Origin of the sequence: Paraburkholderia sp. CNPSo 3076, from assembly GCF_026343935.1 — a bacterium.
GTDB classification, from domain to species: domain Bacteria; phylum Pseudomonadota; class Gammaproteobacteria; order Burkholderiales; family Burkholderiaceae; genus Paraburkholderia; species Paraburkholderia nodosa.
Genome location: NZ_JAPMAL010000018.1, coordinates 1 through 57671, shown reverse-complemented (window position 1 = coordinate 57671; position 57671 = coordinate 1). Strand labels below are relative to the sequence as shown.

50 protein-coding genes, 4 pseudogenes and 1 riboswitch (1 of these 55 running past the window's edge) are annotated in these 57671 nt (G+C 64.7%); of the genes and pseudogenes, 31 read left to right on the top strand and 23 right to left on the bottom strand.

The features are described from left to right. Positions 1–625 (top strand): annotated as a pseudogene (locus tag M3A49_RS21490) (chloride channel protein); its annotated part reaches 321 nt to the left of the window's first position; the annotation flags it as partial. A gap of 2 nt (positions 626–627) precedes the next feature. Further along, a pseudogene (locus M3A49_RS21485) lies at positions 628–1310 on the top strand (class I SAM-dependent methyltransferase). Positions 1311–1332: 22 nt separating this feature from the next. Here the strand turns inward: M3A49_RS21485 and M3A49_RS21480 are convergent. Together M3A49_RS21480 and zwf are read right to left on the bottom strand one after the other, a co-directional pair. After that, complete coding sequence (locus tag M3A49_RS21480) at positions 1333–2172, bottom strand: ROK family protein (RefSeq protein ID WP_266230740.1); 840 nt, start codon at positions 2170–2172, stop codon at positions 1333–1335. A gap of 22 nt (positions 2173–2194) precedes the next feature. Continuing rightward, positions 2195–3817, bottom strand: coding sequence for a glucose-6-phosphate dehydrogenase (gene zwf / locus M3A49_RS21475; RefSeq protein WP_266230739.1), 1623 nt, complete (start codon positions 3815–3817; stop codon positions 2195–2197). Positions 3818–4039: 222 nt separating this feature from the next. On the opposite strand from zwf, the gene M3A49_RS21470 reads away from it, so the two are divergent. From M3A49_RS21470 to M3A49_RS21455, 4 genes are all read left to right on the top strand, one after another. Further along, on the top strand, positions 4040–5794 hold the full coding sequence (locus M3A49_RS21470) for an IlvD/Edd family dehydratase (protein WP_266230738.1): 1755 nt from the start codon (positions 4040–4042) through the stop codon (positions 5792–5794). A gap of 117 nt (positions 5795–5911) precedes the next feature. Next, positions 5912–6015, top strand: a riboswitch (SAM-I-IV-variant riboswitch). A gap of 42 nt (positions 6016–6057) precedes the next feature. Then, complete coding sequence (locus M3A49_RS21465; protein ID WP_266230737.1) at positions 6058–6375, top strand: hypothetical protein; 318 nt, start codon at positions 6058–6060, stop codon at positions 6373–6375. Positions 6376–6418: 43 nt separating this feature from the next. After that, complete coding sequence (locus tag M3A49_RS21460) at positions 6419–7387, top strand: ROK family protein (RefSeq protein ID WP_266230736.1); 969 nt, start codon at positions 6419–6421, stop codon at positions 7385–7387. 111 nt (positions 7388–7498) lie between these two features. Continuing rightward, a complete protein-coding gene (locus M3A49_RS21455; RefSeq protein WP_266230735.1) occupies positions 7499–8125 on the top strand; it encodes a hypothetical protein in 627 nt (208 codons plus the stop codon). An 11-nt stretch (positions 8126–8136) separates the two neighbouring features. Here the strand turns inward: M3A49_RS21455 and M3A49_RS21450 are convergent. Then, a pseudogene (locus M3A49_RS21450) lies at positions 8137–8601 on the bottom strand (enolase C-terminal domain-like protein); the annotation flags it as partial. 28 nt (positions 8602–8629) lie between these two features. Then, positions 8630–10255, bottom strand: a pseudogene (locus M3A49_RS21445) (xanthine dehydrogenase family protein molybdopterin-binding subunit); the annotation flags it as partial. Between the two features lie 51 nt (positions 10256–10306). On the opposite strand from M3A49_RS21445, the gene M3A49_RS21440 reads away from it, so the two are divergent. Continuing rightward, on the top strand, positions 10307–10828 hold the full coding sequence (locus M3A49_RS21440; protein WP_266230732.1) for a glycoside hydrolase family 15 protein: 522 nt from the start codon (positions 10307–10309) through the stop codon (positions 10826–10828). A 24-nt stretch (positions 10829–10852) separates the two neighbouring features. On the opposite strand, the gene M3A49_RS21435 is transcribed toward M3A49_RS21440, so the two are convergent. The 5 genes from M3A49_RS21435 to coxB form a co-directional block, all read right to left on the bottom strand. Continuing rightward, positions 10853–11224 carry a hypothetical protein gene (locus M3A49_RS21435; protein ID WP_266230857.1) on the bottom strand — a complete coding sequence of 124 codons (372 nt, stop codon included), beginning with the start codon at positions 11222–11224 and terminating at the stop codon, positions 10853–10855. Positions 11225–11440: 216 nt separating this feature from the next. Then, positions 11441–12739: a c-type cytochrome gene (locus M3A49_RS21430; RefSeq protein ID WP_266230731.1), complete on the bottom strand. Its 1299-nt coding sequence runs from the start codon at positions 12737–12739 to the stop codon at positions 11441–11443. Next, entirely contained in the window at positions 12736–13098 is a 363-nt protein-coding gene (locus M3A49_RS21425) for a cytochrome C oxidase subunit I (RefSeq protein ID WP_133188745.1), read from the bottom strand. Before M3A49_RS21425 ends, M3A49_RS21430 begins: the two co-directional genes overlap by 4 nt. Positions 13099–13178: 80 nt before the next feature. Next, a complete protein-coding gene (gene ctaD, locus M3A49_RS21420) occupies positions 13179–15821 on the bottom strand; it encodes a cytochrome c oxidase subunit I (RefSeq protein WP_266230730.1) in 2643 nt (880 codons plus the stop codon). A gap of 1 nt (position 15822) precedes the next feature. Further along, a complete protein-coding gene (gene coxB, locus M3A49_RS21415; RefSeq protein ID WP_416338990.1) occupies positions 15823–16848 on the bottom strand; it encodes a cytochrome c oxidase subunit II in 1026 nt (341 codons plus the stop codon). Positions 16849–17274: 426 nt separating this feature from the next. Between coxB and M3A49_RS21405 the strand changes: the two genes are divergently transcribed. Continuing rightward, entirely contained in the window at positions 17275–17913 is a 639-nt protein-coding gene (locus tag M3A49_RS21405; protein ID WP_323183238.1) for a response regulator, read from the top strand. Between the two features lie 34 nt (positions 17914–17947). Further along, positions 17948–18541, top strand: coding sequence for a recombinase family protein (locus M3A49_RS21400; protein WP_266230728.1), 594 nt, complete (start codon positions 17948–17950; stop codon positions 18539–18541). Here the strand turns inward: M3A49_RS21400 and M3A49_RS21395 are convergent. Further along, on the bottom strand, positions 18534–18890 hold the full coding sequence (locus M3A49_RS21395) for a hypothetical protein (protein ID WP_266230727.1): 357 nt from the start codon (positions 18888–18890) through the stop codon (positions 18534–18536). The two genes, M3A49_RS21400 and M3A49_RS21395, sit on opposite strands and share 8 nt — an antisense overlap. Before the next feature lie 280 nt (positions 18891–19170). Between M3A49_RS21395 and hpnJ the strand changes: the two genes are divergently transcribed. Next, complete coding sequence (hpnJ, locus tag M3A49_RS21390) at positions 19171–20592, top strand: hopanoid biosynthesis associated radical SAM protein HpnJ (protein WP_254357267.1); 1422 nt, start codon at positions 19171–19173, stop codon at positions 20590–20592. 252 nt (positions 20593–20844) lie between these two features. After that, positions 20845–22539 (top strand): ATP-binding protein, encoded by a 1695-nt coding sequence (locus M3A49_RS21385; protein ID WP_266230726.1) that lies wholly within the window; start codon positions 20845–20847, stop codon positions 22537–22539. Here the strand turns inward: M3A49_RS21385 and M3A49_RS21380 are convergent. From M3A49_RS21380 to M3A49_RS21370, 3 genes are all read right to left on the bottom strand, one after another. Further along, the gene (locus M3A49_RS21380) at positions 22536–22691 is read right to left on the bottom strand and encodes a hypothetical protein (protein WP_266230725.1); all 156 of its coding nucleotides are present in this window, start codon (positions 22689–22691) and stop codon (positions 22536–22538) included. The genes M3A49_RS21385 and M3A49_RS21380 overlap by 4 nt on opposite strands. 350 nt (positions 22692–23041) lie before the next feature. After that, the gene (locus M3A49_RS21375) at positions 23042–23302 is read right to left on the bottom strand and encodes a DUF1488 domain-containing protein (RefSeq protein WP_028204289.1); all 261 of its coding nucleotides are present in this window, start codon (positions 23300–23302) and stop codon (positions 23042–23044) included. 69 nt (positions 23303–23371) lie between these two features. Further along, the gene (locus M3A49_RS21370) at positions 23372–23626 is read right to left on the bottom strand and encodes a hypothetical protein (RefSeq protein ID WP_266230724.1); all 255 of its coding nucleotides are present in this window, start codon (positions 23624–23626) and stop codon (positions 23372–23374) included. Between the two features lie 212 nt (positions 23627–23838). On the opposite strand from M3A49_RS21370, the gene sufB reads away from it, so the two are divergent. The 10 genes from sufB (at position 23839) to M3A49_RS21320 (ending at position 33006) form a co-directional block, all read left to right on the top strand. Further along, positions 23839–25287, top strand: coding sequence for a Fe-S cluster assembly protein SufB (gene sufB / locus M3A49_RS21365; protein WP_266230723.1), 1449 nt, complete (start codon positions 23839–23841; stop codon positions 25285–25287). Positions 25288–25300: 13 nt separating this feature from the next. Continuing rightward, entirely contained in the window at positions 25301–26113 is an 813-nt protein-coding gene (sufC, locus tag M3A49_RS21360) for a Fe-S cluster assembly ATPase SufC (RefSeq protein WP_266230722.1), read from the top strand. Further along, entirely contained in the window at positions 26110–27435 is a 1326-nt protein-coding gene (gene sufD, locus M3A49_RS21355; RefSeq protein WP_266230721.1) for a Fe-S cluster assembly protein SufD, read from the top strand. The genes sufC and sufD overlap by 4 nt, the downstream gene beginning before the upstream one ends. Continuing rightward, positions 27432–28685, top strand: a complete 1254-nt coding sequence (locus M3A49_RS21350; RefSeq protein WP_323183237.1) for a cysteine desulfurase — start codon at positions 27432–27434, stop codon at positions 28683–28685. The genes sufD and M3A49_RS21350 overlap by 4 nt, the downstream gene beginning before the upstream one ends. Then, positions 28682–29134 (top strand): Fe-S cluster assembly sulfur transfer protein SufU, encoded by a 453-nt coding sequence (gene sufU / locus M3A49_RS21345; RefSeq protein ID WP_266230720.1) that lies wholly within the window; start codon positions 28682–28684, stop codon positions 29132–29134. Before M3A49_RS21350 ends, sufU begins: the two co-directional genes overlap by 4 nt. A 28-nt stretch (positions 29135–29162) precedes the next feature. Beyond that, entirely contained in the window at positions 29163–29489 is a 327-nt protein-coding gene (locus tag M3A49_RS21340) for an SUF system Fe-S cluster assembly protein (RefSeq protein WP_245623644.1), read from the top strand. Position 29490: 1 nt separating this feature from the next. Then, entirely contained in the window at positions 29491–29823 is a 333-nt protein-coding gene (locus M3A49_RS21335; RefSeq protein ID WP_028204281.1) for a non-heme iron oxygenase ferredoxin subunit, read from the top strand. A 134-nt stretch (positions 29824–29957) separates the two neighbouring features. Next, on the top strand, positions 29958–30173 hold the full coding sequence (locus M3A49_RS21330) for a hypothetical protein (RefSeq protein ID WP_266230719.1): 216 nt from the start codon (positions 29958–29960) through the stop codon (positions 30171–30173). 69 nt (positions 30174–30242) lie between these two features. Then, positions 30243–30989 (top strand): SDR family NAD(P)-dependent oxidoreductase, encoded by a 747-nt coding sequence (locus tag M3A49_RS21325; protein ID WP_266230718.1) that lies wholly within the window; start codon positions 30243–30245, stop codon positions 30987–30989. 346 nt (positions 30990–31335) lie between these two features. Then, positions 31336–33006, top strand: coding sequence for an alkaline phosphatase family protein (locus M3A49_RS21320; RefSeq protein WP_266230717.1), 1671 nt, complete (start codon positions 31336–31338; stop codon positions 33004–33006). A gap of 95 nt (positions 33007–33101) precedes the next feature. On the opposite strand, the gene M3A49_RS21315 is transcribed toward M3A49_RS21320, so the two are convergent. From M3A49_RS21315 to M3A49_RS21300, 4 genes are all read right to left on the bottom strand, one after another. Beyond that, positions 33102–34472 (bottom strand): MFS transporter, encoded by a 1371-nt coding sequence (locus M3A49_RS21315; RefSeq protein WP_266230716.1) that lies wholly within the window; start codon positions 34470–34472, stop codon positions 33102–33104. Between the two features lie 417 nt (positions 34473–34889). Further along, the gene (locus M3A49_RS21310; protein WP_266230715.1) at positions 34890–36668 is read right to left on the bottom strand and encodes an ABC transporter transmembrane domain-containing protein; all 1779 of its coding nucleotides are present in this window, start codon (positions 36666–36668) and stop codon (positions 34890–34892) included. 68 nt (positions 36669–36736) lie between these two features. Beyond that, entirely contained in the window at positions 36737–37039 is a 303-nt protein-coding gene (locus M3A49_RS21305; protein ID WP_254357280.1) for a hypothetical protein, read from the bottom strand. 16 nt (positions 37040–37055) lie between these two features. Continuing rightward, the gene (locus M3A49_RS21300) at positions 37056–37625 is read right to left on the bottom strand and encodes an RNA polymerase sigma factor (RefSeq protein ID WP_266230852.1); all 570 of its coding nucleotides are present in this window, start codon (positions 37623–37625) and stop codon (positions 37056–37058) included. A gap of 297 nt (positions 37626–37922) precedes the next feature. Here M3A49_RS21300 and M3A49_RS21295 point away from each other — a divergent pair, with 297 nt between their 5' ends. Next, complete coding sequence (locus M3A49_RS21295; RefSeq protein ID WP_266230714.1) at positions 37923–38744, top strand: flagellar brake protein; 822 nt, start codon at positions 37923–37925, stop codon at positions 38742–38744. A gap of 21 nt (positions 38745–38765) precedes the next feature. Here the strand turns inward: M3A49_RS21295 and M3A49_RS21290 are convergent, their stop codons facing one another. Genes M3A49_RS21290 through M3A49_RS21270 form a run of 5 tightly spaced genes read right to left on the bottom strand, consistent with a single transcriptional unit; the run spans position 38766 to position 45170 of the window. After that, on the bottom strand, positions 38766–39533 hold the full coding sequence (locus M3A49_RS21290) for a hypothetical protein (RefSeq protein WP_266230713.1): 768 nt from the start codon (positions 39531–39533) through the stop codon (positions 38766–38768). Positions 39534–39553: 20 nt separating this feature from the next. Then, the gene (locus M3A49_RS21285; protein ID WP_266230712.1) at positions 39554–40585 is read right to left on the bottom strand and encodes a hypothetical protein; all 1032 of its coding nucleotides are present in this window, start codon (positions 40583–40585) and stop codon (positions 39554–39556) included. Beyond that, complete coding sequence (locus M3A49_RS21280; RefSeq protein ID WP_266230711.1) at positions 40582–41103, bottom strand: (2Fe-2S)-binding protein; 522 nt, start codon at positions 41101–41103, stop codon at positions 40582–40584. The genes M3A49_RS21285 and M3A49_RS21280 overlap by 4 nt, the downstream gene beginning before the upstream one ends. Further along, positions 41100–43829, bottom strand: a complete 2730-nt coding sequence (locus M3A49_RS21275; protein WP_266230710.1) for a xanthine dehydrogenase family protein molybdopterin-binding subunit — start codon at positions 43827–43829, stop codon at positions 41100–41102. The genes M3A49_RS21280 and M3A49_RS21275 overlap by 4 nt, the downstream gene beginning before the upstream one ends. A gap of 36 nt (positions 43830–43865) precedes the next feature. Beyond that, entirely contained in the window at positions 43866–45170 is a 1305-nt protein-coding gene (locus tag M3A49_RS21270) for a formylglycine-generating enzyme family protein (protein WP_416338989.1), read from the bottom strand. Positions 45171–45472: 302 nt separating this feature from the next. Between M3A49_RS21270 and M3A49_RS21265 the strand changes: the two genes are divergently transcribed. The 9 genes from M3A49_RS21265 to M3A49_RS21225 all read left to right on the top strand — a co-directional run bounded on the left by M3A49_RS21265 (position 45473) and on the right by M3A49_RS21225 (position 57230). Further along, on the top strand, positions 45473–45898 hold the full coding sequence (locus M3A49_RS21265; RefSeq protein WP_266230709.1) for a DUF4399 domain-containing protein: 426 nt from the start codon (positions 45473–45475) through the stop codon (positions 45896–45898). A 51-nt stretch (positions 45899–45949) separates the two neighbouring features. After that, positions 45950–46375 (top strand): DUF4399 domain-containing protein, encoded by a 426-nt coding sequence (locus M3A49_RS21260; protein ID WP_133187104.1) that lies wholly within the window; start codon positions 45950–45952, stop codon positions 46373–46375. 324 nt (positions 46376–46699) lie between these two features. Then, positions 46700–46969, top strand: coding sequence for a hypothetical protein (locus tag M3A49_RS21255; RefSeq protein WP_266230708.1), 270 nt, complete (start codon positions 46700–46702; stop codon positions 46967–46969). Positions 46970–47150: 181 nt separating this feature from the next. Further along, on the top strand, positions 47151–48575 hold the full coding sequence (locus M3A49_RS21250; RefSeq protein WP_416338995.1) for an efflux transporter outer membrane subunit: 1425 nt from the start codon (positions 47151–47153) through the stop codon (positions 48573–48575). 177 nt (positions 48576–48752) lie between these two features. Then, positions 48753–50615 carry an FHA domain-containing protein gene (locus tag M3A49_RS21245; protein ID WP_254357289.1) on the top strand — a complete coding sequence of 621 codons (1863 nt, stop codon included), beginning with the start codon at positions 48753–48755 and terminating at the stop codon, positions 50613–50615. Positions 50616–50637: 22 nt separating this feature from the next. Continuing rightward, positions 50638–52023, top strand: a complete 1386-nt coding sequence (locus M3A49_RS21240; RefSeq protein WP_266230849.1) for an HlyD family efflux transporter periplasmic adaptor subunit — start codon at positions 50638–50640, stop codon at positions 52021–52023. A 48-nt stretch (positions 52024–52071) separates the two neighbouring features. Continuing rightward, positions 52072–52824: a peptidylprolyl isomerase gene (locus M3A49_RS21235; protein WP_254357290.1), complete on the top strand. Its 753-nt coding sequence runs from the start codon at positions 52072–52074 to the stop codon at positions 52822–52824. Between the two features lie 18 nt (positions 52825–52842). Next, positions 52843–55914: a peptidase domain-containing ABC transporter gene (locus M3A49_RS21230; protein ID WP_254357291.1), complete on the top strand. Its 3072-nt coding sequence runs from the start codon at positions 52843–52845 to the stop codon at positions 55912–55914. After that, entirely contained in the window at positions 55911–57230 is a 1320-nt protein-coding gene (locus M3A49_RS21225; RefSeq protein ID WP_266230707.1) for a sigma-54 interaction domain-containing protein, read from the top strand. Before M3A49_RS21230 ends, M3A49_RS21225 begins: the two co-directional genes overlap by 4 nt. Positions 57231–57380: 150 nt before the next feature. Here M3A49_RS21225 and M3A49_RS21220 read toward each other — a convergent pair. Then, a partial coding sequence (locus M3A49_RS21220; protein WP_266228293.1) for a hypothetical protein occupies positions 57381–57671 on the bottom strand: 291 nt, incomplete at its 5' end.

Below are 57671 nucleotides of genomic sequence, written 5' to 3'. Positions count from 1 at the left end.
AAGAGCAAGATGTCGTCTAAAGTCGCCGTGCTTAAGCCGCTGGCCTCCGCTATTGCGATCGGCAGCGGCGGCCCGTTCGGGGCCGAAGGCCCGATCATCATGACGGGCGGCGCGATCGGCTCGCTCATCGCGCAGTTCTTCCACCTCTCGGGGACAGAGCGCAAGGCGCTGCTCGTGGCGGGCGCGGTGGCGGGCATGACCGCGGTGTTCGGCACGCCGGTCGCCGCCGTGCTGCTCGCCATCGAGCTGCTGCTGTTTGAATTGCGGCCACGCAGCCTGCTGCCTGTGGCCATTGCCTGCGCCGTTGCCGGATTTACGCGTCCACTGCTGCTCGGCAGCGGCCCGCTCTTTCCGCTGCAAACCATGCCGCTCGGCACGGTCGGCATCGTGTCGTCGTGCATTGGGGCTCGTTGCGGGCGCGTTGTCGTGGGGCCTTTCCACGTGGCTCTACAAGGTCGAGGACCTGTTCGGCAAGCTGCCGATCCACTGGATGTGGTGGCCGGCGCTCGGCGCCATCGCCGTGGGCATCGGCGGGTACTTTCAACCGCGCACGCTCGGCGTGGGCTACGACGTGATCGGCGATCTGCTGCATAACCACCTCGCCATGCAGGTGGTGATCGGCATGGCCTGCTCGATGTCGATTGCGGGTGGGGCGCACTGGACATTCGGGCCGCGCAGCAATACGGCGCGCGCTGCGTAGGCGTCACGCAGTCGAAGAATCAGTTCGAATGGGCGCGCGAGTGCGTGAAGGCCGCGGGTCTCGCCGATCGCATCGACATACGCCTGCAGGCGTACGCCGATGTCAAAGGCCGCTTCGACCGTATTGCGAGCCTCGGGTGTTCGAATGCGAAGGCCGCAGCGATCTTCAGGACTACGTTTCAGTATTGCAGGAACACCTCGAACCGGACGGTGTGCTCGTGAGCCACGGCATCATGTGGACGGCGCCTGGCAGCATCGACTCGCGCTTCGGCCTCGACAGCGGCGCGTACCTCGCGCGCTATCTCTTTCCCGACGACGAACTGCCCGACCTGGGCTATGCGCTCACTGCCATGCGCGAAAGCGGCATCGAGGTGTCGAACATCCAGAAACTGCGCCGGCATTGCGTGCGCACGCTGCGCCTGTGGGAAGAGAGTTTCCGCGCGAAGGAAATGGCGCTGCGCCAACTCGTGAACGACCGGAAATACCAAACGTGGCGTCAATATCCGCGACTGGGCCACGGCGTTCGAGCGCGACGAGGTATCGATCTACGAGATCGTCGGGCGCAAGGTGGGCACGCGGGCCAGCGCGTTGCCCTGGCCCGGCGTGAGTGAGTTCAGCCCTTAAGCGATCCTGCTAGCGGAATTTGCCCGCGCGTTGCGTGGCCGCGGGCAACTGCCGCGTTTCGCGCACCGAACGCGGATGCCACAGGCGCGCGCCGCCCTCGATGCCGCGGTCGTTCGGCACGGTGGCCACGTTCGGCGGCAGATCGAACGTGAGGCGAGCCGCGTTGCCGCCGCCTATCCACAGCTTGTCGTAGTGCACGAGCGAGTCGAGTATGCCGACGATCTTCTCGACGCGCGCGTTCCAGCGCTTGTTGCCGGCCTTGCTGCGCGCGGCGTCGCCGATGTACTCGTCGTAAGCGCGCTTCCTGCTGACCGGATGATGCGCGAGTTCGAGGTGCGGCATCAGTTCGCCGTCACGGAACATGGCCGTGCCGACGCCCGTGCCGAGCGTCATCACGAATTCGAGGCCTTGCCCTTCGATCGCGGCGAGGCCCTGCATTTCCGCGTCGTTGATCATGCGCACCGACACAATGCCCAGGCGCTCGCCGAGCATCTGGGCGAGCGGCACGTCGTTCCAGTCATCGGGGCCGAGGTGCGGCGCCGTGATCACATGATTGTTGCGCACGAAACCAGGAAAGCCGATCGAAACGTGGGTAGCCGGATACTGCTTGAGCAGCGGGCCGACGAGCGTCGCGAGCGTCTCGACCAGCAAGGCGGGCGGGCACGGATGCGGCGTCGCCACGCGCACGCGCTGCGTGCGCATCGCGCCGCTCGCGTCGATGATCGCGGCCTTCAGGCCCGTTCCGCCTACGTCGATGGCGAGAATATTTTCGATGTCCTGCGAGGTATGCGTTGCACTTACCGCGCTTTTCACAGCGCTTTTCTTGACCGCCTTTCCTATTTTGGTCATACGTTCTCCTTGGCTGTCTGGTTCACGTCTTCTTTGCTGGCGTCGGCGCGAGGGCGCGCCACGCCCGGCCGTCGCGCGCGAGCAGGGCATCCGCCTGTGCCGGGCCTTCGCTGCCCGCGGCATACTCGTACACGGGAAGCGCGGCGTCGAGTTCCGGGTGCAATACGCCATCCACCGTCGACCATGCCGCTTCTATGCCGTCGGCGCGCTGAAAGAGCGTCTGGTCGCCGAGCATGCAATCGTAGAGCAAGGTTTCGTAGCCGACGTTGGCACGCTCCGCGAAGAAGTCGTCGTAGTCGAACGACGAATGCACCGGGCCGATCTGCACGACCGGCCCCGGCGTCTTCACGTTGAAGTCGAAGCTCGTGCCATGCGACGGATCGATGCGCAGCGTCAGCACGTTGGGCGTGAGCGTATCGACTGGCGTGTCGCGAAAGAGCAGAAACGGCACGCGCTTCAACTGCACCGAGATCTCCGTGCGACGCGCAGCCAGGCGCTTGCCGGTACGCAGATAGAACGGCACGCCCGCCCAGCGCCAGTTGTCGATCTGCACGCGCGCGGCGGCATAGGTTTCGGTGCGGCTGTCTTGCGCGACGTTGGGTTCTTCGCGGTAGCCCACGCCCGCCGGGCCTTTTGCGTATTGACCGAACACCACGTCGTCGGGCGTGAGCGGCTTGAGCGCATCGAAGATTTCGGCTTTCTTGTTGCGCACGGCTTCGGCGTCGAACGAGTTGGGCGGCTCCATGGCGACCATGCCGAGCAGCTGAAACAGGTGATTGGGCACCATGTCGCGAAACGCGCCGGTCTGCTCGTAGAACTTGCCGCGACCTTCCACGCCGATCACTTCCGAGGCCGTGATCTGCACGCTGTCGATGTACTCGCGCCGCCAGACGGGCTCGAACATGGCGTTGGCGAAGCGCAGCGCGAGAATGCTCTGCACCGTGTCCTTGCCGAGGAAGTGGTCGATGCGATAAACCTGCGATTCATTCGCAAAGCGCAGTACATGCTCGTCCAAGTCGCGCGCCGAAGCGAGATCGGCGCCGAAGGGCTTTTCGATCACGACGCGGCGGAACATGCCGTTGCCGTCGTTACCCTCGTCGAGCAGCCCGGCGTTGCCGAGACGTTCGATAATCGGCTTGAAAAAGCGCGCACCCACGGCGAGATAGAAAACGGCGTTGCCGCGCGACTTGCCGTTCAATTGCTGCGCGAGGCGCTCAAACGCGCTGTCGTCCTCGAATTCGCCCGCCATGTAGGTGAGGCGCTGCGCAATCCAGTCCCACGCCTTGTCATCGAGCTTGCCGGCGTGGAAAGTGCTCGCCTTGTCGGCGGCGAATTTTTCCAGCGAGGCGTGCAGGTCGTCGGACCACGCCTTCGTCTCGCGCTCGCCATGATTCACGCCGATGATCTTCATGCCGTCGTCGAGCAGGCGGTCGACGGCGAGGTTGTAGAGCGCCGGCATCAAAAGGCGTTTGGTCAGATCGCCGCCCGCGCCGAAGATCACGAGCGTGCAGGGCGGCGCGGGATGCTTGCCGGCGGGCGAGGCGGGCGCGGCCGGTGCGCCGTGAGGATGCGCAGGCACTTTCGCGCTGGGGGCCGCGCGGGAAGCCGCGCTGGAGGAATCGGGCTGGGTCGGTTTCGTCGACATGATTTCGCTTCAGTGGGCCGAAATGAATACAGCGAGCAAATCCGGTACCTTGACTGACCGAGTTTGCGCGCATTGAGTTCAATCCGCCATTGAAGGCGTTTTGTAATATCGTGGGCGCGCATGTCGGGCCGTTCCCCACCTTGCTGATGGCGCAATTCGCAGTACCCTAACCGGCGACGGCACTTCGATCAATCTGCGTGAACCGACTCGAGGATGGTGGTTATGTCCGAAAAGCACTCCCCCGACGAAAAAGATTCCCATGATCCGCAGGGCATGCGTGGCGGACTGACGAACTACGGCGACACGGACTTCTCGCTGTTCCTTCGCAAGGCCTTCATCAAGGGCGCCGGATATACAGACGACGCGCTCGAGCGTCCCATCATCGGCATCGCGAACACGGGCAGTGCGTACAACCCGTGTCATGGCAACGTGCCCCAGCTTCTCGAGGCGCTCAAGCGCGGCATTCTGCTGGCAGGCGGATTGCCGATGGAATTCCCGACCATTTCCATCCACGAGAGCTTTTCGCAGCCAACCAGCATGTTCATGCGCAACCTCATGTCGATGGACACGGAGGAGATGATTCGGGCGCAGCCCATGGATGCGGTCGTGCTCATCGGCGGCTGTGACAAGACGGTGCCCGCGCAGTTGATGGGCGCGGCATCGGCGGGCATTCCGGCCATTCAGCTCATTACCGGGTCGATGGTGACGGGCGCGCATCGCGGCGAACGCGTCGGCGCGTGTACGGATTGCCGCCGCTATTGGGGCAAGTTTCGCGCCGGCGAAGTCACGGCGGAAGAGATCGCCGAGGTGAACGACCGCCTCGTGCCGAGCGTCGGCACCTGCGCCGTTATGGGCACGGCCAGCACGATGGCCTGCGTGGCGGAAGCCATGGGCATGACGATGCCGGGCGGGGCCTCGCCGCCGGCGGTCACGTCGGACCGAATGCGCGTGGCCGAGCAGACCGGCGCGCAAGTCGTGGCGATGGCGCGACGGCGGCTCACCATCGACCAGGTGCTCAGCGCCGGGTCGTTCGAAAACGGCTTGCGGGTGCTGCTGGCCATCGGCGGGTCGACCAACGGCATCGTGCATCTTGCCGCTATTGCCGGGCGCATGGGCTTCGACATCGATCTGGACGCGGTGGACCGCATGGGCCGCGAAACACCGGTGCTCCTCAACCTGAAGCCGTCCGGCGAGCACTACATGGAAGATTTTCATCGGGCTGGCGGCATGGCCACGCTGTTTCATGAACTGAAGCCCCTGCTGCATCTCGACGCCATGACCGTGACCGGCCGTACCCTGGGCGAGGAGATGGAGCGCGCCGGGCCGCGCTTCGCGCAGGACGTGGTGAAGCCGCTCAGCGCGCCCATTTACCCTCAAGGCGGCCTGGCCGTGCTGCGCGGCAATCTCGCGCCGGGCGGCGCGGTCATCAAGCAATCGGCCGCTTCGGCGGCGCTCATGGAGCACGAGGGCCGCGCGGTGGTGTTCGAAGACGCGACCGATATGGCGAACCGCATCGACTCCGACGACCTCGACGTGCATGCCGACGACGTGATCGTCCTCAAGCGCATCGGGCCCAAAGGCGCGCCGGGCATGCCCGAGGCCGGCTATATCCCGATCCCGAAGAAGCTGGCGCGGGCCGGGGTGAAAGACATGGTGCGGATTTCGGATGGACGCATGAGCGGCACCGCATTCGGGACGATCGTGCTGCACGTCACGCCGGAAGCCGCCATAGGCGGCCCGCTCGCACATGTCCGTAACGGCGACCGCATCCGCTTGAGCGTGGCCAACCGCGAGATCAGCTTGCTCGTGGACGACGATGAACTGCGGCGCCGGGCGCAGGCGAATCCGGTGACTGCACCCACGGCAAGTCGCGGTTATCACAAGCTCTTTCTGGACACCGTGACCCAGGCAGACAAGGGCGCCGATTTCGATTTCCTCAGGGCGGCCGAATCGCGAGGCGCAGTCCCCAGGAAGTAGCTTGCGCGCCGGAAAACCGGGTGCGAAGTCGCGCGTGGCCGCACTGCTTGCCCGGCGCCCCGTTTTCGGTATAATGAAAGCTCGTTCGGAATATCGAACAAGAATAACCACGCAGCAGCAAAGCATCCAGAGTCGGACTGACCGACGCCAACCTGCCCTCCCGGGCAAGGTGGAAGCCCTAGAGGCGATGCGGCCGATTTACGGCAACGATACGGGAGCAGCCTGGCTGGCACCGGTTCGATCAACCTTCATCCGGAGCCCCCATGCGTCAAGATACCTCCTCCTCGTCGACCGTCTGTGAAGACCTGTCGCACTGTCTACCTGGTTTCACGTTGACTCACACCGTTCATCTGGTGTCCGGTCTGGATCTCAGCGTCGTTTCGACCGCCGCCGGCGTGCTCGACGGCGAACAGGTGGTCGTCGACCGATGGGCCGTGACCCGCTTCGGCGACGTGCTCGAGCAAAAAATCGTCTTTGGCGACATGACCGAAAGGCGGGCGGCCCGGCTGCGCGAACAGCTCGCGGCCGTCGACGGCGTGTTGCGCGCGAAGATAGAGCATCATTTCGTGCGCGCCCGCTGAGACCGCAGGCTGGCGTCGCCGATGCACTTAACGAGGAGCCAGGGTGCCAGACACCAGCGTTGAACAGGGGCAACACCCACGCGTCTTTGTCGCGGACATCGGCGGCTCATACATCAGGCTCGGTGTATCGGACAGTCCGCGCAGCGTACGCCTCGTCGAAAGCGCGCCGACGCCCATCGACAGTTGGGAGGCGTTCGGCGCGGCCCTCGAAGCCCTCGCGGCTCGCCACATTGGCGAGACTCGCTCGCCCCTCGTCATCTCCATGGCGGGGGCGGTCGATCCCGCAAGTGGCGTGATTTGCGCGTCCAACGTCCCATGCGTCTCGGGCCGCGTGCTCGGCGCGGAGTTGTCCTCCCGGCTCCAGCGGCGCGTGCGCATTGCCAACGACGCAGACTGCCTCGCCCTGGCCGAGGCCGTCGAGGGCGCGGGTGCGGGCCACGATGTCGTGTTTGGCGTGGTCCTCGGCTCCGGTGTCGGCGGCGGGCTCGTCGTGGGCGGTCGTGTGGTGGGTGGCGCGAGCGGCATCGCCGGCGAGTGGGGCCACGGGCTGCCCGTCAGCACGCACGTCGACTTCGACGGCACGGGCCACGCTCAGCCCGTGCGCGCATTGCGTTGCGGCTGCGGGCGCCTCGGCTGCGTCGACACCATTGGCGGGGCACGCGGTCTGGAACGGCTCCACGCACTCCTGAACGACGAACAGAAAGACAGCCACGCCCTTCTCGACGACTGGCAGCGAGGCAGCGATCGCGCGCTGCGTACCGTTTCCGCCTGGCTCGCCCTGGTATCGGAACCCCTCGCTGCCGTGGTCAATATCACGGGCGCTTCGGTCGTCCCGGTCTGCGGCGGCCTTTCGAATGCGGCCCCATTGATCGACGCGCTGGATACGGCAGTGCGCAAGCGCACGCTGCGGCAGTTTCGCGAACGCGTCGTGGTTCCGGGCGAGTTTCGGCGGGACGGCGGACTCATTGGCGCGGCCATCATCGCGAGGCAGGACGACTGGCGGGAGCCGTAGTGCGCCGTGATCGCATGCATAGGAAAAATGGGCTTCCGACGCCTAAACTGATCTATGAAGCCAGACGGCTATCGGTCAGCGTATCGGTCAGCGGCTATCGGGGTAAGCATCATGAAAGCGCGTGAATTGTGCAGACTCGTGCTCGTGCTCGTGGCGCTATGTATCAGCGCCGGGGCGAGCGCGGGCAGAGGCGGCGGCTGGGGCGGCTATGGCGGCGTGAATCACAGTAGCGGCTGGAGCGGCGGCTACCACGGCGGCTATCACGGCAGCTATCACGGCGGCGGCTGGTATCACGGCGGTTATTACCATGGCGGCTACTACCACGGCTACGGCTGGTATCACGGCGGTTACTATCACGGCTGGTATGGCTGCTGCGGTTCGGCGAGCGTCGGCTTCTACTTCGGCCCGGGATTCGTCTACGGCTATCCGTTCTATCCGTACTACTATCCGCCGTACATCGCGAGCGTCTACTACCCCTACGTTTCCGGCGACTTCTCGCAGCCCACACAGTGGATCGAACAAGGCCAGGGCCAGGCCCAGGCCGAGCCCCAGTACGGCGGCGCCAATATGTACGATCAAAACGAGCAATACGGGCAAGGCGGGGGCCAGGGCGGGCAGGGTGGCGAGGCGCCATACGGCGTCTGGTACTACTGCGTCGCGTCACAGACCTACTACCCGTACGTGCGGACCTGCCCCGGCGGCTGGCAGCAGGTGCCCGCGCGGCCACCTGACAGTTGAATGGCGGCGCGTCAGCGCACCGCGTAGCGTTCGGCGTCGGCGTGGCGGAACATCAGGCCATGGCCGTGGCGCGCGAGGTCGGGCGCGATATGCCCGGCGCGCAGGTGCGGTGCGCCTTCGAACAGCATGGCCTCGATGCGCGCGTGATCGTGAAACCACTCGATATGCACGAGGCGGCGCGCCGCGCACGCCACGTGCAGATGCAGCGCCGGCGCGCAATGCGCCGAGAGCGGCGTATGCCACGCATCGCACAGCGCGTCGGCCTGCAGAAAGCCGGTGATGCCGCAGCAGCGCGTGGCGTCGGCCTGCAGTACGTCCACGGCGTGGCTTTCCAGCAGCTCGCGGAAGTCGTCGGCCGTGTAGGCGTATTCGACCAGCACGAGCGTGGTGGAGCGCCAGGCGATGGTGCCGTCCGCTTCGGGGCGGTCGGTGGGGATCGTATAGGCGCGGGCTTCGAGGCGCGTGACTCGGGTTGCATTCATGGTGCTGTGGTGCATGCCGGTTTCACAGCAGCTTGTCGAGCGTGATCGGCAGATCGCGCACGCGCTTGCCCGTGGCGTTGTAGATCGCGTTCGCCACCGCGGCGGCCACGCCCACCACGCCGATCTCACCCACGCCCTTTGCGCCGAGCGGATTCACCACGTCGTCGTGCTCGTCCACGAACAGCACGTCGATCTCGCCGATGTCGCGATTCACCGGCACGTGATACTCCGCGAGGTTGTGGTTCATGATGCGCCCGAGCGCATGGTCGAATTGCGCTTCCTCGTGCAGCGCCATGCCGATGCCCCATACCACGCCGCCGGCGATCTGGTTCGCGGCCGTCTTCGGGTTGACGATGCGGCCCGCCGCGACCGCGCTCACCACGCGCGCCACGCGCACCACGCCGAGCGCTTCGTCCACGCGCACTTCGGCGAACACGGCCGAATGCGTCGCCATGGAATACCGCTGCTGGAGCGCCTCGGGCTTTAGCGTGATCTGCCCTTCGAGCGTTTTCATGCCCGCGTCGGCGAGCACGTCGGCAATGCGGGCGCGCGTATCGGGCCGGCCGGCGCTCTCGCGCAAACACACCTCACCGCCTTCGATCACGAGGGCTTCGTCCAGCATGGCGGGGTCGAGATTGGCGAACGTCACGCCGCCGTGCGCAGGCAGCAGTTGCGCGAGGCGCGAGCGCAGCTGCGTGCAGGCAAGCGATGCGGCGCTGCCCACGGAAGCCACGGTCCACGAGCCGCCTTCGATCGGCGCGGGGGGCAATGAAGTGTCGCCGAGCGTGAAGTCCACGTCGTCGATGGCCATGTGCAGGGCGTCGGCGGCGATCTGCGAAATGGCGGTGTACGTGCCGGTGCCGATATCGGCCGTGCCGCTGGCGAGTTCGAGCCGGCCTTGCGCATTGAGCACGGCGCGCACGGTCGCTTCGGTCTGCAGCGCTTCCCAGATGCCCGTGGCCAGGCCGTAGCCCACCAGTTCGTGGCCCTCGCGCATGGCGCGCGGCGTCGCAATGCGCGCGCCCCAGCCAAAACGCTCGGCGCCCTGCGCGTAGCAGTCGAGCAGCGCCTTGCTCGAATACGGCAACTGCTTGTTCGCGTCTTCGTCGGCGTAATTGCGGATGCGCAGTTCGAGCGGGTCCATGTTCAGCGCGACGGCCAGTTCGTCCATGGCGCATTCGAGCGCGTAGAGGCCTTGCGCGGCGCCGGGCGCGCGCATGTCGAGGGGCGTGTATACGTCGAGCCGCCCGAGCTTGTAGCCGAGCTGGACGTTCGGCGCGCGATAGAGCCGTCCCGTCCAGTTGACGACCACGTCGGTGAAGTCCTCGAACTGCGAGGTATCTCCCACGGCTTCGTGAATCATCGCTTCGAGGCGGCCGTCGCTTTGCGCGGCGAGCGCGACGTGCTGGATCGAGGCGGGCCGGTGCCCGAAGGTGAACATCTGCGCGCGCGTGAGCGCCACGCGCACGGGCAGGCGCAGCGCGCGCGCCGCCATCATCGCAAGCGGCAGATGATATTGCGGCCGCAGGCCGGAGCCGAACGCGCCGCCCACGAACGGCGAAATCACGCGCACGCGGTCCTGCGTCAGGCCAAATACCTTCATTAGGTACTGCTGAGTGTTGCTCACGCCCTGGGTCTTTTCGTAGACTGGGTGGCGCTCGACCGCTTCATCAAACATTGGTGTGAAGAGGGTCCGGGCATGGGCGACCCGCTGGTGCAACGCGCACTGCAGATGCGCAAGGCCCTGCACGAAGAGGTTTGCGAACGCGGCTGGAACGCCCGGCGCGGCGCCTTCGTGCGCGGTTACGGCGAACAGGCGCTCGATGCGAGCGTGCTCCTCATGCCGCTGGTAGGCTTCATGCGCGCCGACGAGCCGCGCATGTCGGCCACCATCGACGCGATTCGCGCGGAGCTCGGCGAAGGCGGCCTGATTCGACGTTGGCGGCGCGGCGCAGACGAAGCGCCCGACGAAGGCACCTTCCTCGCGTGCTCGTGCTGGATGGCCGACTGTCTGTATCTGCGCGGCGACCGGGACGAGGCCGTCGCCCAGTTCGAGCGCGTGCTCGCCGTGGCCAACGACGTCGGTTTGCTCGCCGAAGAATATGACGTGGGCGCGCAAAGGCTGGCGGGCAATTTTCCTCAGGCGCTCAGTCATCTCGCCGTGGTCAAGACGGCGATGCTGCTGAGCGGCTCGGCGAAAGGCCATCGCCGCGCCAGGTGAGCCGGCGCGAGCACATCGCTGTGCTCATCGCTCGATCGACCACGACGCTTCTTCGTGCACTCGCGCCACGAGCGAGGAAAGCACGGTTTCCACGGCGTCGCCGCCGGGGGGCGCCTGCCAGCGCACTTCGAACGAAGCGTCGAGGCGCTGGTGCGATGCGGTTTCCGCCGTGAGATGCGTGACACCGAGCAGCACCACGCGGCAGCGGCGTCCTCGCAACGCGTCGTCGAGCAGCTTGCGGGCATCGTCGCCGGCATCGTGCCCTAGCGTGATGTAAGCGCGTCTGCCGCGCGGCAGGCGATGCTCGATGTGCTCGACGCCATGCAGAACGAACAGCACGTTCACCTGAAGCATGGCGAGGCAGGCGGCGAGGCACACGAGCAAGCTCGTGCGCAGCCCGGGCGCGTTGCCCGCTTCGCCGCGATTCAGGCCGATCAGCGCGCCGGCCCGCGATGGCCACGATCAGCCGGGCCACGAAATCGGGCCAGGTAACGACGAGCGGCACCGGGTTCATGAGGGCGGCGGGGTTCATTGCGGGCTCAGGGCATAGTGACGCAAAAATGCGCGCAAGCCGTATGCCCTTGCGCTGCGCCTCGCGCTAGTGTGTGTAAGTCAACGGTGGATCGCGTCGCGCAGCCGCGTGACTTCGGCGGGCGCGATGGGCGGGGCGTTGTTGCCCCACGCGCCGCGCACGAAGCTCGCCACCTGGGCGACTTCGCTGTCCGTGAACTGCGTGCGGAACGCGGGCATCTTGCGCGGCATGCCGCCGTTGCTGGTTTGCGGACTCTGGCTGCCTTCGACGATGAGGCGCAGCACGCTCGTCGCGTCGGACGAGAGCGCGAGTGCACTTCCCGCAAGCGGCGGCGCCTTGTCGGGTTTGCCGGCGCCGTCGGCGCCGTGGCATTTCGCGCAGTACGAAAGATAGAGGCCCGCGCCAGGCCGCTCCGGCGTGCCGTCGTGCAGCGCCGCCATGGTCGAGGCGCGCGCGGCGGCGGAATCGGCGTACTGGCCGCTCGCCTCGCGTGCGGGCAGCGACTTCAGATAGGTGGCGATGGCGTGCAGATCGTCGTCGCTCAGGTATTGCGTGCTTGCGCCCACCACGGGCGCCATGGCGCCGAACGCATAGGCGCGATCGTTGTGGCCGTCGCGCAGGAACGCGGCGATGTCGTCGGCGCTCCAGCGGCCAAGACCGCTGCCGGGGTCGCCCGTGAGATTCGGCGCGTACCAGTGGTCGGTCACGCCGCCCGTGAGGTAGAGCGGGCTGCTTTGCGTATAGCCCATTTCGTTGTAGGCGGGCCCGCGAGGCGTGTGGCACGCCCCGCAGTGGCCGAGACCCTGCACGAGCCACGCACCGCGATTCCACTGCGCGGAGTGCGCGGGGTCGGGCTCGAAGCGGCCATGTTGTGCGAACGCGAGACGCCAGAACAGCATCACCCAGCGCTGGTTGAACGGAAACGGCAGATGTGTTTGCGGCGCGGCGTTCGGCACCGGCTTCACGCCATACATGAAGTACTGGTAGAGCGCGTTCACGTCGCTTGCGTGGAGCGCCGCGAACGACGGATAAGGCATCGCCGGATAGAGCCGCTTGCCGCCACGTGCCTCGCCGCGCTGCAAGGCCGCGGCGAACTGCGCGGGCGTGTAGTCGCCGATGCCGTGCACGGGGTCGGGCGTGATGTTGCTCGCGTAGATCGGACCGAACGGCGAATTCACGGCGAGACCGCCGGCGAACGGCTCGCGTTTGGCGGAATCGTGGCACGAGGCGCAATCGCCCGCCTTTGCGAGCTTTTCGCCGAGCGCGATCTGGGCGGCATCGGGCGGCGGTTTCGTCGTCGCAAACGGCTCGTCGCGGTGGCAGCCGGCGAGCAGCACGAGGGCGGCGAGCCAAGCGCTCGAACGGGCGCGCGCATTCATCGCAGCGCCCCGCATAACCGTTCGAGCGGCAACGCGAACAGCACCGATATCGTGAACACGAGCGCGATCGTGAATGCGACGGCAACGGCGGTGCTGCTCCACGCGAGAAAGCGGAAGGTGTCGCGCTGCGGCGTGTTGACGGCGGCGCTTTCGCGCCACGTGCGCCGCGCCAGCAGCGCGCCGGTGAGCGCCAGCGCGAACGCGGCGGCGGAGACGAGTGCAAGTGTCCAGTGCACGACCTGCCAGGGCTCGCCATTGCGTTGCGGGACGCCGCCCGCGCAGGCGGTGGCCGCGAGCGTCTGGCAGAACAGCACGTGGCCCGCCCAGATGGCCGGCACGCCAAAAATGCCGTACCACACGGCAATTTGATGCCGGAGCGTGGGTCTCGTGCGCGCGGGAACGGGCGCTGGCGGGGCCGGGGGCGCGGGCGCGGATGGCATCATCGTCCTCGCATCCAGTAAGGCGAGAGATAGAGCACGGAGAAGATGAAGAGCCACACCACATCGACGAAGTGCCAGTACAGGCCGCCTATGGTGAGCGCCGCATCGCGTCTGCCGTCGAAATAGCCGCGCGCGATCCAGAACGCGAGCGCGGCGAGCATCAGCACGCCCGCCATCACGTGGGCCATGTGAAAGCCCGTAATCGTGAAGTAGAGCGAACCATACAGGTTCGTCGCAAGCCCATAGGGCCGGCCGTGCCACTCGAAGAACTGGATCGTGACGAACGCGACGCCGAGCGCAATGCCGACGATCATCGACCAGAACGCGGGCCACGAACGCGCGCGCCGCACGAACGCCCCCGCGAGCCACACGAACACGCTGCTCGTGAGCAGCAGCGCCGTGTTCAGTCCGCTCATGCCGAGCTTGGGCAGGCCTTCGGGCGGCCAGGGCTGCACGCTCTGCGAAGCGAGATAGAGGTACGAGAAGATCAGATAGCCGAACAGCGCGGTTTCCGTCACGACGAGCGTGAGCACGCCCCACCAGCCGCCCGCATGTTCGCCGGCGCTGCCGACGGGCAGCGCGAGGGTTTCGTCTTCGCTTCGGATCGCGGTCGTCTCGGCGACTTTGCCGGCGGGCGTCGTGCCTTGCGGCGCAAACGGTTCGCGCTGACCGAGCGAGCGCCGCGGCCACAACCACGAGAGCAGCGCGAGTCCGCACGCGAGCCCGGGGAGCGCGGTGAACGAAGTCGAATGGAACAGCAGCCCGACGAACACGAGCGTCGAGGCCACGCCCAGCACGAAGGGCGCGTAGCTGTCTTCGGGCATCTTGAGGATGACGTCCGGCTCGCCGGTGAGCGGCGTGACGCCCAGCGCCTCGCGGCCGCGATGGAGCAGGTAGCCCGGGCGCGGCACGTTCGCGTCGGGCTGCCACAGCGGGTCTCGCGAGCGCACGCTCGGCAGGATCGCGAAGTTGTAGGGGGGCGGCGGCGACGAGGTCGCCCACTCGAGGCCCGCCGCATTCCAAGGGTTCGCGCTCGCGCGAGCGCCGCGCCGCGCGCTCACGAGCGCATTGCCGATGAACATGGCGATGCCGATGGCGAACACGAACGCGCCGATGCTCGTGAGCAGGTTGGCCGTGTCCCAGCCCATGCCTTCCGGGTAGGTATAGATACGGCGCGGCATGCCAAGAAGCCCGGAGATATGCATCGGAAAGAAGCCCAGATTGAAGCCGACGAACGTGACCCAGAAGGTCCCCTTGCCGAAGCGCTCGTTCATGAGCCGTCCGGTGAACTTGGGGAACCAGTACGTGAGGCCGCCCAGCACCGGAAACACGTTGATACCGAGCAGCACGTAGTGGAGGTGGGCCACGACGAAGTAGGTGTCGGTGAGTTGCCAGTCGAGCGGCACGGCGGCGGTCATCACGCCCGAAACGCCGCCCACGGTGAACATCAGCACGAATCCCGCGAAGTAATAGAACGGCGTCCTGAACACGGGCTTGCCGGTCCAGATCGTGGCGATCCATGCGAACACGGCAATCGCGCTCGGCACGGAAATCACCATGCTGGCGGCGCCGAAGAAGGCCAGCGCGAGTGGGGGCAGGCCTGTGGCGAACATGTGATGGAGCCACACTTCGAAGCCCACGAGCATGGTCGCGACCGTTGAGAGCGCAACGGCCGAGTAGGCGACAATCGGGCGGCGGCAGAACGTGGGCAGCGCGTCGGACACGATGCCCATGGCGGGCAGCACGACCACGTAGACCCACGGGTGCGCGAAGATCCAGAAGAGGTGTTGCCACAGCAGGGGGCGCCCGTCGGCGGTGGTGTCGAAGAAGTGCGAGCCCGCGTTGCGGTCGAGCCAGAGCATGAAGAACGCGACGCTCACTGAGGGCACGGCGAGCAGATTGGCGGCCGAAGCCGTGAGCGTGCCCCAGACGAGAATGGGCAGACGCGCCACCGACATGCCGCTGGCGCGCATGCGCAGGAACGTGATGACGAAGTTACCCGCGCCCACCGTGGTGGAAATGCCGAGCAGCACCATGCCGAGCGCGTAGACGTCGATGTTCGGCCCGGGGTCGTAGGCGGCGGTGGAAAGCGGCACGTAGTTGAACCAGCCGGCATTGGCGCCCTGTCCTGCGGGAAAGCTCGCGTAGAGCAGAATGCCCGCACCGAGAAAGACCCAGTACGAGAGGGCGTTCAGGCGCGGGAACGCCATGTCGCGCGAGCCGAGCACGAGCGGCCACAGGTAGTTCGAAAATCCGCTCAGCACTGGGAGCGCGTAAAGAAAGATCATCGTCACGCCGTGCATCGTGAAGAGTTGGTCGTATTGCTGGGGCGTGAGCAGCGTTTCGTTGGGGCGCGCGAGCTGCGCACGCATGATGAGCGCCTCCACGCCGCCCAGCACGAGAAACACGAACGCCGTGACGAGGTAGCGCAGGCCGATGGTCTTGTGATCCACCGTGGAGAGCCAGCCGCGCCAGCCGGGGCGGGTTTCCCAGATCTCCTCGAGGCGGCGCAAGGTGGCTTCGTCGAGCGGCGCCGTGCCCGTTTCCGGCACGCGCGAGAGGCGCCCCGCGCGCGGGCGGCGCGGCACCGTCGCGCTGGCGGGACGGTCGGAAGCTGCAGGAGAGGCCGGGATATCGTTCATGTCACTGAAGTGTGTCGAGCCACGCGCCGAGGTCGCTCGCCTCGACGGGGGTGAGGGCCATGTCGGGCATGAGCGATTCGGGCTTGCGCTGCTGCGCATGCGCGACCCAGTCGAGCCGGTTGACGGACGTGTTGGCGAGCGTGCCCGCGGCGATCAGGCGCCGCGAGGCGAGATGCGTGAGGTCCGGGGCCTGCGCGCCGCCCGACTGCGTGCCGCGCACGGCATGGCAGCCGCCGCAGCGCGCGGCGAAAAGCTGCTCTCCGCGCTGCGCCGCGCCGCTTTGCGCGGCCGCGGCGGGCTGCTGTTGCGCATCGAGCCAGCGCGAGAATTCGGCGGGGGTTTGCGCCACCACTTCCATGGCCATGTGCGCGTGCTGTGCCCCGCAAAACTGCGTGCATTGCCCGCGCCACACACCCGGGTGGTCTGCCTCGATCCACTGGTGATTGACCTGGCCGGGTATGGCCTGCGTCTTCCCCGCGAGCGCCGGCACCCAGAACGCGTGCACGACGTCGGCGCTTTGCAGATCGACGCGCACGGGCTCGCCCGTGGGAATATGGACTTCGTTGGCTGTGACGAAGCTCGCGCCCGCCGGCGTTCGATAGGTCACTTTCCACCACCAGTCATAAGCCGTGACGGTCACCGTGAGCGAGGGCGCGCGCGGCGGGTCGACCACCGCGGCCAGCACGCGCAGCATCGCCACGAGCGCGCCCAGCAGCAGCACCGAGGAAATCGCCGTGCCGACGGCGACGATACGGTTCGCCGTGCGTTCACCTTGCTCGTCGGCGACGTTCGTTTGTGACAACGCTTCGTCGTGCGTTGCGTTGCCGCGACGCCTGCGCCGCATCGCCAGATAGAGCAACAACGCAATGACGATGCACACCCCCACGCAGAGGACGGCGAGGCCCCAGTCGAGCGCCTGCACCGGACCCGATGCGGGGCCCGCGCTGTGCAGGAAGTAGGCGAGTGGGGTCATGAGCGGCGCAGCAGCGCAGGCATCCAGAATGTTTTTCGCTTGCGCACCCGGCATGCCCGTGCGCGCCTCTTCGCTGCGCTAGCCAGGCATACGCGCTGCGATCCCGGCATGCCCGCTACGCGCTTTTGCCGGCGTTTTTATTGGAGATCGAGCATGCCACCGCGTGAACAAGGTCGCCGACCGCGAGTTCGCGCTGGCGCGCCAGCATGGCCGTACCGACGAGGAACGCTGGCACCTGCGCAAGGACGGCACGCGCTTTTTCGCGAGCGGCGTGCTGTCGCGCCTCGATGAAGCCGGTGTGAGCGGCTTTGCCAAGATCGCGCGCGACCTGGGCGAACTCGTGCCCGCGGACGCGGACGTGCGCGACACCACGCTCGAACAGGTGCGCGACGCCGGCAAGCTCTCGGTCATGCGTTCGGCGGTGGACATGCGCGAGATCGTGCAGCGCGTTTGCAACGCCGTGAAGTTCGCGATGAGGCCATGCTGCGCGTGGCGGACACCGGCACCGGCATCGAGCCGGCGCTCCTGCCGCACATCTTCGACATGTACAAGCAGAGCCGCCAGTCCGCCGCGCGGCGCTCGGGTCTCGGCATTGACCTCGCGTTCGTGCGGGAACTCGTGACGATCCACGGCGGCAGCGAGCGCGCGGAGTCGCAAGGCCTGGGGCGCGGCGCGACGTTCACGGTGACGCTGCCGATGCATCGTTCGTTCGCGCATGCGGACAGCCGCGACGGCGCGGCCATGGCGTCGCTGCAAGGGCTCCATATCCTGATGGTCGACGACGACGCCACCACGGTCGAAACGTTCAAGCTGCTGCTGGAAGGCGAGGGCGCGGACGTGCAGACGGCCACGAGCGGCGAGGAAGCGCTTACGCTGCTCAACGGCAACGCGCCGGATCTCGTGCTCTCCAATCTCGGCATGCCGGGCATGGACGGGTACGAGTTCATCGGCAAGCTGCGTGCGCAGCCCGCGCTCGAATCGGTGATCTGCATCGCGCTGAGCGGCTTTGGCCAGGAGGCCGATGTGGAGCAGTCCGAGGAGGCGGGCTTCGACGCGCACCTCAAGAAGCCGGTGCTGCTCGAAGACCTGCTGGCGACTTTCGCGCGCTTGCGACGCTAGTTCGCAAGCCGCTGGGCGAGTACGGGAGCCACGTGTGCAACGGACCTTTTTCTCCATCAACGGTGCAGGCAACAGCGAGGTTCCCGAGCGGGAGCTGATCCAGCTCGACAAGGCGGGCTACACGGTCGCGCTCAACCGTGTGGCGGTGGAGACGGTGGCACCCTATGTGGCGGCCGCCGAGCGCCCCGCGTTGACGAGGCTGCTCGGACGCATCGATCCCGAGGACGAACTCGTGGTTCTGCAGCTTTCCGCCCTGGGCTGCAACGCGCGCGACGTGCTCGCCACGCTGCTCAACTGCCGCAAGGGGAAGATTGGCGTGCGCTGTGTCGAACTGGGCGGCGTCGATCTCGCGGGGCGCCCCGAGCCGCAAGCGGTGAAGATGCTGCGCGCGGCGGTGCGCATGGAGGCGGCGACGCGCAGCGAACGCAGCCGCAACGGCCTGAAGGCCGCGCAGCGCAGCGGGCGCCCCACGGGCAGGCCCGCCTCGCTTTCGGCGCACGACCGCGCGCGCGTGATGAGTTCGCTGGGCAGCGGGCTCTCGGTGAGCGAAGTGGCGCGGCGCTTCGGCACTTCGCGGCAGACGGTCCTGCGCATACGCGCTGCCGCGGGAACGCCCGGTCTCAAGTGACCAGCGTATAAGGGTCCGCTTCCAGCGCGACGCCCGCACCGCGAATCACCTGCATGTAAGCGAACGTGTCGCCAACGGCAGCGCTGGCTTGTTCCGCGAGGCTGCGCACGTCTGCCGATTTTTCGGCGCTCGCCATCAAGGATTCGAGCGCTGCCGAATCCGCGAAGCCATGCGCAGCGGCCGCACTGAGCACCGCATCCAGAATACGCCGGGCCGCCGCACGGGCGTCGACCGACGCGAGCGGGGCGCGGTAGGCGAGAAAGCCCGCCATCAGCAGAAAGTCCGCTGGGCTGATACGGTGGCCATTGCCAACCGGCACGCCTTCCGGCATGTCGTGATATCGCGACATACATCGCCTCCCGATCTGGAGCGCTGTGATTGCTGCTGCGGATGCCAGAAAAATATAGTACAGAAAGCATCGCTCATGCCGACGAATGCGGTGTGCTGCGGTGTTCATTCGGCGGCGGCCTTGTTAAGTGGGGGTTTCGATAAGTTGGTACAGACGTTTATTCGACGTGCCGCGGCAGCAAGTCGTAGTATTCTTGACCCGGGCAAAGCCGCCATCCGGCAAAAGTGTCATATTTTTGTAGGCTTCGAGACAAATTCACGATTTTTCTCCGAGGGCATTCATGAAAACGCTGTTTCTGCAGGCACCTTCCTATGAAGGCTTCGATGGCGGCGCGGGCTCGCGCTTTCAAACGAAGCGCGAAATCCGCTCGTTCTGGTATCCCACGTGGCTCGTCCAGCCCGCCGCGCTGGTCGAAGGCAGCCGCGTGGTGGATGCCCCCGCAGACGACCTGACGCTCGAAGCGACCCTGAATATTGCTCAGGAATACGAGCTGGTTATCATTCACACGAGTTCGCCTTCGTTCCAGAGCGACATTCAGTTCTGCGAGCACCTGAAGCGGCACAAGAGCACGATCCTCATCGGCATGATCGGCGCGAAGGTGGCGGTCGATCCTCATGGTTCGCTGAGCGCGAGCGACGCGCTCGATTTCGTGTGCCGGGAAGAATTCGATTTCACCTGTCTCGAGATCTCCCAGGGGCGCCCGTTCGAATCGATCCTCGGCCTGAGCTATCGTCTGCCCGACGGCGGCATCATGCACAACGACGCCCGGCCGATACTCGAAGACATGGATCAGCTTCCCTTCGTCTCGCCGATCTACAAGCGCGACCTCACGTCCGAGCATTATTTCAGCGGCTATCTCAAGCATCCGTATCTCTCGCTCTACACGGGGCGCGGCTGCAAGTCCCGCTGCACGTTCTGCCTCTGGCCGCATACGGTGGGGGGCCATCGTTATCGCACGCGCTCGGTCGAGCACGTGCTGGAAGAGGTGAAATGGATTCGGGACAACATGCCCGAAATCAAGGAGATCATGTTCGACGACGACACGTTCACGGATCTCAGGCCGCGCGCCGAAGAGATCGCGCGCGGGCTTGGCAAGCTAGGCGTGACGTGGTCGTGCAATGCCAAGGCGAACGTGCCGTACTCGACGCTCAAGGTGATGAAGGACAACGGTTTGCGCCTGTTGCTCGTGGGCTTCGAATCCGGCGACGACCAGATTCTCGTGAACGTCAAAAAGGGCGTGCGCACGGACTTCGCGCGCCAGTTCAGCGAGGATTGCCGCAAGCTCGGCATCAAGATTCACGGGACCTTCATCCTCGGCCTGCCGGGCGAGACGCACGAGACGATCCAGAAGACCATTCAGTACGCGAAAGAGATCAATCCCCATACCATTCAGGTCTCGCTCGCCGCGCCTTATCCCGGCACGGTGCTCCATAAGCAGGCGGTCGAAAATGGCTGGCTGAACGATACCAAGGTCATCACGCTCATCAATTCGGCCGGCACCCAGGCCTCGACGATCGGCTATCCGCACCTGTCGCGCGAAGAGATCTACCTTGGCGTCGAGGAGTTCTACAAACGCTTTTATTTCCGGCCGTCGAAGATCTGGGAAATCGTCCGCGAGATGCTGGTGAGCTGGGAGATGATGAAGCGGCGCCTGCAGGAGGGCGCAGAGTTTTTCAAATATCTTCGGGCGCGCAAGGTCTGAAGCAGCGTCCGCTCCAAAGACAACGCCCGGGGTTTCCGGGCGGTTTTTGTCACTCACCTGTCATAGTTGCCGCTTTTCACCGCTGCGACATTTCGCGAATATCGTGGCCGGGCGTGCCACGCACGCGTGTCCGAAAGGTTGTCATTACGAACACCGTGCGGCATTTAACATTTTTTCCGGCGGTGCCTGGAATGGCTCAGCCCTACATACGCCATAACTCATAGCTTCATCGGGCCACCGGAGGAGACCGCAATGGCACCGAAAAGCAGGTCGCCCGCCATCGCGGATGTCGATGCGCGGCCGTCTCGCGCGCCGGACCATGCTCGCGAGAATCAGGCGCTTCTCGCGCTGGTCACCGCGCAACTCGATTCGCGCGAGGTGTTGTTGCAGAGGATTGCGGACTTTGCGATGCGTCTGTGCGGTGTGCAATCGGCCGGCATTAGTTTGCTGGAGCGCGAAGGCGAAGAGCGCTACTTTCGCTGGCACAGCGTGGCCGGCAAGTTCGCGAACCTGTGCGGAACCCGAATCCACTGGAACGACTGTCCGTGCGCCGTCGTGCTCGAAGCCGGCAAGCCACTGCTTTTCACCGCGTTGAGCGACGATTTCCCGGTTCTCGCCCCCGCATGCGCCGTCGTGCAGGAGGCGCTCATTCTGCCCATCGTTTCGAAAGGACGGCAACTGGGTGCGATCTGGGCTGCCTCGCTCGAAGAACGTTCGCGCTTCTCCCGTGAAGACCAGCGGGTGCTCAGCGAGTTTGCCGCCGTGGCCGCCTCGGCGCTCGATCTGGTCGAAGCGCGCGACCATAGTCGCATGCAGACGCAGCGCTATTCGGAAGTGATCGCCGTGCTCGCGCATGAGTTCCGCAACCCGCTCGCGCCGCTCGAAAACGCGTTCCAGGCGCTCCAGATGATCTGCGAAGACCGCGCGCCGCAGCGCGAATACTTTGCGGTTGCGCAGCGCCAGATCGCGCAGCTCAAACGTCTGATGGACGAACTGCAGGATGCGTCGCGCCTCGATCATGACAAGCTCTGCGTCGATCCCACCGACGCGTCGTTGAACGACATCCTTGCCGACGCGCTCGCCTCCATCCGCGAGCGCGCCGAGGCCCGCGGACATACGCTGAGCGTGCGTCCGCTCGCCGGCGATCTGCGGCTGTTCGCCGATCCGGCGCGGCTCACGCAGGTGATCGTAAACCTGCTTTCCAATGCCGTGCGCTATACGCCCGACGGCGGCGAGATCGCGCTCGTCGTCGAACAAAAGGGCGCAGGCGACGCGCGCTGCGTCGAGATCTCGATTCGCGACAACGGTATCGGGATCGATCCGGCCGTGCTCTCGCGCATTTTCGAGCCGTTTGCGCAATTCGCGGGCAAGAGCGCGCGGCTGGAAGGGGGGCTCGGCATCGGGCTTCCCATCGCGCAGCGGCTCGCGCAGCTGCACGGCGGCGAGATTCTCGTGACGAGCGACGGCATCGGACGCGGCACGCTGGCGCGCCTCTCGATTCCCGTGCGAACGGTCGGCGCCGAAGCCGTCAAGCCGCTCGCCGCCGTGCTGGCGGGCAACGGGCCCGCGCGCGTGCTCATCGTCGACGACAATGCCGACGCGCGTTTCGCACTCGGCGCGTTGCTCGAGCTGGAGGGGCATGAAGTCAGAACGGCGGGCGACGGCACGAGCGCACTGAGTGTGCTGAGGCAATGGAAGCCGCATCTCGCGCTCGTCGATATCGGCATGCCGGGCATGAACGGCTACGAACTGGCGGAGCGCATGCGCGCCATACCGGATCACGCCAACGTGATGCTGGTCGCGCTGAGCGGGCATGTTTCGGACAGCGACCGCGCGGCGGCGCTGGCGGCCGGGTTCCATGCGCATCTCGCGAAGCCCGCCGATATCGGACGCTTGCGCGCGATGCTCGCGACGTGCGCGCAAGGCGCGTGGCGCGCGGCTGGCTAGCGCAGGTGCGAAGAGCGGATGCCGTTGTGGTGGTGGAGGTTGCGCAACAGGCTTGCGCGGCGTCGTTCGCGTCGATAGTGTGCGATCACGGCCGTGGCCGCAATCCCCAATACCATGACGCCAATGGCGGTTCCCCACTGCAATGCGTCCATGTCTGCCTCCTTGTCACGTCCGGGCCGTCGCGTCGAGGCGAGCGGGGTTCAAGCGTAGTGTGGCTGGCAGGGTGCGTTCCGCGGCAAGCGCCGGGGGGAACAACGCGACGCACACGAAAGGGTGGCGCTGGTCGCGGACGCAAGAAAAGATTAGCCGATCGCGACGCGCAATTGAACCGGGCGGGTGTGTACGGATGCCAGTCATTGTGGACACTTCGACTGGCGGAACTGGCACTCTGGCGAGCGTTGTTCCGTTCTATGGGGAAGTATCGAGGCCTGCCGGGAGCAGACCGATTTCGGCTGACGATTCGAACCCTGTTGCGAATTCGATTGCGCTTGCGTCGGCGCGATTACTCCAGATCGCGCGTTTCGAGCTCCACAGACTGGCCCCCGTTTTTCTCCAACGCGTGCCGCGCGGCCAGTTCGATACTTGGGCGGTTCGCCTCGAACGCGCTCAATAGCGCATGCGCCGATGTGCCGGTGTTGCCGAAGCGGTCGTTCAGCGCGTCGAGCGATACGCTGCACCATACCGGGCGGTTGTCCACGTTGGCTTCGAACGCTACGCGTGCGGCAGCGACGGCGTGACGGCGACTCGTGAATTCGATTCTCATCCTGGTCCTCCGTGAGTTCCTTCGTTAAAGGGTAGCGCCTGGTGCGGCCAAGGGTGAACTCTTTTTGCGCTATTTGGCCTGAGCGTCACTGGCGGGGTCGTTGCGCATCATCTTGTCGTGGGTGGCGGGCCCCGTGGGCTTTTTCACAGGCATGTTGTCGGGGTTCGATTGGCTTGCCGTGCCTGGCACGGCTGCCGGCGGCTTCACCATCGGCGGCGCAGGGGGATGAGCAGGCGTTTGGGCCTGCGCGCCGGCTGACCGCGGGGAGGCGGCGAGCACCGCACAGGCGATCGCGCCCCAGACAAGAACATGGGGTGGCTTCATGCCTTCTCCGTGAGTTTTCGTCGTCATGTCCCTGCAAGATGTCGCGAATCGCATGCCCGCAACTGTGCGCTTGCGGCCAGTGAACAGGGACTTTCGCATTGGGCGTGCCCGCTTCGCGTTTCCATGCGCTCCGGTTAAACCCCGGCCATGCCAGGGTTTTGCCATGAGTTCTAGAATGAGGTCATGAGTGTAAAGGAGACCGTAATAACGTCATGGATACACAAGCGAAAACTTTCGAGGAATTGCTGCGGCGGGAATATCCGCACGGGTTCGTTTCGGACGTACAGTCGGATACGTTGCCGCGCGGTTTATCCGAGGACGTGATCCGTCTTATCTCGGAGCGCAAGCAGGAGCCTGACTTCATGCTCGAATGGCGGCTCGCCGCCTACCGGCATTGGCTCACGATGACCGAGCCGCATTGGGCGAGCATCGAACACCCCCCCATCGACTTCCAGGGCATCGCCTACTACTCGGCGCCGCATACGCAGGCGAACCGCCCGAAGAGCCTCGACGAAGTCGATCCGGAACTCCTGCGCACTTATGAAAAACTCGGGGTGCCGCTGCAGGAGCGCGAGATGCTCGCAGGCGTGGCCGTGGACGCGGTATTCGACAGCGTGTCCGTCGCCACGACGTTTCGCCGGCAGCTGGGCGAGCTTGGCATCGTCTTCTGCTCGTTTTCGGAGGCGGTGCGCGACCATCCGGACCTCGTGCGCCAGTATCTCGGCTCGGTCGTGCCTTACACCGACAACTTCTTTGCTACGCTCAACTCGGCCGTGTTCAGCGACGGTTCGTTTTGCTATATCCCGCCGGGCGTGCGCTGCCCGATGGAGTTGTCCACGTACTTCCGCATCAACGCGCGCAACACGGGACAATTCGAGCGCACGCTCATCGTGGCCGACAAGGGCGCTTACGTGAGCTACCTGGAAGGCTGCACCGCGCCGATGCGCGACGAAAACCAGTTGCACGCCGCCGTGGTGGAACTCGTCGCGCTCGAAGGCGCGCAAATCCGCTATTCGACGGTGCAGAACTGGTATCCGGGCGACGCACAAGGGCGCGGCGGCATCTACAACTTCGTGACGAAGCGCGGCGACTGCCGCGAGGCCAATGCCCGGATTTCGTGGACCCAGGTCGAAACCGGGTCCGCCATTACGTGGAAATATCCGAGCGTGATCTTGCAGGGCGACAACTCGATTGGCGAGTTCTATTCGGCGGCGCTCACCAACCACTATCAGCAGGCCGATACCGGTACGAAGATGGTGCATATCGGGCGCAATACGCGCAGCACGATTCTCTCGAAGGGGATATCGGCGGGTCGCGGCAAGAATGCTTATCGCGGGCTCGTGAAAATGGCGCGCTCGGCCGAGAACGCGCGCAACTACACCCAGTGCGATTCGCTACTGCTCGGCGATCGCTGCAGCGCCTTCACGTTTCCCTATATCGAGGTGAAGAACCCGAGTGCGAAAGTCGAACACGAAGCGTCTACGTCGCGTATCGGCGAAGACCAGTTGTTCTATTGCCGGCAGCGCGGTCTCAGTGAGGAGGACGCGGTGTCGATGATCGTCAACGGCTTTTGCAAGGACGTGCTCAAGGAATTGCCGATGGAGTTCGCCGTGGAAGCGCAGAAGCTGCTGGGCGTGAGCCTGGAAGGCAGCGTAGGTTAAGAGGGAGTGAAGCATGCTGGAAATCCGCAATCTGAATGTCGAAGTGGAAAGCAAGCCGATTCTGCGCGGGGTGGATTTGCGCGTGAATGCGGGCGAGGTTCACGCGATCATGGGGCCGAACGGCTCCGGCAAAAGCACACTCGCCCATGTGCTGGCGGGGCGCGAGCAATACGTGGTCACGGGGGGCAGCGTGCAGTACGACGGCTGCGACCTGCTCGCGCTTGCGCCCGACGAGCGCGCGCGCCGCGGGCTCTTTCTCGCGTTTCAGTATCCGGTGGAAATACCGGGCGTGAGCAATATCTACCTGCTCAAGGCCGCGCTCAACGCGCAGCGCAAGCATCGTGGCGAGGCGGAGCGCGACGCCATGGACTTTCTCGCGCTCGTGAAGGGGAAAATGGCGGCCATGGAGATGAAGGAAGACCTGCTGTACCGGGGCGTGAACGAAGGGTTTTCGGGCGGCGAGAAAAAGCGCAACGAGGTACTGCAGATGACGGTGCTGGAGCCGCGTCTCGCCATTCTCGACGAGACCGACTCCGGGCTCGATATCGACGCGTTGCAACTCGTCGCCCGTGGTGTGAACCAGATGCGCAGCGCGGACCGGGCCATCGTGCTCGTGACGCACTATCAGCGCCTGCTCGACTACATCGTGCCGGACCAGGTGCACGTGCTTTCACAAGGGCGCATCGTGCGCTCGGGTTCGCATGAGCTTGCGCTCGAACTGGAGCGCAAGGGTTATGGCTGGCTCGGCGAGCAGGATAGCGACGGACCGGCAGCGGGGCAAGGCGCCGGCACGCAACACACGGCAGCCGCCAGGGAGCAACGATGAGCGAATCAACGCGCGAGCATTACCGCGAAGCCTTCCGCACGATGGCGGGGACGCTGGCGGGCGTCGAGCTGCCGTGGTTGCGCAAGGCGAGGCGGCACGCGTTCGACCGCTTCGAGACGCTCGGCTTTCCCGGCACGCAACTCGAAGCGTGGAAGTACACCAATGTGATGCCGATTGCGAAGCCGCATTGGCATTTCATGCCTTCGGACGGCGAGCAAACGGACTATGGCCGCCTGATCGACGACCTCGTGCCCGCCGATGCCGTGGGGCGTATCGTGTTCGTGAACGGCCGCCACGTGCCGAAGCTCTCGTCCTTGCCGCCTTTGCCAGAAGGCGCGTTCGTCGGCACGCTCGCACAGGCAATGCGCAGGATTCCTGAGCGGATCGAATCGATCATGGCGCGGCGTGCGCCCGAGGACGGTTTTGCGGCGCTCAACGGCGCGTTTCGCAGCGACGGCTACGTGGTCGTGCTGCCGCCCGGCTGCGCGCTGGACTGGCCGCTGCACGTGCTGTTCTTCAGCAGCGAGGCCGCGCTCGCCATGCATCCGTTCAACGCGGTGGTGGCGGAGCGGGGTGCGCGGTGCTCGATCGTCGAGCAGTTCGCGGGCATTACCGACGAAGCCTATTTCGTCAACACCGCCACGGAAATCGTTGCCGACGAAGAGGCCGACGTTCAGCATTGCCGCATCCAGCAAGAGGCGCGCAGCGCGTTTCATATCGCGCACGTGGGCGTTTCGCAGCGGCGCGCGAGCCACTTCACCTCGCACTCGTTCGCGTTTGGCGGTGCATTGTCGCGCACGCAGATCGACACGCGCCTCGATGCGGAAGACGCGCAAGCCGACCTGAACGGCCTGTATTTCGTGAGCGCGCGGCAGCACGTGGATCATCACACGCGCATCGACCATGCGATGCCGCGCGGCACGAGCCGGGAATACTACCGCGGCGTGCTCGACGGCGCTTCGCATGCGGTGTTCGATGGCCGCGTGATCGTGCACCAGGACGCGCAGCAGACGAACGCGCATCAAGGCAACGACAATCTGCTGCTCTCGCGCAACGCCGAGATCGACACGAAGCCGCAACTGGAGATTCACGCCGACGACGTAAAGTGCACGCATGGCGCGACCGTTGGCCAGCTCGACGAGAGCCCGCTCTTTTATCTGCGCTCGCGCGGCATAGACGAGCGTATGGCGCGGGCGCTACTCGTGTGGTCGTTCGCACGCGTGAGCGTGGATCGCGTGGAAAGCGCCGCGCTGCGCAGCCGGCTCACGCAGCAGCTGCTCGCGCGCCTGCCCGGTGGCGAATACCTGCGGGGACTGTCATGAATCTACTCGAACCGGTGGGGATTCCCGACACCGAAGCGGTCATGGGCTGGCGCCGCGACTTTCCGATTCTGCGGGAAAACGTGCACGGCAAGCCGCTCGTGTACCTCGACAACGCGGCGACCACGCAGAAGCCCGCGAGTGTGATCGCCGCCGAGCAGGCCTATTACGAGCACGACAATGCCAACGTGCATCGCGGCGTGCATCTGCTGTCGCAGCGCGCGACCGACGCCTACGAGGGCGCCCGCGCGCGCATTGCGCGTTTCATTCACGCGGCGCACGAGAAGGAGATCGTGTACACGCGCGGCACCACGGAAGCGGTCAATCTGGTGGCGCAAAGCTACGCGCGGCCGCGCCTTCAGCCCGGCGACGAAGTGCTCATCACCGCGATGGAGCATCACTCGAATATCGTGCCGTGGCAACTCGTCTGCGCGCAGACGGGCGCGTTACTGAAGGTGGCGCCGATCGACGACGACGGCACGCTCGACCTCGACGCCTACGGGCGCCTGCTCGCCCCACGCACGCGCATGGTGGCGGTGGCGCATGCGTCGAACGCGCTGGGCACCGTCAATCCGCTTGCGCAGATGATCGAGCTTGCGCATGCGCGCGGCGTACCGGTGCTGGTCGATGGCGCGCAGGCGATCGCGCATCTTCCCGTGGACGTGCCCGCGCTCGATTGCGACTTCTATGCGTTCTCGGGTCACAAAATCTACGGCCCCACCGGCATTGGCGCGCTGTACGCGAAGGCTGCGCTACTGGAAGCCATGCCGCCATGGCAAGGCGGCGGCGACATGATCCGCTCCGTGACGTTCGAGAAGACCGAGTACAACGTCATTCCGTGGCGGTTCGAAGCGGGCACGCCGAATATTGCCGGCGCGATCGGGCTCGGCGCCGCGCTGGACTACGTCAGCGCGATCGGCCTGGAAGTGGCGCAGCGGCACGAGGCCGATCTGCTCGCGTATGCCGACGCAGCATTGCGCGCGATGCCGCACGTGAGAAGGATTGGAACGGCGAAGGAAAAACTGGGCATCCTCTCGTTCGTCATGGAGAACGCGCACGCTCACGATATCGGCACGATACTCGACCAGTGCGGCGTGGCGGTGCGCACGGGCCATCATTGCGCGATGCCGGTGATGGATCGCTATGGCGTGCCGGCCACGGTGCGCGCTTCGTTTGCGCTGTACAACACGCGCGCCGAAATCGACGTGCTGCTGGACGGCCTCGCGCGCGTAGAGGAGGTGTTCCCGCTATGAGCGACTTGCGCGACCTGTATCAGGAAACGATCTTCGACCACTACCGTCGGCCGCGGAACTGTCACACCGTGCCCGGTGCGACGCATAGCGCCGAAGGCTACAACCCGTTGTGCGGCGACCGCGTCACGTTGTATCTGCGTATCGAGGACGGCGTGGTCAAGGACGCCGGGTTCGAGGGCGCGGGGTGCGCGATCGCCACCGCTTCGGCTTCGTTGATGACCGAAGCGCTCAAGGGCTGCACGCAAGCGGAAGTCGAGGCGCTGTTCGAACGCTTTCACGCCATGGCGACGGGGCCAACGGACCGCCCGGTCGCTGCCGAAGGGCTCGGCAAGCTCGCGGTGCTCGCGGGCGTGCGCGAATTTCCGGCGCGCATCAAATGCGCGACGCTTGCGTGGCACACGCTGCACGCCGCGTTGCGCGACGAGCGCGGGACCGTTTCGACGGAATGAATCTGCGCGTGCCTGGAGGCATATGACGATGAATACGCAAACGGCGAGCAACGACCTGCGCGAACGCGTGATCGACGCGCTGCGTTCGGTGTTCGATCCGGAGATACCGGTGAACATCTACGACTTGGGACTCGTGTATCAGCTGGACGTGGACGCGGAAACGGGTCGCGTGACGATCCGCATGACGCTGACCGCGCCGGGCTGCCCGGTCGCGCAAACCTTCCCTGGCACGGTCGAAGAATACGTGAACGAGGTTGAAGGCGTGAGCGCGACGAACGTGGAGCTGGTCTGGGACCCGCCGTGGACGAGAGCGCGTATGTCCGAAGCGGCGCTGCTGCAACTGGGGATGCTCTGACATGGCCGACTGGGTGGACGTGGCGCCATACGCCGGGTTTCAACCGGGTGCCGTGCTCAGCGTCGATGTGGAGGGTACGCCGGTCGCCGTATTCAATCTCGACGGGACCTGTTATGCCATCGAGGACACCTGTCCGCACGATGGCGGCGTGCTCACGGGCGGCGACGTGGAGGGCGACGAGGTGATTTGCCCGCGCCATGGCGCCCGCTTTTGCATCAAGACGGGGAAGGTCCTCGCGCCGCCCGCGTATGAGGACGTTGCGGTGTTCGCGGTGCGCGTGGAAGCGGGCATGGTGCAGGTGCGCGATACGCGCTGGGACGAGGGCTTTTCCTGAGCGCGGAAGCCATGCCGGCGCCTCACGCGCAGTTGTCAGCGGCATAATGGGTGCGCGGATTGGAGGAGCGGTGGCTTGTACCGCTCGCGCCAGTCTCTGCGCTTTGCATGCGTTGCAACTATCGAGAGGCATCCATGAAGGCACTGTTCCATCTCGCGGCGGCGGCCGCGGCAGGCACGCTCGTGATGTTCTATCTGGACCCGGTTTCCGGCTCGCGTCGCCGCGCGAAGCTGCGCACCCCGCCGTTTTCGCGCCGTGGCGGCCGTGCGAACGTACACGGCCATGCGGCTGAGTTAGGCGTAGACGGCGAACTGGCGGGCCCGGGCGGCGGCATTGGCACCGCGCCGTGAGCGCGTCAGGGCGAGCGGCTTGCGCAAGGGCGGCGGTGAAATGGAAACCCATCGCAGAAGGAGTCCGCCATGTCCGCTCTTTTACCCGACCTGAATCATCGCGTTGCACTCGTGACCGGCGGCTCGCGCGGCATCGGACGCGCCATTGCCGTGGCGTTGGCTTCGGCTGGCGCGGCGGTTGGCGTGAATTACCGGCAGCGCGCTGACGAAGCGGACCAGGTTGTCGCGCAGATCGAAAGCGCCGGGGGCCGCGCGCTCGCGGTGCGCGCCGACGTGTCGGTCGCAAGCGAGGTCGCCGGCATGATCGGCGAGATCGAGCGTCGCCTCGGCGCGGTCGATGTGCTCGTGAACAACGCCGGCACGGGTACGTTCAGCGACATCGAGTCGCTTACGGAAGCCGAATTCGACCACACGCTCGCTGTCAATCTCAAGTCGGCGTTTCTCTGCACACAGGCGGTGCTACCCGGCATGCGCGCGCGTCGCTGGGGCCGCATTGTCAATCTCTCGTCGGTCGCCGCGCGCGGCGCAGGTGCCGTCGGCGTTCACTACAACGCTTCGAAAGCGGGCCTCGAAGGCTTGACGCGAGGCTACGCCTCGCGCGTGGCGCGAGAGGGCGTGACCGTTAACGCCGTGGCGCCAGGGCCCATCGACACGGAAATGGCCGCGCCGCTGAAAGCCGCGAACGTCGCCGAGCGGCTGCCCGTTGGCCGCCTCGGTGAAGCGGATGAGGTCGCACAGGTCGTGTTGATGGTGGTCGGCAACGGCTTCGTCACGGGGCAAACCATTGCCGTCAACGGCGGCGTCAGTTTCATCTAGGCGCGTGTTCATTTTCGGGCCGCCGCGTCGCGGCCCGGTTAATCTAGTTCACCTTGTTTGCTAACCAGTGCGTTAGCGCGCTGCGCAATCTTCATTCCTGAATCCAGGGCCGGCTCTATCGATTCAGTGCCTTCAGTGCCAATTGAATGACGATTCAGCGCCAAACTTTCCAATTGAAAATATTTCGTAAGGAGTCTGACGCCGAGCATTCATACCCCGATGCTCTAATCCTCATGCCGTGTAGCCTCCGCATTCAGCTGGCATGAGCGCCACGATGCGAGCTGCATAACGCCTTCACCCGGCTTCACGGTGATCCCGACAATACGAAACCAACCAGGAGCCGAAAATGCAATGGCGTCACGTCGCAGTTGGTTCGCTCACAGCCGCAGCATTCGCATCGACAGTTGCGTGGAGTGCTGGTGACGATCACGACAAGAATCATCCGGAACACAATCACACTGCCACCCCGATCAAGCACGTGGTCGTGATTTATGGTGAGAACGTTTCGTTCGACCATTACTTCGCAACCTATCCGCATGCGACCAACCCGTCCGGCGAGCCTGCATTCAGGGCGCAATCCGGCACGCCCGAAGTGAACGGTCTTTCTGGCACGCTGCTGACGAAGAACCCGAACTTCACGAATGCGGCCAATGGCACGGGCGCGGCCAATCCGTTCCGTCTGGATCGCACGCAGGCGGCCACGGCCGACCAGAACCACGCTTATACGGCCGAGCAACAGGCGTACGACGACGGCCGCGCCGACCTCTTCCCGTTGTACACGGGTAACGGCACGAGCGGCGGCGCCGGCGCGTTCGGCACGAAGGGCCAGGTGATGGGCTATTACGACGGCAACACCGTCACGGCGCTGTGGAACTACGCGCAGCACTTCGCGATGAGCGACAACGCCTATACGTCGACCTACGGTCCGTCGACGCCCGGCGCGCTCGAAGTGGTCTCGGGGCAGACCAACGGCATGAAGGTTGTGCTCACAACGAAGAAGCCTTCGACCGCCGGTTCGTACTATGTGAACGACGGGCAGAACGGCTTTACGATGATCAACGATGTCGATCCGGCCTACGATCTCTGTTCGAGCGCGACCGACACGGCGCAGATGACCGGCAAGAATATCGGCGACCTGCTGAACGCGCGTAATGTCTCGTGGGGCGGCTTCATGGGCGGCTTCAACCTAGCGACGACGAACAGCAACGGCACGACCGGCTGCAAGCGCAGCACGCTCTCGCCGGTGGTCGGCGCGGCGACGGCCGACTATATTCCGCACCACAACTGGTTCCAGTACTACGCAACGACTTCGAACCCGCAGCATCTGCGTCCGGGCTCGCTCGCCGCGATCGGCCACACCGTGGGCAAGAACGGCAACCCCGACCCGGCGAATCACCAGTACGATACCGACGACTTCTTCGCTGCCGTGAAGGCGGGCAATTTCCCGTCGGTGAGCTTCCTGAAGGCCCCGGCCTACCAGGATGGCCACGCGGGTTATTCGGATCCGCTCGACGAGCAGGCGTTCGTCACGAAGGTCGTGAACTTCCTGCAGCAGCAGAACGACTGGGAAGATACGGCCGTGATCGTGGCATGGGATGACTCGGACGGCTGGTACGACCATGCCTACGCGCAGCCCACCAGCGCTTCGTACGACAGCGTTGCCGACCAGTTGACCGCGGCCGGCATCTGCGGCACGGGTTCGGCGCCGGCCGGTTTGAACGGCAAGCCCGTGAACGGCCGCTGTGGTCCGGGCACGCGCATTCCGTTCGTCGTGATCTCGCCGTGGGCGCGCGAGAACTACGTCGACCATACGCTGATCGACCAGTCTTCCGTGGTGCGTTTCATCGAAGACAACTGGCTTGACGGTCAGCGCATCGGTGGCGGTTCGTTCGATGCGACGGCAGGCAGCATCATGGGCATGTTCGACTTCGACCGCCGCGGCCGCGGCCACGAAGATCGCAAGCTGTACCTCGACCCGACGACGGGCGTGGCGCTCGACAAGGCACCGAGAGTCTGAGCGTTGAGGATCGCTGATCGTTTTTGATCGGCAAAAAGAAGCGCGCCCCTGCCAGATTCGTCAAGCAGGGGCGCGCTGTGTTTTTCAGCAGCCGATCATGCGGGGTGGGAAGCGTGCCCGGGATCGCCTGTTCCGCGCGCGTCGTCGTATTCGCGCGAAATATCCTTGTTCGTGTAATCGCCCATGCGCCAGGCGGCGAGCAGACTGATCACCGCGCACACGGCGATATAGATCGCAATGGCATAGCCCGTGCGGTAGAACGCGAAGAGCGCCGTTGCGATCAGCGGCGCTGGGCCGCCCGCAATCACGGAAGCCAGCTGATAACCGAGTGAGGCGCCGCTGTACCGCAGCCGCCCCGTGAACGATTCGGCGATGAACGCTGCCTGCGGGCCGTAGAGCATGGCGTGCGGCACCAGCGAAAGCACTACGGCCGCGAAAATCAAAGCCGTATTTTTCGTGTCCAGCATGCCGAAGTAGATAAAGCCGAAGATGCCCGCGGCCACCGCGCCGATCATGTACATGCGCTTGCGTCCGATCAGGTCGGACACGTGCCCAAAGAACGGAATGGTCACGAACTGCAGCACAGCGGCCGCTAGAACCGCGGTGAGCATGAGGTCACGCGAAACGTGCAGCGTCTTCACGCCATACGTGAAGACGAAGGCCGTGTAGATGTAGAACGGCGCCTGTTCGGCCATGCGCGCCAAGGCCGAGAGGAGAATGTCCTTGGGCTGGCGGCGAATGACTTCGAGCATCGGCGTTTTCTCGATTTTGTTCTCGGCGAGGAGCTTCGCGAAGATCGGCGTTTCAAGAATGCTCAGCCGGATATAGAGGCCGATCGCGACGAGCACGATGCTCAGCAGGAACGGCACCCGCCATCCCCACGTCATGAAGGCGTCTCCGGAGAACGTGCTGACGGCGAGCACCACGAGATTGGCGATAAAGAGTCCCGCCGGTACGCCGAATTGCGGCCAGGAAGCGACGAAGCCGCGGTGCGAATTGGTGCGCGCCCATTCCATCGACATCAGGACCGAGCCGCCCCATTCGCCGCCCACGCCCACGCCCTGAATGAAGCGCAGCACCGTGAGCAGAACGGCGCCCCAGATGCCGATCGAGGCATAGGTCGGAACAAAGGCCACGGCGAAGGTGGCGAGCCCCATGAGCAGCAGCGTGACGATCAGCGTGGCTTTGCGGCCGACGCGATCGCCGTAGTGGCCGAATATGGCCGCGCCGACTGGCCGGGCGATGAAGCCCACGGCATAGATGAGAAAGGCCTGCAGGGTGCCGACGAGCGGGTCGGATTCAGGAAAGTACAGCTTCGCGAAGACAAGCCCGGTGACGATACTGTAGAGGAAAAAGTCGTACCATTCGATCGTCGTGCCGATGGTGCTGGCAATCACCGCGCGGCGCAACTGGCGACGGGCGTCTTCGTCCGAAAGGAGCGTGGCTCCCGGTTGATCGGCATTCATTTCGCACCCCCAAGGCAAGGGCGATATGGCCAATGCGAAACGCATGGCCAGGGCTCCCGGTGGTGCGCAAAAAGCGTGCCCCAATCTGCCGGGATGTTAGCTTCGCTGGATCGGGTGGAAGTGATACGTCCCTCGCTATCGCTCCATCCTGATCGGCATGGGTGAGACGGTTGTTATACAAGTCGATGGTATATCACGTTGTGATGCAGTGTGTGGTATTTTCAATCAATTCGCCATGCGGCAGTGCATCACGCACGACGGGGACGCGATGACTCCACAGCTAACCTCGCAGGCCCTCAGCCCTTCGGAGTATATTGCGCGGCACCTGCAGAATTTCGCCTCCTCAGGGCGGGGCTTCGATTTGCGAACGTTCGACGATGCATGTACGCAATCGCGCTGAAGCGGCGCGGCTGATTGTTACATGACGGTATTCGCGTGTTGCGCGCCGAACTGCAGCGCCGCGAGCTGCGCATAAAGCGGCGAACTCTGCAGCAGGTCCGCATGCCGGCCTTGCGCCACGATGCGGCCCTGGTCCATGACGACAATGCGGTCGGCTTGCTGCACGGTGGCGAGACGATGCGCGATGACGAGCGTCGTGCGGTTTTGCGCAGCGTTGTCCAACGCCGTTTGCACGAGCCGTTCGCTCGCGGCGTCGAGCGCGCTGGTGGCCTCGTCGAGCAGCAGAATGGGCGGATTTTTGAGGATCGCGCGCGCGATGGCAATACGCTGCCGCTGCCCGCCTGAAAGGCGCACGCCGCGCTCGCCGAGGAACGTGTCGTAGCCTTGCGGCAGTTCGTCGATAAAGCCGGCCGCCGCCGCCATGGCGGCGGCGCGCTGGACGGCTTCGAGCGTGGCGTCGGGCGAACCGTAGCGAATGTTGTCGAGCACGCTGCCCGAAAAGATCACTGACTCCTGCAGCACGACGCCGATCGCCTGGCGCAACGCCGCGAGCGATACCTGTTGCGTCGGGACGCCGTTGATGCTGAGGCTCCCCGATTGCGGGTCGTAAAAGCGCAGCAGCAATTGAAAGAGCGTGGTTTTGCCTGCGCCCGACGGACCGACCAGCGCGACATGCTCGCCCGGGTGCACGTCGAGCGAGAAGGCGTCGAGCGCGGCAATGCCGGGGCGCGAAGGGTAGGAGAAGCCAACGTTGTCGAACCGGATGCCCGCGCCGTGAGCCGGCAGCGGTACGGTCGCCGCCGCCTGCGCCACGGGCGAGCGCGCGGCGAGCAGTTGCAGCAGCCGTTCGGTGGCGCCCGCGGCCCGTTGCAGATCGCCCCACACTTCGGCAACGGCGCCCACGGCGCCGGCCGTGAACACCGCGTAGAGAATGAACTGGGAGAGCTGGCCGGCGCTCATCTGCCCCGCCAATACTGCCTGCGCGCCGAGCCAGAGCACGAATACGATGGCGGCGAACACGAACACGATCACCACGGCCGTCAACCCGGCGCGCGCCCGAATGCGTGTGAGCGCCGTTTCGAAGGCCGCTTCCACGGCGCCGCCAAAGCGCTTTGCCTCGAACGATTCCTGGGCATACGACTGCACCGTGGGCATGGCGTTGAGCACTTCGCCCGCCAAAGCGCTTGCGCTCGCCACCTTGTCCTGGCTCGCGCGCGAAAGCCGCCGCACGCGCCGCCCGAAGATGACGATAGGTGCGACCACAACGACCAGTGTGGCGATGATGTAGCCGGACAGCACCGGGCTCGTCGCGACGAGCATCGCCACGCCGCCGACCGTGAGGAGCAGGTTGCGCAGGCCCAGTGAGAGGCTGGTGCCCACCACGGTCTGGATCAGTGTCGTGTCGGTGGTCAGACGCGAGAGCACTTCGCCCGTTTGCGTCGTCTCGAAGAACTGCGGGCTCATGCGTATCACGTGGTCGTACACGGCGCGCCGCAAGTCGGCCGTCACCCGCTCGCCGAGCCACGAGACCCAGTAGAAGCGCAGCGCTGTCGCCGCGGCGAGGATCAGCGAAACCACGAAGAGCGCGATGAAATAGCGGTCGATATGCGTGCGATCTCCGCTGGCGAAGCCACGGTCGATCAGGTACTTGAACGCCACCGGCAGCGCGAGCGTCGCGCCCGCCGAGGTCAGGAGCGCGAGGAAGGCAAGCGCCCAGCGCCCCGCATAGGGGCGCAGGAAGGGCAAAAGGGCGAAGAGGGGCGCGACGCGTGACGGGCGGGCGGCGACATCGGGCATGGAGCTTCCTGGCGGATCGACAATGAAGGGATTGTGCCAGCCTGTGGCAGGACGAGGCTGGCCCTGGCTTACTGCGCGGGCGGCGTGGCTCCATTGCGCACCTGCTCGCGCTCTTCGGGCGTCATCTGCTGCCACTGTTGCCACTGGTGCCAGTGCATGCGTCGGCGGCAGCCGCCATGCCCGCGGAATCCGCCGAACAGGATCCGGCACAGCACCAGCAGGCCGATCGCACGTGGATAGTCGATGGCATGCGCATTGGCCACGAGCGCCGGTGCGATCCAGTTCCACAGGCCCATGACGATCCCGCCCAGCACGGCGATGACCGCAATCATCAGCAGCGCCTTGGCAAACATTTTGCGACGAAACTTCATTCCAGTCTCCTTCGGTTCAAATCTCGAGGTCGTCCCATGACGCGCGCAAACGTTCGCGCAGATGCAGCACCGCATAACGTTTGCGCGCCAGCAGCGTGTTCACGCCTACCCCGCTCGCGGCGGCCAGCTCCTTGAAACTGCGCCCGTCCAGTTCGTGCGCGATGAACACCTCGCGCTGGCTGACGGGCAACTCGTCGAGCGCGGCGCGCAGTGCGTCGAGCATCGCTGCGCGCTCGTAAGCGGCCTCGGGACCGGCGTCGGGCGAGGGCAGCGCGAGGTCGAGGCGGTACTCGCCTTCGTCCTCTTGCGGCTCGATGAGCGACACTTCCCTGCGTTTGCGAAACCGGTCGACGATGCGATTTCGCGCCACGCGAAAGAGCCACGCGCCAACCTGCTCGATGGGGTCCGGCAGCCGCCACGCCTGGACCAGTTCCTCGAACACGTCCTGAAGAATGTCCTCGGCTTCGTCCGGGTCGATCACGCGGCGGCGGATGAAATTGCGCAGCCTCGGGCGCTCGCGGGCGACGGTGTCGGCGATTTCGCGGTCCTGCGTACTCAGCGGGCTCGGGGTGGGCGGCGGTTCCATACCCGTGTAGACGATCCGGAACGAGAAATATTGTGACGCGTAATCTCCGGTTTTATGTGGCATGAATATTTCGCTAAACAAGGCCGGAGATAGCGGCATTTTTATTGACATCAGTCACTATATTTCGGTCACAATGCAGGCGTCGAACAAAACTAATGAATTCACACGCTATCGGTCATGCACCTTCACGAGCCTGGCAGCGGTACTGCGTCAAAAACTCTGGAACTCCTCGCGGACCCTGGGCAGCTGCCCCTGGAAACACCGCTGCCATTGGCGGTGTTTCACCATGACGGAACGATGCTGCTGCCGCAAGGCGGCATGCTGAACGGCGAGCAGCGCGACTTCCTCTTCGCGCACTTCCAGCCTTATCGCAACACAGCGGAGGTGGCGAATCTCGCGAATGCGCAAGACAGCCTGGCCGAGCGTGGCGAGCGTGGCAAAGGGCCGTTGACGCTGGACGACATGAATCTCGCCATTGGCGCGCTGCTAGGCATACGCAGCCAGGCGGGCACGGGGCGCGAGATGCTGCCGTGCCGGCTGATCGGTTTCCGTCCGGGCGGCGCGATGTTCGTCACGCCACCCGCCGCGTCCAAGCCCGCGTGGGAGCCGTTCCAGGGCGAACAGGTCGAGATCGTTGCGATCGCAACACAAGCCGTGTTCTGGCTCGTCTGCACCGTCGAGGCGGTCTGCACGCATCCGTTCCGCTATCTCGTGCTCTCCGAGCCGGGCACGATTCGCCGGCTGCGCGAACGCCGGGCCGTGCGCGTGCGCACGCAACTCGCAGTGCGCTATGGCGTGGACCTGACGGGCTCGGAACTGGACCGGCTCGGCATTGGCTGCGATATCAGCGTGCTGGGCATGTCGCTCGCCGCCGGGCGCAAGATCGGCGAGGTTGGCGAGCGCATTTGCGTGGTGTTTCCCATCGAAGCGGGTAACGTGGGGGCGACGTTCCAGGCCGTCGCCGTGATCCGCAATCTGCGCGCCGATACCCCACAGGCAGGACTCACCTTGCACGGACTCGAATTCGACGCGCTTTCTCCCGAGAGCCAGGTCGCCCTCAAGACGTTCGTGTTCGACAGGCAGGACGCCGTGTCTTACTGGGCCGGCATGCCGACCTGAACACGGGCCGCGTGATGGCGCTTAATTTCGCTTACTGCGCTTTGCCGCTGCGACGGACTTTTTGGCGGCCGCCGCGGTAGCCGTGGTTTTCGCGGCGGTTTTGGTGGTGGACGCGGCGGCGGGCGCGGCAGTGGACGGCGCGGCGGCGAGTGTGTAGCCCTGCGCTTTCGCTGTCATGTGCTCGGCGATCAATTCGGTCTGAAACCGGTTGATCGTGTCGGGGTCCGTAAAGATGGTCTGCGTGTTGTTTTGCGCCAGGTAGCCCGGGCCTCCCGGCGCGCCCTTGATCACGAACGTGCCCTCGCCAGACGCCGACCAGTTCACCGATCCTTCGGCGCCCACCTTGCCGTCGGCCACGAATCCCTTGGTATGACTGATTTGATGGGTCGCCGATTCGCCGATCGCGAAGAACGTGTTGAATCTGGCCGGGTCCCGCGCGATGTCGGATTCGAGTAGCTTTTTTTCATGCACGCCGCCCGCCTGGCTTTTGTCGAGCGTGATCATCATGGTGATGGTCGGGTCGAGCGCCTGTTGCATGAGGATTTCGTTGAGTTCTTCGTCGTCGAATCCGAACATGTTCATGTAAAGGGAAACGCTGGCGCGGGAAAGGACGTACTTCAGAATGTTGTGAACGTCGTCGCGCCCTACGTAGAAGAGATGGAAGTCCTTGCTGGCCGTGCTCGAGTAGCTTTTCTCGCGGGTGTATTGCTGCAGTTCGAGCAGATCGAAGGTCTGCAGGGTTTGCGTGACATCGGATATGACGTTGCTCGCGCTCACGTTCTCTGCCATTTCAGGTCTCCTCGTTTGGGTCAGTGCGATGCCCGGTTAGTCGAACTCGAAGGCATGGGTGTGAACGCGCAATTCGCGTCTTTGTGCGCCGGATCTCTGCAGCAGGCCAGCAGGGCCTCGACCGACGCAACGTTTGCCTTGTCCCATTGCTCGTTGCTCATCGCGTTGTCGGTCGGCATCCAGTGGTTCAGTGGATAACTGGAGGCAAGCTGGTCGCCTCCTGGCGCGTTCCGCTTGCCCACTGAAAGCCCGAGATAAGCCGTACAGCTCTGCTCGCTGCCGATGCGGTGGCAGCCAACGCAGGTGTTGCCGGGTGTGCTCATCGTCATGAGGTGATACGACGAGAAAGCCTGCCCGATGCTCGAATACTTCCCCCATGGGTCGGTGGGCACCTTGTCCCACACCTGCCCGATATACGGGCTGAAGATAAAGGGTCCCGCGTCGTGGCATTTTAGACAGGTGGGGTTGTCCGCAGTGCTGGAGGCGACCATGGCGGGTGTCGCCCAGAATTCGACTGCGGAGGGCTGTCCCGATGGCGGCTTTCTCTCGTTTGGCGGCGGCACGCGGGTCGCAACGATGCCGCTACTTGCGGGCACGTCAGCTTGCGATTGCGGCAATGGCGGCGGCTTCGACGCGAACCAGCAGGTCTTGCCGTTGCCTGAGTGATGCATCACGACGACTACGAGGTCATAGAACTGACTCTTGTCTTCGCGCAGCACATCGCGACGACAGTACGCGGAAATTTGCGTGTTGCCGCGCGATAGATTCAGGATTTTTGAAAATGGAACGCATTGACCTTTTGCTTCGGCGCGTGGGCTCAGCAATGAAGGCTTGTCGCATCGCGTCGGCGACTCATTTGGCCCAGGCGGTTTCCCATCGATCGTAATGGGAATATCGGTTCCGTCATTGCAGTTGAACGGCGGGATTTCGCCAATTTCTCTCACGCATTGATCGGCATATTCGAGCAAGGTCTGTTCATGGGTAAAGGCAGCAAGCGGCACGGCGAAGAGGAAGCACAAAGCGAACAGGCGGGCGCGGAGAGACATGGTCATTCCCCGCTTTTCATCTGCATTAGCGCGACTTTGCGAATCGCTTCGCGATACTTCACGTAGCCCGTGCAGCGGCACAGATTTCCCCCCACCCAGGTGTCGATTTCCGCGTCGAGCTGGTCTGCGCTGATACGGTACGCCTTCACATGTTCGAGCATGGCGGTCGCCGCCATCAGAAAGCCAGGCGTGCAGTAGCCGCACTGAAACGCGAAAGACTCGAGAAAAGTCTGCTGCAGCGGCGAAAGCCTGTTGCCGTCCGCGAGGCTCTCCACGGTATAGACATGTTGTTTCGCGACCGCGCTCACGGGTGTGACACACGCCAGGGTCTTTTCCATCAACGCGTCGCGGCTGCTGCGCAGGCCCACGGTGCACGCACGGCACGCACCGATGCCGCAGCACACCTTGGTCCCCGTCAGGTCCATTCGCTCGTGAAGATATTCGGCGAGGCTCATGTCGGTATCGGCGGCCGGTACGGTGACGGCGCGTCCGTTCACGTGAATCTTGATGTCGGCTTCGCTCACTTCAGGGCCTCGCGTATCTTGTCGGGCGTGACGGGGGTTTCCCGGAAGCGATGCCCGGTTGCCATGGCCAGCGCGTTCAGCAGCGCCGGCGCAATGGGGCACATTACGGCCTCGCCGATGCCGCGCGCGCTGTGATGGTCTCCATCCGGCGGCGGCAGCGCGATCAGTTCCTGCCGCGGGACATCGGTCATACGCGTGATGAGGTAGCGGTCGAGATTCCACGTGCCGTTGCCGGGGCCGTGATTGCCCAGCGGACACGATTCGCTCAGCACATTGCTCATCGCCATGGCCACCGCGCCTTGCGACTGGCCTTGCACGATCTCGGGGCAAATCAGGCGGCCGGCGCTGAGCGTCGTGACGACATGTTCGACCTTCACGTGCCCGCTTTCGGGGCTCACGGCCACCGCGACGAGCGCTGCCGAAGGCGCATAGTTCGTGCGCCCGTAATTGAACGTATCGAGTGGCGGCAGCAACGCGCCGTGAGGCAAGCCCTTTAGATTGTGCGTATCGGGGCCAACGGCGATGTAGTCACAGTCCATCTCGACGGCGCCCGACGCGAACGTGTACCGGCTTCTCCAGAATCCGCCGGCATAGGTGACATGGGCGGCGGCCACGGTAGGCAACTGCTGGCGGTTGATCTCGTCGAGCAACGCGGGCCAGCTGATTGCCGGGTGACCGGCGGCAGTCAGCTTGCCATTTGTCCACTTGAGGTCATGCCGCTCGACGTGCGGGCTATTCCATATTGCGCGTGCGGCAGGCAGCACGCTTTGCAGCATCAACACCATCGCGGCGCGGTCTACGGCCTGAAAGTGATGGAACGCACCGAGGCAGGCGCTCGAAGAACCAAAGGGGGCCGAGATCGCTTTGCTTCGGGGATTGCCCAGGATGCCCAGCTTCGAGTATTTGAAATCCGATATCTGAAACGCGTCGATTTCGTTCATGGTGATTTTCTGCGCGTTCTGTCCGAGGCATGCGGCAGGCGCGAGGGCCAACGTGGTCGCCGCGCCATTGCCCATGTCCGTGTAATGGGTGAGCACATGCAGGCCCGCGTTCGGCTGAATCTGCACCATCGCGAATACGGCGTCTTTGCCGGTACCGTAGGCCTGATTCGACATGGCGAGCCCAACGCCATATCGCAACCCGAGCGCGCGGCGCTGTGCGCGCACGCTTTCCCTGTTGCGCCATAACTCGTGCGCTTCGAGCCGGTTCAGCAGGTCGGCGAGTTGCAGATCGAACAGAATGGGTGCGCCAGTGAGCGTTTTGCCGTGCTGCTTGCTCAGCAGGTTGGTGTGCCGGATGTCGAATGGACTTTTGTGCAGCGCCTGGGCGGCCTCGTCCATGAGCGTTTCGATGGCGAGATAAGCCTGGGGACCGCCGAAGCCGCGCTGGGAGCCGCCGAACAACGCGGGTGTATAACTCACGAAGCTTTGCGCCATGGCGCGCGGAATGTCGTAGCAGCTCATCGCGCTCATGGCGGCAAGGTCGCCAACGGGGCCTGTGAGATTTTCCTTGGCGCCGCCATTGAAGCTGAAGGAACTGACGAGCGCCTGGAGCCTGCCGCTATCGTCGAGCCAGATGGACTCCGTGAAATCCGTTTCCGCGCGTTTCAAACCGACCTGAAACTGCTCAGGGCGCGACTGCTGCCAGCGCAACGCCCCCTTCGCGAAGGGCGCGGCAAGCGCGAGATAAACGGGAAAATACGATTCGTCGCGGCCGCCGAATCCGCCGCCCGGGTAGCAGCTGATCACGTGAACGTGCTTGACATTGATATTGCTGTCCTTGAACACCTTACATGCGGATATGCAGTCGCCGCGCGGCGATTGTGTGCCGAGCACCAGGTTCAGACAACCGGAATCCGCCTGAAACCACGCGAGTCCCGACTCCGGTTCCATGAAGACGGGATCGATTGCGGGCGTTTTGAAGGCGCCATCGAACTGGTGCCAGGCCTTGCTGTCGACCTTGGCGCTGGCCAGACTGAGAATGCCTTTACTTATGCTGTTGCATTTGGTGGTGAATGTCTGATCGGCGTGGCCGCTGCTCTGGAGGTTCGAAAACGACCTGGCGTCGTCGCGCACATAAAGCTTGGATGCGAACGGATACAAGGTGGTCGTGGTGCTTTTCGGCACCGTTGCTCCGTAACGGATCACCGACTCGTTGAAATCGAGCAGTTTCTTTGCGCGGCGATACGTATCGAAATCTTCGAAGATCAACAAGGCGACGGGCTGGCCGTAGCAATTGGCGGGTTTGCCCTTCTGCGCGAAAAGATAGATATCTTCGCTAGCGACCGGATCTTTCTCGGCAGCCAGATAGATGCGATTGTCGTTCAACGTCTGGTTGGATACCACGGCGATCGGGCGAAGATCGTGCGGCAATACGCTCAGGTCGAAGTCTTCGAAATTCTTGTCGACGCAATTGCATCTCAGGGCGTATAGCCAGTTTTCTTCTTTCGGCCAGCCGTCGAAGTCGCGCGCCTTGTAATCGCGCGCGTAGATCTTCGCGCCCGTGACCTTGCTCACGCCCTCGATGCGCCAGCGCGCCTTGCCAGGCTCCGGCGCCCAGTCGGGGGCGCCGTTCGGTGCCTGTGGTGCGGAATGGGCGCTCGTCGCGGCGAGTGCGGCTGGGCTGGCGGCCGTGAACGCGGTGATGGAGCTGACCGACATCGTGACCGCGCCGCTCCCCATGGCCTTGAGGAATGTCCGGCGAGTAATCGGAACATCGCAAGCCATGTGCGTCTCCAGGCGAGACCCGCAGCGTAATCTGCGTTATTTCATGTCGCGCGCTACGCGAAATCCATTGGCTTCGTAGCGAACGCTGCTGTCGTATTTGAAGCGCGTGGCGGCGAGCATATAGCCCGCGCCGTCGCGCCACGATCCGCCGCGGATCACGCGCGCCTGGCAGTTGGGCTCGTCCCACGAGTGGCCATCGTTCGGCGCGTTCTTGTACGAGTTGTGCCAGCAGTCGCTGACCCATTCCCAAACGCCGCCGGCCATGTCGTAGAAGCCAAACGCATTGGCGGGAAAAGAGCCGACGTCGTCGGGCGCCTCGACGTGCCAGGGCGGCCCACAGTCCTTGCAGTTCGCCGTGCCCTTGCGCATGTCGTTGCCCCACCAGTAGCGCGTTTCGGTGCCGGCGCGCGCGGCATATTCCCATTCCGCTTCCGTCGGCAGGCGATAGGGCTTGCCGCTCACCTTCGAAAGCCATTTCACGTACTGCTGCGCGTCGTCCCAGCTCAGGTCGCGCACGGGGGCGTTCGGCGAGGCGTTGTTCTCGTTCGACAGGCGCGGGCAGGCGCTCGCGGCGACGCACGCGTTCCACTGCGCCACCGTCACCGCATATTTCGCGAGCGCATAGCTATGGCTGATCGTCACGCGGTGCGCGGGCCGCTCCGAGGCGTCGTCGGTGTCGATGCCCATGGTGAAGTTGCCGGGGGTCACCGCAACCAGCACCGGGCAAGATGGGCAGTCCTGAATGTCGTGCGGACCCGGCTTCGAAATAGCCGGGTTGCCCTTCGCCGCAACTGCCGCCGCGGCCGCAGCCGTTGCCGCGGCGGGCGGTGCGGAGGCGGGCGCTGCCCTGGTCTGCGCGGCTGGCGGCGCGGCGGGGGGCGGCGGTGTCTTCGCCTGAGGCGCTGGCGCGGGTACCGGTGTGGGCGCGGCGGACGCTGCAGCCGGTTTCGATGCCTCCGCACGCAAACGCGTCAGGCGAGCCTGCGCGAGCGGAGCGAAGCGTCCATTCGGATAGGCCTTGAGATACGCCTCGTAGTCGCTGGCGTATTGACTGTCCTTGATCGAATTCCAGAACGTGATTTCGTATTCCTGGGAGGTGTCTTTCGGCATCAGGCCGACTCGCACGATCGCGACGCCATAGCGTTGCCGCGCTGCGCTGGCCTCGGCGACCCGCTCAAGCGCGGCGTGGGCGCTTGCGTATCCACCAGGGTCTTGCGGCTCGAGACGCGGCTGCTCGCGTGCCGGAGTCGAGCGGTTATGCGCTACCGGCGCAGCCGAGCGTAGCGTCGAGGTCAGGCCTAGCGAGATCAAGAGGCACACAGGCAACACTAGCCGCCACATGTTCGTTCTCCCTATCAGGTGCCAACCCGGGTGCATACCCAGGCATCATCGCCTTTCAATGCCGACGGTGCGCTACCCCGCGGCAGTCGCCGGCCGTGCTCGCGCGAAACGCGGGCCGCCGCCGGCACAGGCACTGCCTGCGCACAACTACAAAATAGCACGCACGCCGGGCGATGCAGTAACTGGGTGGCACCCGCGCGCGCCGCGCCGATTTATCTCTATCCGCTTGAATCCGTCCTAAGCTGTAGAACACGCACCGAACTCGAAAGCCGCGCGCCGTCTGCCGAACGAGGAGCATAAAGATGCAACGAAGAGCAACCCTGTTGGCCCTGGCAGCGGCCGTCCTGATGCCGCGCCTCGCGTTTGCGGAGCGCACCCCGTCGCCGCCCGGCGCGGAGGTCTACATCATCTGGCCGCCGGACGGCGCGACGATTCCCACCGGCAAGTTCTGGGTGCGCATGGGGCTGCGCAACATGGGCGTCTGCCCCAAGGGGATCAACAAGGCGAACACGGGCCATCATCACTTGCTCATCGACACGGACCTCCCACCGCTCGACCAGCCGATCCCGTCGGATCGCAATCATTTGCATTTCGGCGCTGGCGAAACGGAAGCCCGGATCGAGCTTCCGCCGGGCAAGCACACGCTGCAGTTGCTGATGGGCGACTACAACCACGTGCCGCACGATCCGCCGGTGTACTCGAAGAAGATCACGGTCATCGTCAAGTAGCGAAGGACATCCGGCTTTAGCCGCAGCGCAAAAGAAGCGGGAGTGCATGCCATGAACAGGTTCCTCGTTTTTGCTGCCAGCCTCGTGCTGCTCGCGGGCGGTGCGGCGCATGCAGGCACGACGCCGGCCGACCCGAACGCGCATGTTTATATCGGCTGGCCCAACGACGGCCAGGTCATGCCGGCCGGGCGGCCATTTCGCGTCTGGTTCGGGCTGCGCAACATGGGCGTGGCGCCTGCGGAAGTCGAGTTTCCCAACACGGGCCACCACCATCTGCTCGTCGATACGGACTTGCCGCCGATGGATCAGCCCATTCCATCCGATCGCAACCACCTGCACTTCGGCGCCGGCCAGACCGAAACCATGCTTCAGTTGCCGCCGGGCAAACATACGCTGCAGCTGCTGATGGGCGACGCGCACCACGTGCCGCACAACCCGCCGGTGTACTCGAAGAAAATCACCATCTACGTTAAGTGATCCATACGATCCGGTCGCGCACGCCACGGCGATAGACGAACGTTTGCGACGCTTTCACTTCCCCCCGAAAAGCCCTGTTCGAAGCACGCCAACATAAGCCGGTCGACGAGTTGGCGCGCACCCATCACAACGCACGGATCGCGTGCGCCACACGCCGCGCGCAAGACTCCGGGAATTCCAGAACAGTCCTTATGCAACGGGCGTTGCGCCGGCGTGCGCTCGCGCGCTCGTGCACCTGGCACGCCTCATGCCTTGTTGGACCCGAGCCAGCAACCTTGCAGCTCACAACCCAAACACCGTTCCATCCATTTCTGGAGAACTGCCATGAGCAAGCTGATGATTGCCGACCTGAGCGTCGCACAAGAACTCGACCGCCGTGAAATGAGCGCCGTGCGCGGCGGCCTGGGCCTGTGGCCCGTCTGCTACCCGACGATGCCGAGCGTGAAGGTCGACTCCACCAACTTCACCGCATCGCAGTTGATCGGCCAGACGAACACCATCCTGTCCAACACGGGCAACGACGTGGCGTTCGTGAACAACCTCCACGCGTCGACCAACCCCGTGCAAACGGCTCACAACACGATCAACTTCTGATCGTGCTGCCAGCCGTGGAGGCTTACCCGCCGCCACGGCGCCGCCCTCCACCGCATCCGCTGCACACCGCTTCTTCGTCGCGTCCTTCACCGTGCTTTATGGCATTCCGCTCAAGGAGTCGATCGTGAACACACTGCTCTCGCCGTCCGCCGCATACGCAGGTCGCGGCGCGTCGCGCTGGCTGACCCGCGTCGTCGGAACGGCTGGGTTGTGTGCGGTGGCGCTGTGTGGCTGCACGGATCTGAGTACGCCTGCGTATCAGCGCCCGGACATGCCTGCGAAGGACGCCTGGGCGCATACGAGCCGCACGTTTTCCGCGGCCGATACGGTCAATCCGCAGTGGTGGAAAGAGTTCGACGATCCCTACCTGAATACACTCATAGAAAAGGCGATTGCGGGCAATGTCGATATCCGGGTGCTGGCGGCGCGCATTGGCGTGGCCGGCGCGCAGATCGGGGAAGTGCAGGCCGGTGCACTTCCCACGGTCGACGCGGGCGCGGGTATCGATTATGAGAAGAGCACGGGGCTAGCGCTCTCGAAGACCTATAACGTCGCCACTCAGGTCAACTGGGACATCGATATCTGGGGCAAAGTCGAAAAAAGCGTGCAGGCCCAAAAGGCCGAGTATCACGCTAGCGAAGCGGATTGGCGTGCAGGCTATTTGACGCTCGTTGCGAATGTGGCGAGCACTTATTTCCAGATCCTCCAGTTCGACGATCAGATCCGCGACGAGGAAGACACGCTGAAGCGGAACAAGCAGATTCTCACCATTTACCAGCAGATGTACGCAAACGGTGTCGCGCCCAAAACCGAGGTGCTGCGCCAGGGCGCAGAAGTCAATGGCGTGACGAACGAACTGCTGGAACTGCACCGTGAGCGCGATACCGCCGAAAACGCGCTTGCCACGCTGGTCGGTGTGCCCGCGGGCGAGTTCAGGATGCCGCTGGGCCAGTTGCGCGAGCGCGTGAAGCTGCCGGACGTGCCCATGGGCCTGCCCGCGCAGTTGCTGGGGCGCCGCCCCGACGTGGTGGCCGCGCAGTACCGCATTCTCGAATCGTATGATGAAGTCGGTTCCGCGCGGCTCGCGCAATTGCCGACCATCAGTCTCACGGGCCGCGCCGGCACAGCCGCGTTCTCGCTCTCCGATCTGTTCAAGGTATTCACGCTGAGCTTCATGCCGAGCATCGACTTCCCGATGTTCGACCCCAGCGTGCATGCCCACATCAAGACGACCGAGGCCCAGGGCAAGGTTGCCGAAGAGCAGTATCGCCAGGTGGTGTTCACGGCGTTCGAAGAAGTCGAGAACGCGCTCGTGAACCTCGACGCGCATAAAAGGCAGCGCATCGAATTGCTGCAGCAGAACGAGCGGCTGCGCACCGTCGCGGCGCAGGTCGAGGCGCAGTTGAAGGAAGGGCTCGTGTCGCAGCTCGAAGTATTGGAGTCCGAACGTTCGCTCGCTAATGCGGAACAGTCGCTTCTCGCCAACCATGAGCTGATTCTGAGCGACACTGTCACCCTCTATAAGGCGATCGGCGGCGGCTGGCCCGACGTCGATGTCGCCAACGTGGCCTCGAGTTCCGCCGTGCCGGCAGCGCCCGTCAAGTGAGCGCGCCCGTTGCGGCGGGCCGCGTCAGTTGTTTGACTCCAGCCAACAGTCGCCTACACTTTTCTCACACCCAGATCGCCATGTGCAAGGCGCACGGCTTCACACGGAGAGTTAGTGCGCACGCGGCGCTTGCGCCACGCGCGGCCTGGCTGACAACTGCTGATCGCTGGCGGAATCATGGTGCCTGACGCCGCTTCCATTGCCGAGAGCCAGACATCGCTCGACCGGACGTTCGATATCGTGCTGCGGCCGATATCGCATGCGGAGCTGGGCGAAATCCGCATCGACAAGGATCTTTTTGCAGTCGGGCGGACACAGCCGCCTTTTGCCGCGGCGCGGCCCGAGGTCGTGGTCGATGTCTCGCGCCGTCACGCGCGCATCTTCCGCGAGGGCGCGGCGGCCTACGTAGCCGACCTGGGGAGCAAGAACGGCACGGCGGTCAACGGTATCGAAGTCACCCAGAAGCCCCACGTGCTCAACGACGGCGACGAACTCAGCTTTGCCGGCGCGCTCGCGTTTCGCGTGAGCTTCGCGCCGCGCACGGTACGCGCGCCCGTGCGGGCGACCGTGGTGACGCTCACGCCGGAGCGCGCCGATCTCGGGTTGCAGCAGATCGTCGTCACGAGTTTTCCGTTCCTGGTCAGCAAGGCCGACGAGACGTTCTCGCAGTATCACGACGCGTATCCGCATCAGGTGAACTACTTGTCGCGGCGTCATGCGCACATCTACGCCGAAGACGACGCGATGTATGTCGAAGACCTCGGCAGCACCAACGGCACGTTCCTCGACGGCCTGCGGCTCGACGATCACGCGGTCAAGCTCGAAGACGGCCAGCGGATCGCCTTTGGCGGCGAGCACTTCGTCTACCGGGTCGGCCTCGAGAGCACGAGTGGAAGCGATGCCACCGTGACGGCGACGCGCGAGCGCCGCGCGTCGGTGCTCGCAGAAGACGCCGACCGCACGACCTTCATTGGCAGCGCGCACTCGTTTCTCGACATTTTCTGCACGCCCCCCGCGCCCGCGCAGGACGACGAAATCAACCCCGATGCGCCTCACCCCGCGCCGGAACCGGGGCACGACGCGCGACGCCGGCGCGGCAGGCTCGAGGTCTTCCTGAGCGAACTGAGCGAAGCGCTGGGCGGCAGCGGGAAGATCAATATGGGCGCGTTCGCGCGCTGGGGCGGCGGCGGGATTGCCGTGATCCTCGCGCTCGTCGCGCTCACGTATTTCCAGGGCGCGCCGCAGCGCGACATGCAGGCGTTGCTCACGAGCGGACAGTTCGAAAGCGCGGCGCGCATGGCCGATCAATATCTCACGCGCCACCCGAACGACAGCACGTGGCGCGCGATGGGGACGGAAGCGCTCATCAAGGCGGACGTGCCCGACTGGGTCGCCGCGATCAACGCGCGCGCGTTCGACCGTGCGCGCGCGATCGTGGAAGACATGCGTACACTCGCGCGCCACAACCCGGACGCCGCGCCGCTCGTGGAAAACATCGGCTGGATCGGCGCGCTGCAATCGTTCGTGCAGGGACGGGGCGGCCCGCAGGCGCCGATCCGCATCTATCGCGACGAAGCGCCGATCCATGCGCTGACGAGCCGCTGGAACGACGACCCCGGCGAGCATCAGCGTGCATTCGACCGGATCTCGGCCTATGTGCCGGCGTTTGCCGTCGTGTATGCGGACTCGCTCAGCCACTTGCGCAAGCTGCAGAGCGACGACTCCGTGTATGTGGCCGCGCTCGACCGCATCCATCAGGCAATCGACAGCGCGCTCGCGAGCGACCGCTTCGACGCGCTCACCGCGATGCTGAGCGACTACGCGCAGCGCTATCCGCGCCTCGCCGGGCTCGATGCCGTGCGCGCCGACGTCGACCAGTATCAGCAGATCGACAGCGAGGCGCACGCGGGCCACGTGCAGGCCGTGCACGACCGTCTGGCCGCCGCTCACTTCGCCACGCCGCCGTTCGCGGCCCATGCGGGAGCGCTCGAAACGCTTGCGCAAGCGGGAGGGCATGGTGAATCCGCGCCAGCTCATTGAGCGCCTGGGCAAGGCGCTCGGCATGCCGGGGGGGCTTGCGGCGCCCGAACCGCCGCGCCCGCTTGGCGAGGCGCTGGGCGACCACAGCGAGGAAGGCGTGGCGATCCTCACCGCGCGCCCGTGGCGCCTCATTGAAGCCACGATCATCACGATGGTTGCGCTCGTGGTATGCGCCTTCCTGTGGTCGTTCGTCGGGCGTGCCGATGTCATCGTGAGCGCGCAGGGGGCGCTCGCCCCGGAGTCGGAAGTGCGCCGCATCTACGCGCCGGTGGATGGGGAACTCGTGGACATCTACATCGCCGAAGGTCAGCCCGTGGAGAAGGACGACGTCATTGGCCGTATCAACGCGCGCGGCGCGATCCAGGCGGCGACCAACGCGCTCGACGCGCGCCTGAAACTCGACGACGCCGAACGCGACTGGAAGGAATTCCCCGAGAAGAAGGCGCTCATGGAGCGCAAGGCCGAGGCGCTCAAGGCGCAGATGGACGTTGAAACGCATCTACATGAAACGCGCGTGGCGGAAGGCACGAGCAAGCTCCAGCAGGCCGAGAACGCCCAGCTCGACGAAGCGCGCGGCAATATCGACAACGCGCGCCACGTGCGCGATCTCGCGAAGGAAGACCAGGACAAGTACGAGCGCCTGTTTGCGCTGCCGGGCGGCGGCGGAGTATCGCAAAGCCAGGTCGAGGAAAAGCGCAGCGCGTTCCTGCAGGCCGATAATAACTACCGGATCGCGCAGGCGCGGCTCAGCGAATTACAGGCGCAAACGAGCCACGAGTTCGCCCAGGCGAAGGCGCAGCTCGAAGGCAGCGCCGGGCAGCTCACGTCGCTACGCATCGAATACGACGCGACGGAGCGCGAAATCGCCAATACCGAGGACAAGCTGCGCCTGCAGGTGCAAACCGCGCGCCTTGCCGCCGACGCCGCGGCGCGCATCCGCTTCGAGAACATCGACAAGGACAACTTCCTGCTCGTGCTCGCGCCGGTCTCGGGCGTGATTACGGACGTGACGACGACGCAGCCCGGCGACAAGATCCAGGCGAACACGCCGCTCGGGGGCATTGCGCCGGCCAACGCGCGCCCGGTCGTGAAGGTGGCGATTGCGGAGCAGGACCGCGCGTTCCTGCACGAGGGCTTGGCCGTCAAGCTGAAATTCAACGCGTTTCCGTATCAGCGCTATGGCGTGGTGGACGGCATGCTCGAATATATTTCGCCGACCACGAAGCCGCAGGCGCAGACGAAGGAGCCAGTTTACGAGGGTCGCGTGCGTCTCGCGCGCGACCATTTTTCGATTGGGGGCGCGACGTATCCGCTGCGCTACGGCATGACGGCAACCGCCGAAATCGTGGTGCGCGAGCGGCGCCTGATCGATTTCGCGCTGGACCCGTTCCGGCAGATCGCTGGCTGACGACACCAATCAGTTCGAAATTCGGGAATCGGAAATCAGGGGAACGCAATGACGACAATCGTACGGATCGACGATGAAGCGATCGGCACGGAAGATTTCATCCGCGCGCTGAAACTCACGGGGCAGTTCGAGAGCCTGGTCGAACAGCAGGTGCGCGACCGGCTGACGGTCATCGCCGCGAAGAAAATGGGCGTGAAGGTGGAGCCCGACGAAATCCAGCAACGCGCCGACCAGTTTCGCCGCGTGCGGGGGTTGCACCGCGCGGCGGACATGAATCGCTACCTGGACGTGTTCGGCATCAGCCTCGATGAATTCGAGCGCTTCATTACCGACACGCTCTATCAGGAGAAGACCTTCAACCTGATCTGCAACGACGAGGCGGTCGAAAGCTATTTCAAGCTCAATTCGCCGAAATTCGACAGCATCGAAGTGAGTCACATCGTGGTGGACTCGGAAGGCAAGGCGCGCGAGGTCATGTCGATTCTGGAGGACGAGCCGCAGGCGTTCAGCGAAATGGCGCGCGAGCATTCGATCGCGGACACGAGCGAGCGCGGCGGCGTGATCGGCAAGGTGCTGCGCGGGTCGTTGAAAACGGACATCGAGGCGAAGGTGTTCAATGCGCAGGTCGGCGACCTGCTCGGCCCGTTCCCCGCTCCGGACGGTTCGTTCTTCGAAATTTTCTGCGTGACGGCAAAGCATCCGGCGTTGCTCGAGGCGGACGTTGCTTCCGAGGTGCGGCGGCTGTTGCGCGAAGAATGGCTCGCGGAGCGCGCGCAAGAACATATCATCGACGCGCACTGAGCGCGCAGAGCCACGCTGATGGACACCCAGGCGCCCCTACCTGCCAGCGCACCGTCGCTGGTGGATTTTCTCGCATCGGTCGAACCGCTCTCGCTCTTTTCGCGCGAAGAACTCGACCGTCTCGCCGCGCAGGTCGAAACGCACAGCTACGCATTCGGCGACACGCTCTGCAAGCGTGGCGAACCCGCAGCCGGACTCTATGTGATCCGCTCGGGCTCCGTGCGGCTCATCGCCGAAGAGCGCGGCAAGGAAATGAGTCTCGGCGTGCGCAAGGAACGCGAAGTGTTCGGCGAAATCGCCATGCTGCGCGACTACTGGCACGAAGTGTCGGTGCGCGCTTCCGCGAAGACCGAGGTGCTTTGCATCCCCCGCGCGGCGCTCGAACCGCTGCTCGCCGCGAATCCCGCCGCGCAGTCGTTCGTGACGAGCTATGTGGCGATCAGCTCCGCGGGCGGGTTCGTCACGCGGCTCTTCGACTTGCGCGGCAAGCTTTCGCGAGCCGAACTGGAAGAGTATGTGTCGAGCGTGGGCGTCAAGCGCGTGAGCGCGGGCAAGGAGATCATCCATCAAGGCGCCGGCGGCGACATGCGCCTGTATGTCGTGCGCCAGGGCGAAGTCACTATTGCGCGCGAGGAAGACGGCAGCGTCTATCAGATTGCGAAGCTCGGCGCGGGGGAAATTTTCGGCGAACGCGCGTGCCTGCTTCGCCAGGATCAGCCCGCGAGCGTCACGGCGCTCACTGATGTCCGGTTGCTGGTGATTCCCGAGAAGACCGTGCATTTCATGCTGGAGCGCAACCCGAAGCTGCGCGAGGTGCTGGAAGAGCGCGTGCGCTTCAACGAGCGCGAATTGCAGCGGCAGAAGAAGCTCGCCGAGCGCCGCAGCCGGCCCGTTGCCGTGGACAGCGGCGCGGACGCGACCTTCAGCGAACGCGTGATCAAGCGCTTCGTGCTGGTCGAACAGGCCGAAGAGATGGATTGCGGCGCGGCGTGCCTCGCCATGATCTGCCGCCATTACGGCATTCCCATGACGCTCGGCAAGCTGCGCGACCTCGCGAACGTGACGACGCAGGGCGCGACGCTGGACAGTCTCGCGCGCACCGGCGAAGCGCTCGGCTTCACCACGCGCGGCGTGCAGTGCACGTACGAAGCGCTGCAAGGGTTCGAGTTGCCCTTCATCGCGCACTGGGAGGGCTACCACTACATCGTCGTATATGGCGTGTCGAAGCAGTGGGTGAGGGTGGCCGACCCGGCGCTCGGTTTTCGCAAGCTGAGCGTCGAAGCGTTCGAGCGCGGCTGGAACGGCACGTGCCTCCTGTTCACGGCGGGCGAGACCACGGGCGCGCAGGCGGCGACGCGCTCGCCGTGGGTGCGCTTCATCGGATATCTGCTGCCCTACCGGAAAATACTTGCCCACCTGTTTCTCGCGACCTTCGTGATCCAGATGCTGGGCGTGGTGCCGCCGCTCATCATCCAGAACATTCTCGACAGCGTGATCGTCCACCAGAACGTGAGCCTGCTGCATCTCCTGATCGTGGGGCTCATCATTTCGCACGTGTTTACGCAGCTCATGACGACGATACGCGCGCATCTGTCGAATTTCATGGTGCGCAGTCTCGACTTCGCGATGATGTCGCAGTTCTTCAAGCACACCATGTCGTTGCCGTTCTCGTTTTTCGCGCGGCGTAAAACAGGCGATATCTTCGCGCGCTTTCAGGAGAACCAGACTATCCGCGCGTTTCTGACTGAATCGACGGTGACGACGGCGCTCAACCTGCTGATGATCTTCATCTACTTCACGATCATGTTCCTCTACAACGTGAAGCTGACGCTGCTGCTGATTGCGTTCGTGATTCCCATCATGGCGCTGACCGCCATTGCCACGCCGCGCATCAAGCGCTACGCGCGTGAAGTCTTCGCCGTGTCCACCGACGCGCGCTCCATGCTGATGGAGACGCTTGGCGGCGTCGAAACCGTGAAGGGCATGGGGATAGAAAGAGCGGTACGCCTGAAGTGGGAGCGCAAGTACGCGAAGTCGCTCGAAGTGCAGTATCGCGCGCAGGCGTTCCATATTCTGGTCGGTCTCGGCAGCCAGTTGCTCAATGCCGCGACCACGATCGTGATTCTCTGGGCGGGCGCCACGCTCGTGCTCGATCAGGAATTGAGCATCGGACAGCTCATTGCGTTCAATGCGTTCATGGGCAGCGTGCTCGCGCCGCTCATGGGTCTCGTCGGGCTCTGGAGCCTCATGAACGATGCGGCGGTCGCGATGGAGCGGCTAGGCGACGTGCTCGATATCGAGCCCGAGCAGAAGCCCGCCGACCTGGGTTCGCGCGTGCTGCTTCCCGACCTGCAGGGCGACATTGAATTCGACGGCGTGTATTTCCGCTACGGCGGCAACGAAACGCCTTATGTGCTGGAGAACATCAGCTTTTCGGTCGGGCGCGGCCAGATGGTGGCGATCGTCGGGCGCAGCGGCTCCGGCAAGACGACGCTCGCGAAGCTGCTGGTGGGCTTCTACGCGCCGACCGAAGGCAAGATCAACGTGGATGGCTACGACATGAGCGCGATCGACCACGCGTACTTTCGCGCCCAGGTAGGCTACGTGATGCAGACGAACCTCGTGTTCTCCGGCACGATTGCGGAGAACATCGCGTGCGGCGATGCAACGCCTGACTGGCGGCGCATGGAGGAAGTGGCGCGCATGGCGGATGCGCACGCGTTCATCAGCAAGTTGCCGCTCGGCTACGAGCAGGTGGTGGGCGAGCGCGGCGTGGGCCTCTCGGGCGGGCAGATCCAGCGCCTTTGCATTGCGCGCGCGCTCTATCACGACCCGCGTCTGCTCGTGTTCGACGAAGCCACCTCGTCGCTCGACACGCAGTCGGAAAGCAACATCCTTTCGAACATGCATGACATTCTCCAGGGCCGCACGGCGCTCATCATCGCGCACCGGTTGAGCACGATCATGCGGGCGGACAAGATCCTCGTGCTCTACGAAGGGGCGATCGTGGAGCAGGGGCGGCACGAAGAACTCGTCGAGCGCAGGGGCATGTATTACCAGCTCGTGCAAAAGCAGCTGGGGGCATCATGAAGCTCTTCGACCCGCACGGATTTGGCAGTTCCGTTGTGTCATATGCGGGCTTGCTCGAGAAGATCGAGATCCTGCGCTCGACGCTGCGCTGGGCGCCGCGGCTCGAACGCACCGACATCGAAAAACTCTTGAACCAGTCGAACGCGCTGCGCGACGAAGTCATGCAACTCTCGCGCAAGGAGCGCTTCGTCGAAGCGGCGGCGGAGGCGCCTGAAGCGCTCGATGCGCTGGCCAGGCCGGACGCCCTCACGCCCTCCGCGCACCGGCGGCGCGAGGCGTTGATCGAGCGCAGCTTCATCTTCGAAGGCATATTCGGCGACAACCCGAAGCTGCTCGCCGCGCTGGAGATCGCGGAAAAGGCGGCGCCCACGGACCTACCCGTGTTGATCGACGGCGAAAGCGGAACGGGCAAGGAGTTGATGGCGAAGGTGATCCACGCCAACGGCGCGCGCGCCGACCGCCCATACATCTCGGTGAACTGCGGCGCGATACCCGAGAACCTGCTCGAATCGGAGTTGTTCGGCCATCGCAGAGGGGCGTTCACGGGGGCGTCGAGCGATCGCAAAGGGAAGTTCGAAAGCGCGCATACGGGGACGATCTTTCTGGACGAGATCGGCGAGTTGCCGCTGCAGGGGCAGGTGAAGCTGCTGCGCGTGCTCGAAGCGCACGAGATCCAGCGGGTGGGCTCCGATGAACCCATTGGGGTCGACACGCGCATCGTTGCGGCGACCAACCGCAACTTGCGCGAACTCGCCGCACAGGGGCAGTTTCGCGAGGACCTGTTTTATCGGCTGAGCGTGATTCATGTGACGTTGCCGGCGCTGCGCGAACGCAACGACGAGATTCCGCTGCTCATTGCTTATTTCGGCGATGAGGCTGCTGGGCAGCTCAAGCGACGGCCAGTGAAGCTTACGCCCAAGCTGCGCGACTTTCTGCTTACGTACGCTTATCCGGGGAATATTCGCGAGCTGCGCAATCTCGTGTATCGGCTTTCGTGCCTTGCAGGCGACACGGCCGATATCGAGCATCTGCCCGATGATATCCGGCCTAAGCCTGCTGCGCTGGCTTTGCGGGTGATGGAGGCTGAAGCGGCGGGTGCGCCGCTGTCACTGAGCGATGCGAAGCGTGCTGCTAGTGATGAGGCTGAGAGGGCGTTTCTTGAGCGTGGGTTGCAGGAGACTGGGGGCACGGTGGCGGAGCTTGCGAGGCGCTGTGATATGAATCGGTCACATTTGCAGATGCTGCTTAAGAAGCATGGGATTCATTCTAAGGATTTTCGGCATGCCGATAAGGTGAATCATGAGAAGGGGTCTTGAGCTGGGTGCCGAGCGGTGCTTTTTTGTCGTGGCTCTTGGCGCTTTTGGCCGTTCATGCCCGGGAGCCCTCTAACCTGGCTGATGCGGTGGGCAGTTTTTTCACCGTGCGATCTCCAGCCGGAAAGAGGCTCCTGAACAGTTCGCCCAGCATCATTGCGCCTCCGGCACAATGCCTTGCGGCAGGGGCGTTGCAGCGTGGTTCGCGGCCGCGATGGCTGCGGGTGGCAGCGGCGGAGGACCGCTGACAGTCGCCTTCGGCCCAGCCTTTGCGCTACCGGTCAGAAAGATGCGCGCGGGCAATGCAAAGTGCCGCAGCTGCAGGACGTCAAGCGGTCCGGCGCCGGCCTCGCTGCGCAGCTGGGCCCTGAGCGCAATGCCCTGGCTTGCATCCGGCGTCCACGTGAGCAGCCAGCGCGCGTTATCCTGCCGGGAGACCTTCGC

Excerpts from the sequence above, each read along its gene's own strand:
- M3A49_RS21375 (WP_028204289.1), bottom strand. The coding sequence starts at position 23,302 with ATGAGAATCGAATTCACGAGTCGCCGTCACGCCGTCGCTGCCGCACGC.
- M3A49_RS21225 (WP_266230707.1), top strand. The coding sequence starts at position 55,911 with ATGAAGCTCTTCGACCCGCACGGATTTGGCAGTTCCGTTGTGTCATAT.
- M3A49_RS21470 (WP_266230738.1), top strand. The coding sequence starts at position 4,040 with ATGTCCGAAAAGCACTCCCCCGACGAAAAAGATTCCCATGATCCGCAG.
- M3A49_RS21320 (WP_266230717.1), top strand. The coding sequence starts at position 31,336 with ATGCAATGGCGTCACGTCGCAGTTGGTTCGCTCACAGCCGCAGCATTC.
- M3A49_RS21260 (WP_133187104.1), top strand. The coding sequence starts at position 45,950 with ATGAACAGGTTCCTCGTTTTTGCTGCCAGCCTCGTGCTGCTCGCGGGC.
- M3A49_RS21255 (WP_266230708.1), top strand. The coding sequence starts at position 46,700 with ATGAGCAAGCTGATGATTGCCGACCTGAGCGTCGCACAAGAACTCGAC.
- M3A49_RS21455 (WP_266230735.1), top strand. The coding sequence starts at position 7,499 with ATGAAAGCGCGTGAATTGTGCAGACTCGTGCTCGTGCTCGTGGCGCTA.
- M3A49_RS21240 (WP_266230849.1), top strand. The coding sequence starts at position 50,638 with ATGCCGGGGGGGCTTGCGGCGCCCGAACCGCCGCGCCCGCTTGGCGAG.
- M3A49_RS21385 (WP_266230726.1), top strand. The coding sequence starts at position 20,845 with ATGGCACCGAAAAGCAGGTCGCCCGCCATCGCGGATGTCGATGCGCGG.
- zwf (WP_266230739.1), bottom strand. The coding sequence starts at position 3,817 with ATGTCGACGAAACCGACCCAGCCCGATTCCTCCAGCGCGGCTTCCCGC.
- M3A49_RS21380 (WP_266230725.1), bottom strand. The coding sequence starts at position 22,691 with ATGGACGCATTGCAGTGGGGAACCGCCATTGGCGTCATGGTATTGGGG.
- coxB (WP_416338990.1), bottom strand. The coding sequence starts at position 16,848 with ATGCCGGGTGCGCAAGCGAAAAACATTCTGGATGCCTGCGCTGCTGCG.
- M3A49_RS21305 (WP_254357280.1), bottom strand. The coding sequence starts at position 37,039 with ATGAAGTTTCGTCGCAAAATGTTTGCCAAGGCGCTGCTGATGATTGCG.
- sufU (WP_266230720.1), top strand. The coding sequence starts at position 28,682 with ATGAGCGACTTGCGCGACCTGTATCAGGAAACGATCTTCGACCACTAC.
- M3A49_RS21315 (WP_266230716.1), bottom strand. The coding sequence starts at position 34,472 with ATGAATGCCGATCAACCGGGAGCCACGCTCCTTTCGGACGAAGACGCC.
- ctaD (WP_266230730.1), bottom strand. The coding sequence starts at position 15,821 with ATGAACGATATCCCGGCCTCTCCTGCAGCTTCCGACCGTCCCGCCAGC.
- M3A49_RS21230 (WP_254357291.1), top strand. The coding sequence starts at position 52,843 with ATGGACACCCAGGCGCCCCTACCTGCCAGCGCACCGTCGCTGGTGGAT.
- M3A49_RS21440 (WP_266230732.1), top strand. The coding sequence starts at position 10,307 with ATGGGCGACCCGCTGGTGCAACGCGCACTGCAGATGCGCAAGGCCCTG.
- sufD (WP_266230721.1), top strand. The coding sequence starts at position 26,110 with ATGAGCGAATCAACGCGCGAGCATTACCGCGAAGCCTTCCGCACGATG.
- M3A49_RS21285 (WP_266230712.1), bottom strand. The coding sequence starts at position 40,585 with ATGACCATGTCTCTCCGCGCCCGCCTGTTCGCTTTGTGCTTCCTCTTC.
- M3A49_RS21310 (WP_266230715.1), bottom strand. The coding sequence starts at position 36,668 with ATGCCCGATGTCGCCGCCCGCCCGTCACGCGTCGCGCCCCTCTTCGCC.
- M3A49_RS21340 (WP_245623644.1), top strand. The coding sequence starts at position 29,163 with ATGAATACGCAAACGGCGAGCAACGACCTGCGCGAACGCGTGATCGAC.
- M3A49_RS21295 (WP_266230714.1), top strand. The coding sequence starts at position 37,923 with ATGCTGCTGCCGCAAGGCGGCATGCTGAACGGCGAGCAGCGCGACTTC.
- M3A49_RS21275 (WP_266230710.1), bottom strand. The coding sequence starts at position 43,829 with ATGGCTTGCGATGTTCCGATTACTCGCCGGACATTCCTCAAGGCCATG.
- M3A49_RS21290 (WP_266230713.1), bottom strand. The coding sequence starts at position 39,533 with ATGGCAGAGAACGTGAGCGCGAGCAACGTCATATCCGATGTCACGCAA.
- M3A49_RS21300 (WP_266230852.1), bottom strand. The coding sequence starts at position 37,625 with ATGGAACCGCCGCCCACCCCGAGCCCGCTGAGTACGCAGGACCGCGAA.
- M3A49_RS21480 (WP_266230740.1), bottom strand. The coding sequence starts at position 2,172 with ATGACCAAAATAGGAAAGGCGGTCAAGAAAAGCGCTGTGAAAAGCGCG.
- M3A49_RS21395 (WP_266230727.1), bottom strand. The coding sequence starts at position 18,890 with ATGTCGCGATATCACGACATGCCGGAAGGCGTGCCGGTTGGCAATGGC.
- M3A49_RS21270 (WP_416338989.1), bottom strand. The coding sequence starts at position 45,170 with ATGTGGCGGCTAGTGTTGCCTGTGTGCCTCTTGATCTCGCTAGGCCTG.
- sufC (WP_266230722.1), top strand. The coding sequence starts at position 25,301 with ATGCTGGAAATCCGCAATCTGAATGTCGAAGTGGAAAGCAAGCCGATT.
- M3A49_RS21430 (WP_266230731.1), bottom strand. The coding sequence starts at position 12,739 with ATGAATGCGCGCGCCCGTTCGAGCGCTTGGCTCGCCGCCCTCGTGCTG.
- M3A49_RS21370 (WP_266230724.1), bottom strand. The coding sequence starts at position 23,626 with ATGAAGCCACCCCATGTTCTTGTCTGGGGCGCGATCGCCTGTGCGGTG.
- hpnJ (WP_254357267.1), top strand. The coding sequence starts at position 19,171 with ATGAAAACGCTGTTTCTGCAGGCACCTTCCTATGAAGGCTTCGATGGC.
- M3A49_RS21330 (WP_266230719.1), top strand. The coding sequence starts at position 29,958 with ATGAAGGCACTGTTCCATCTCGCGGCGGCGGCCGCGGCAGGCACGCTC.
- M3A49_RS21350 (WP_323183237.1), top strand. The coding sequence starts at position 27,432 with ATGAATCTACTCGAACCGGTGGGGATTCCCGACACCGAAGCGGTCATG.
- M3A49_RS21325 (WP_266230718.1), top strand. The coding sequence starts at position 30,243 with ATGTCCGCTCTTTTACCCGACCTGAATCATCGCGTTGCACTCGTGACC.
- M3A49_RS21265 (WP_266230709.1), top strand. The coding sequence starts at position 45,473 with ATGCAACGAAGAGCAACCCTGTTGGCCCTGGCAGCGGCCGTCCTGATG.
- M3A49_RS21245 (WP_254357289.1), top strand. The coding sequence starts at position 48,753 with ATGGTGCCTGACGCCGCTTCCATTGCCGAGAGCCAGACATCGCTCGAC.
- M3A49_RS21335 (WP_028204281.1), top strand. The coding sequence starts at position 29,491 with ATGGCCGACTGGGTGGACGTGGCGCCATACGCCGGGTTTCAACCGGGT.
- sufB (WP_266230723.1), top strand. The coding sequence starts at position 23,839 with ATGGATACACAAGCGAAAACTTTCGAGGAATTGCTGCGGCGGGAATAT.
- M3A49_RS21465 (WP_266230737.1), top strand. The coding sequence starts at position 6,058 with ATGCGTCAAGATACCTCCTCCTCGTCGACCGTCTGTGAAGACCTGTCG.
- M3A49_RS21405 (WP_323183238.1), top strand. The coding sequence starts at position 17,275 with ATGCTGCGCGTGGCGGACACCGGCACCGGCATCGAGCCGGCGCTCCTG.
- M3A49_RS21235 (WP_254357290.1), top strand. The coding sequence starts at position 52,072 with ATGACGACAATCGTACGGATCGACGATGAAGCGATCGGCACGGAAGAT.